Source organism: Streptomyces sp. WAC03905 (assembly GCF_057371075.1).
Genome location: NZ_JBXYDZ010000004.1, coordinates 113,708 through 169,462 on the forward strand (window position 1 = coordinate 113,708; position 55,755 = coordinate 169,462).

General features: G+C 63.4%; 43 protein-coding genes and 30 pseudogenes (2 of these 73 only partly in view). 38 read left to right on the forward strand and 35 right to left on the reverse strand.

Annotated elements, in window-relative coordinates; translation table 11 throughout:
* On the forward strand, positions 1-839 hold the 3' portion of the coding sequence (locus AC2RP6_RS37745; RefSeq protein WP_486450674.1) for a nucleoside hydrolase. It extends 202 nt beyond the left edge of the window; 839 of the gene's 1,041 nt are visible here — the last part of the coding sequence; the start codon falls outside the window, past its left edge; its stop codon occupies positions 837-839.
* A gap of 112 nt (positions 840-951) precedes the next feature.
* Here AC2RP6_RS37745 and AC2RP6_RS37750 read toward each other — a convergent pair whose 3' ends face one another.
* A complete protein-coding gene (locus AC2RP6_RS37750) occupies positions 952-1,329 on the reverse strand; it encodes a transposase (protein ID WP_486450675.1) in 378 nt (125 codons plus the stop codon).
* Between the two features lie 274 nt (positions 1,330-1,603).
* Complete coding sequence (locus tag AC2RP6_RS37755) at positions 1,604-2,020, reverse strand: helix-turn-helix domain-containing protein (protein WP_486450676.1); 417 nt, start codon at positions 2,018-2,020, stop codon at positions 1,604-1,606.
* 483 nt (positions 2,021-2,503) lie between these two features.
* Between AC2RP6_RS37755 and AC2RP6_RS37760 the strand changes: the two are divergent.
* Positions 2,504-3,372, forward strand: a pseudogene (locus AC2RP6_RS37760) (IS630 family transposase).
* 157 nt (positions 3,373-3,529) lie between these two features.
* On the opposite strand, the gene AC2RP6_RS37765 reads toward AC2RP6_RS37760, so the two are convergent.
* On the reverse strand, positions 3,530-3,586 hold the full coding sequence (locus AC2RP6_RS37765) for a CPCC family cysteine-rich protein (protein ID WP_486450706.1): 57 nt from the start codon (positions 3,584-3,586) through the stop codon (positions 3,530-3,532).
* Between the two features lie 438 nt (positions 3,587-4,024).
* Between AC2RP6_RS37765 and AC2RP6_RS37770 the strand changes: the two genes are divergently transcribed.
* The 3 genes and pseudogenes from AC2RP6_RS37770 to AC2RP6_RS37780 all read left to right on the forward strand — a co-directional run.
* A complete protein-coding gene (locus AC2RP6_RS37770; protein WP_486450677.1) occupies positions 4,025-4,693 on the forward strand; it encodes a hypothetical protein in 669 nt (222 codons plus the stop codon).
* 80 nt (positions 4,694-4,773) lie between these two features.
* A pseudogene (locus AC2RP6_RS37775) lies at positions 4,774-4,881 on the forward strand (IS5 family transposase); the annotation flags it as partial.
* Between the two features lie 35 nt (positions 4,882-4,916).
* Positions 4,917-5,298 (forward strand): annotated as a pseudogene (locus AC2RP6_RS37780) (transposase); the annotation flags it as partial.
* Positions 5,299-5,308: 10 nt separating this feature from the next.
* Here the strand turns inward: AC2RP6_RS37780 and AC2RP6_RS37785 are convergent.
* On the reverse strand, positions 5,309-5,479 hold the full coding sequence (locus tag AC2RP6_RS37785; protein ID WP_486450678.1) for an Imm53 family immunity protein: 171 nt from the start codon (positions 5,477-5,479) through the stop codon (positions 5,309-5,311).
* Between the two features lie 649 nt (positions 5,480-6,128).
* Here AC2RP6_RS37785 and AC2RP6_RS37790 point away from each other — a divergent pair.
* Entirely contained in the window at positions 6,129-8,945 is a 2,817-nt protein-coding gene (locus tag AC2RP6_RS37790) for a TIGR03767 family metallophosphoesterase (protein ID WP_486450707.1), read from the forward strand.
* 449 nt (positions 8,946-9,394) lie between these two features.
* Here the strand turns inward: AC2RP6_RS37790 and AC2RP6_RS37795 are convergent.
* A protein-coding gene (locus AC2RP6_RS37795; RefSeq protein WP_486444433.1) for an IS5 family transposase occupies positions 9,395-10,269 on the reverse strand; the annotation gives its coding sequence in 2 pieces (ribosomal slippage) (positions 9,395-9,876 and positions 9,876-10,269; 876 coding nt in all).
* A 474-nt stretch (positions 10,270-10,743) separates the two neighbouring features.
* Here AC2RP6_RS37795 and AC2RP6_RS37800 point away from each other — a divergent pair.
* Positions 10,744-10,842: a hypothetical protein gene (locus AC2RP6_RS37800; RefSeq protein ID WP_486450679.1), complete on the forward strand. Its 99-nt coding sequence runs from the start codon at positions 10,744-10,746 to the stop codon at positions 10,840-10,842.
* Here the strand turns inward: AC2RP6_RS37800 and AC2RP6_RS37805 are convergent.
* The 3 genes and pseudogenes from AC2RP6_RS37805 to AC2RP6_RS37815 form a co-directional block, all read right to left on the reverse strand.
* Positions 10,839-11,294 (reverse strand): hypothetical protein, encoded by a 456-nt coding sequence (locus AC2RP6_RS37805; protein ID WP_486450680.1) that lies wholly within the window; start codon positions 11,292-11,294, stop codon positions 10,839-10,841. The two genes, AC2RP6_RS37800 and AC2RP6_RS37805, sit on opposite strands and share 4 nt — an antisense overlap.
* Before the next feature lie 103 nt (positions 11,295-11,397).
* Positions 11,398-12,136: pseudogene (locus tag AC2RP6_RS37810) on the reverse strand (transposase).
* A 73-nt stretch (positions 12,137-12,209) separates the two neighbouring features.
* Positions 12,210-12,827: pseudogene (locus AC2RP6_RS37815) on the reverse strand (IS630 family transposase); the annotation flags it as partial.
* 3 nt (positions 12,828-12,830) lie between these two features.
* On the opposite strand from AC2RP6_RS37815, the pseudogene AC2RP6_RS37820 reads away from it, so the two are divergent.
* Both AC2RP6_RS37820 and AC2RP6_RS37825 read left to right on the forward strand, forming a co-directional pair.
* Positions 12,831-12,941, forward strand: a pseudogene (locus AC2RP6_RS37820) (IS5/IS1182 family transposase); the annotation flags it as partial.
* A 693-nt stretch (positions 12,942-13,634) separates the two neighbouring features.
* Positions 13,635-14,009 (forward strand): hypothetical protein, encoded by a 375-nt coding sequence (locus AC2RP6_RS37825; protein WP_486450681.1) that lies wholly within the window; start codon positions 13,635-13,637, stop codon positions 14,007-14,009.
* A gap of 126 nt (positions 14,010-14,135) precedes the next feature.
* Here AC2RP6_RS37825 and AC2RP6_RS37830 read toward each other — a convergent pair.
* A pseudogene (locus AC2RP6_RS37830) lies at positions 14,136-14,398 on the reverse strand (IS481 family transposase); the annotation flags it as partial.
* 1 nt (position 14,399) lies between these two features.
* Between AC2RP6_RS37830 and AC2RP6_RS37835 the strand changes: the two are divergent.
* Positions 14,400-15,042 (forward strand): annotated as a pseudogene (locus AC2RP6_RS37835) (IS701 family transposase); the annotation flags it as partial.
* 33 nt (positions 15,043-15,075) lie between these two features.
* Here AC2RP6_RS37835 and AC2RP6_RS37840 read toward each other — a convergent pair.
* Both AC2RP6_RS37840 and AC2RP6_RS37845 read right to left on the reverse strand, forming a co-directional pair.
* Positions 15,076-15,810: an IS630 family transposase gene (locus AC2RP6_RS37840; RefSeq protein ID WP_486450708.1), complete on the reverse strand. Its 735-nt coding sequence runs from the start codon at positions 15,808-15,810 to the stop codon at positions 15,076-15,078.
* 21 nt (positions 15,811-15,831) lie between these two features.
* Positions 15,832-16,080: pseudogene (locus tag AC2RP6_RS37845) on the reverse strand (IS630 family transposase); the annotation flags it as partial.
* A gap of 699 nt (positions 16,081-16,779) precedes the next feature.
* On the opposite strand from AC2RP6_RS37845, the gene tatA reads away from it, so the two are divergent.
* From tatA to AC2RP6_RS37890, 9 genes and pseudogenes are all read left to right on the forward strand, one after another.
* Positions 16,780-17,070 carry a Sec-independent protein translocase subunit TatA gene (gene tatA, locus AC2RP6_RS37850; protein ID WP_486450682.1) on the forward strand — a complete coding sequence of 97 codons (291 nt, stop codon included), beginning with the start codon at positions 16,780-16,782 and terminating at the stop codon, positions 17,068-17,070.
* Positions 17,071-17,111: 41 nt separating this feature from the next.
* Positions 17,112-17,468, forward strand: coding sequence for a twin-arginine translocase TatA/TatE family subunit (locus AC2RP6_RS37855; protein ID WP_486450683.1), 357 nt, complete (start codon positions 17,112-17,114; stop codon positions 17,466-17,468).
* Between the two features lie 82 nt (positions 17,469-17,550).
* Positions 17,551-18,504, forward strand: a complete 954-nt coding sequence (tatC, locus tag AC2RP6_RS37860) for a twin-arginine translocase subunit TatC (RefSeq protein ID WP_486450684.1) — start codon at positions 17,551-17,553, stop codon at positions 18,502-18,504.
* 323 nt (positions 18,505-18,827) lie between these two features.
* A pseudogene (locus AC2RP6_RS37865) lies at positions 18,828-19,583 on the forward strand (transposase); the annotation flags it as partial.
* Positions 19,584-19,590: 7 nt separating this feature from the next.
* Positions 19,591-20,237 (forward strand): annotated as a pseudogene (locus AC2RP6_RS37870) (DUF6192 family protein); the annotation flags it as partial.
* A 2-nt stretch (positions 20,238-20,239) separates the two neighbouring features.
* Positions 20,240-20,341 (forward strand): annotated as a pseudogene (locus tag AC2RP6_RS37875) (RacP protein); the annotation flags it as partial.
* 47 nt (positions 20,342-20,388) lie between these two features.
* Positions 20,389-21,263 (forward strand): IS5 family transposase gene (locus AC2RP6_RS37880; RefSeq protein ID WP_486444433.1). Its coding sequence is split into 2 segments (ribosomal slippage): positions 20,389-20,782 and positions 20,782-21,263, totalling 876 coding nucleotides; the frame shifts between segments, so codons are not numbered across the junction.
* Positions 21,264-21,342: 79 nt separating this feature from the next.
* Positions 21,343-22,212, forward strand: a complete 870-nt coding sequence (locus tag AC2RP6_RS37885) for an IS5 family transposase (RefSeq protein ID WP_486444355.1) — start codon at positions 21,343-21,345, stop codon at positions 22,210-22,212.
* A gap of 71 nt (positions 22,213-22,283) precedes the next feature.
* A complete protein-coding gene (locus AC2RP6_RS37890) occupies positions 22,284-22,580 on the forward strand; it encodes a hypothetical protein (RefSeq protein WP_486444356.1) in 297 nt (98 codons plus the stop codon).
* 8 nt (positions 22,581-22,588) lie between these two features.
* Here AC2RP6_RS37890 and AC2RP6_RS37895 read toward each other — a convergent pair.
* The 4 genes and pseudogenes from AC2RP6_RS37895 to AC2RP6_RS37910 all read right to left on the reverse strand — a co-directional run.
* Positions 22,589-22,780: pseudogene (locus AC2RP6_RS37895) on the reverse strand (integrase core domain-containing protein); the annotation flags it as partial.
* A 26-nt stretch (positions 22,781-22,806) separates the two neighbouring features.
* Positions 22,807-23,889 carry an IS110 family RNA-guided transposase gene (locus AC2RP6_RS37900; RefSeq protein WP_486444468.1) on the reverse strand — a complete coding sequence of 361 codons (1,083 nt, stop codon included), beginning with the start codon at positions 23,887-23,889 and terminating at the stop codon, positions 22,807-22,809.
* A gap of 222 nt (positions 23,890-24,111) precedes the next feature.
* Positions 24,112-24,882, reverse strand: a pseudogene (locus AC2RP6_RS37905) (IS481 family transposase); the annotation flags it as partial.
* Positions 24,883-25,010: 128 nt separating this feature from the next.
* Positions 25,011-25,826: an IS5 family transposase gene (locus AC2RP6_RS37910; RefSeq protein WP_486450709.1), complete on the reverse strand. Its 816-nt coding sequence runs from the start codon at positions 25,824-25,826 to the stop codon at positions 25,011-25,013.
* Between the two features lie 172 nt (positions 25,827-25,998).
* Between AC2RP6_RS37910 and AC2RP6_RS37915 the strand changes: the two are divergent.
* The 3 pseudogenes from AC2RP6_RS37915 to AC2RP6_RS37925 all read left to right on the forward strand — a co-directional run bounded on the left by AC2RP6_RS37915 (position 25,999) and on the right by AC2RP6_RS37925 (position 28,275).
* Positions 25,999-27,072: pseudogene (locus AC2RP6_RS37915) on the forward strand (IS630 family transposase).
* A pseudogene (locus tag AC2RP6_RS37920) lies at positions 27,073-27,386 on the forward strand (RacP protein); the annotation flags it as partial.
* Positions 27,387-27,448: 62 nt separating this feature from the next.
* Positions 27,449-28,275 (forward strand): annotated as a pseudogene (locus AC2RP6_RS37925) (IS5 family transposase).
* Between the two features lie 510 nt (positions 28,276-28,785).
* On the opposite strand, the pseudogene AC2RP6_RS37930 reads toward AC2RP6_RS37925, so the two are convergent.
* Positions 28,786-29,449: pseudogene (locus AC2RP6_RS37930) on the reverse strand (IS256 family transposase); the annotation flags it as partial.
* A gap of 709 nt (positions 29,450-30,158) precedes the next feature.
* On the opposite strand from AC2RP6_RS37930, the gene AC2RP6_RS37935 reads away from it, so the two are divergent.
* A complete protein-coding gene (locus tag AC2RP6_RS37935) occupies positions 30,159-30,419 on the forward strand; it encodes a hypothetical protein (RefSeq protein ID WP_486450685.1) in 261 nt (86 codons plus the stop codon).
* Positions 30,420-30,592: 173 nt separating this feature from the next.
* On the opposite strand, the gene AC2RP6_RS37940 is transcribed toward AC2RP6_RS37935, so the two are convergent.
* Positions 30,593-31,000, reverse strand: coding sequence for a hypothetical protein (locus AC2RP6_RS37940; RefSeq protein ID WP_486450713.1), 408 nt, complete (start codon positions 30,998-31,000; stop codon positions 30,593-30,595).
* 120 nt (positions 31,001-31,120) lie between these two features.
* Here AC2RP6_RS37940 and AC2RP6_RS37945 point away from each other — a divergent pair, with 120 nt between their 5' ends.
* Positions 31,121-31,627 (forward strand): hypothetical protein, encoded by a 507-nt coding sequence (locus tag AC2RP6_RS37945; protein ID WP_486450714.1) that lies wholly within the window; start codon positions 31,121-31,123, stop codon positions 31,625-31,627.
* On the opposite strand, the pseudogene AC2RP6_RS37950 reads toward AC2RP6_RS37945, so the two are convergent.
* A pseudogene (locus AC2RP6_RS37950) lies at positions 31,547-31,795 on the reverse strand (transposase); the annotation flags it as partial. The gene AC2RP6_RS37945 and the pseudogene AC2RP6_RS37950 sit on opposite strands and share 81 nt — an antisense overlap.
* A pseudogene (locus tag AC2RP6_RS37955) lies at positions 31,794-32,042 on the reverse strand (IS5/IS1182 family transposase); the annotation flags it as partial. The pseudogenes AC2RP6_RS37950 and AC2RP6_RS37955, both read right to left, overlap by 2 nt.
* A 409-nt stretch (positions 32,043-32,451) precedes the next feature.
* Here AC2RP6_RS37955 and AC2RP6_RS37960 point away from each other — a divergent pair.
* Both AC2RP6_RS37960 and AC2RP6_RS37965 read left to right on the forward strand, forming a co-directional pair.
* Positions 32,452-33,237, forward strand: a pseudogene (locus AC2RP6_RS37960) (IS5 family transposase); the annotation flags it as partial.
* Between the two features lie 115 nt (positions 33,238-33,352).
* Positions 33,353-33,583 (forward strand): hypothetical protein, encoded by a 231-nt coding sequence (locus AC2RP6_RS37965; RefSeq protein WP_486444375.1) that lies wholly within the window; start codon positions 33,353-33,355, stop codon positions 33,581-33,583.
* Here AC2RP6_RS37965 and AC2RP6_RS37970 read toward each other — a convergent pair.
* A complete protein-coding gene (locus tag AC2RP6_RS37970) occupies positions 33,538-33,948 on the reverse strand; it encodes a helix-turn-helix domain-containing protein (RefSeq protein WP_486450686.1) in 411 nt (136 codons plus the stop codon). The two genes, AC2RP6_RS37965 and AC2RP6_RS37970, sit on opposite strands and share 46 nt — an antisense overlap.
* A gap of 555 nt (positions 33,949-34,503) precedes the next feature.
* On the opposite strand from AC2RP6_RS37970, the gene AC2RP6_RS37975 reads away from it, so the two are divergent.
* Positions 34,504-35,055, forward strand: coding sequence for a YceI family protein (locus tag AC2RP6_RS37975; protein ID WP_486450687.1), 552 nt, complete (start codon positions 34,504-34,506; stop codon positions 35,053-35,055).
* Between the two features lie 266 nt (positions 35,056-35,321).
* Positions 35,322-35,423 (forward strand): annotated as a pseudogene (locus tag AC2RP6_RS37980) (transposase); the annotation flags it as partial.
* Here AC2RP6_RS37980 and AC2RP6_RS37985 read toward each other — a convergent pair.
* Positions 35,421-36,512: an IS630 family transposase gene (locus AC2RP6_RS37985; RefSeq protein ID WP_486450688.1), complete on the reverse strand. Its 1,092-nt coding sequence runs from the start codon at positions 36,510-36,512 to the stop codon at positions 35,421-35,423. The pseudogene AC2RP6_RS37980 and the gene AC2RP6_RS37985 sit on opposite strands and share 3 nt — an antisense overlap.
* A 53-nt stretch (positions 36,513-36,565) precedes the next feature.
* Between AC2RP6_RS37985 and AC2RP6_RS37990 the strand changes: the two genes are divergently transcribed.
* Positions 36,566-36,823: a hypothetical protein gene (locus AC2RP6_RS37990; RefSeq protein ID WP_486450689.1), complete on the forward strand. Its 258-nt coding sequence runs from the start codon at positions 36,566-36,568 to the stop codon at positions 36,821-36,823.
* A 228-nt stretch (positions 36,824-37,051) separates the two neighbouring features.
* Here AC2RP6_RS37990 and AC2RP6_RS37995 read toward each other — a convergent pair whose 3' ends face one another.
* The gene (locus AC2RP6_RS37995) at positions 37,052-37,741 is read right to left on the reverse strand and encodes a hypothetical protein (RefSeq protein WP_486450690.1); all 690 of its coding nucleotides are present in this window, start codon (positions 37,739-37,741) and stop codon (positions 37,052-37,054) included.
* Positions 37,742-38,225: 484 nt separating this feature from the next.
* Positions 38,226-38,471 (reverse strand): annotated as a pseudogene (locus tag AC2RP6_RS38000) (transposase); the annotation flags it as partial.
* A 103-nt stretch (positions 38,472-38,574) separates the two neighbouring features.
* Between AC2RP6_RS38000 and AC2RP6_RS38005 the strand changes: the two are divergent.
* On the forward strand, positions 38,575-38,916 hold the full coding sequence (locus tag AC2RP6_RS38005) for a hypothetical protein (protein ID WP_486450691.1): 342 nt from the start codon (positions 38,575-38,577) through the stop codon (positions 38,914-38,916).
* Between the two features lie 1,261 nt (positions 38,917-40,177).
* Here the strand turns inward: AC2RP6_RS38005 and AC2RP6_RS38010 are convergent.
* From AC2RP6_RS38010 to AC2RP6_RS38025, 4 genes are all read right to left on the reverse strand, one after another.
* Complete coding sequence (locus tag AC2RP6_RS38010; RefSeq protein ID WP_486450692.1) at positions 40,178-40,387, reverse strand: helix-turn-helix domain-containing protein; 210 nt, start codon at positions 40,385-40,387, stop codon at positions 40,178-40,180.
* Entirely contained in the window at positions 40,354-41,274 is a 921-nt protein-coding gene (locus tag AC2RP6_RS38015) for a tetratricopeptide repeat protein (RefSeq protein ID WP_486450693.1), read from the reverse strand. The genes AC2RP6_RS38010 and AC2RP6_RS38015 overlap by 34 nt, the downstream gene beginning before the upstream one ends.
* A 146-nt stretch (positions 41,275-41,420) precedes the next feature.
* The gene (locus AC2RP6_RS38020; RefSeq protein WP_486450694.1) at positions 41,421-41,876 is read right to left on the reverse strand and encodes a hypothetical protein; all 456 of its coding nucleotides are present in this window, start codon (positions 41,874-41,876) and stop codon (positions 41,421-41,423) included.
* Between the two features lie 259 nt (positions 41,877-42,135).
* Positions 42,136-43,353, reverse strand: a complete 1,218-nt coding sequence (locus AC2RP6_RS38025; RefSeq protein WP_486450695.1) for an MFS transporter — start codon at positions 43,351-43,353, stop codon at positions 42,136-42,138.
* 683 nt (positions 43,354-44,036) lie between these two features.
* Between AC2RP6_RS38025 and AC2RP6_RS38030 the strand changes: the two genes are divergently transcribed.
* The 4 genes and pseudogenes from AC2RP6_RS38030 to AC2RP6_RS38045 all read left to right on the forward strand — a co-directional run bounded on the left by AC2RP6_RS38030 (position 44,037) and on the right by AC2RP6_RS38045 (position 47,116).
* Positions 44,037-44,765 (forward strand): maleylpyruvate isomerase family mycothiol-dependent enzyme, encoded by a 729-nt coding sequence (locus AC2RP6_RS38030; RefSeq protein WP_486450696.1) that lies wholly within the window; start codon positions 44,037-44,039, stop codon positions 44,763-44,765.
* A 326-nt stretch (positions 44,766-45,091) separates the two neighbouring features.
* Positions 45,092-45,703, forward strand: a pseudogene (locus tag AC2RP6_RS38035) (IS5 family transposase); the annotation flags it as partial.
* 384 nt (positions 45,704-46,087) lie between these two features.
* Positions 46,088-46,813, forward strand: a complete 726-nt coding sequence (locus AC2RP6_RS38040) for a hypothetical protein (protein ID WP_486450715.1) — start codon at positions 46,088-46,090, stop codon at positions 46,811-46,813.
* A gap of 147 nt (positions 46,814-46,960) precedes the next feature.
* Positions 46,961-47,116, forward strand: a complete 156-nt coding sequence (locus AC2RP6_RS38045) for a hypothetical protein (protein ID WP_486444506.1) — start codon at positions 46,961-46,963, stop codon at positions 47,114-47,116.
* Positions 47,117-47,234: 118 nt separating this feature from the next.
* On the opposite strand, the pseudogene AC2RP6_RS38050 reads toward AC2RP6_RS38045, so the two are convergent.
* Both AC2RP6_RS38050 and AC2RP6_RS38055 read right to left on the reverse strand, forming a co-directional pair.
* Positions 47,235-47,749 (reverse strand): annotated as a pseudogene (locus tag AC2RP6_RS38050) (transposase).
* A pseudogene (locus AC2RP6_RS38055) lies at positions 47,736-49,158 on the reverse strand (NF041680 family putative transposase). Before AC2RP6_RS38055 ends, AC2RP6_RS38050 begins: the two co-directional pseudogenes overlap by 14 nt.
* Before the next feature lie 206 nt (positions 49,159-49,364).
* Here AC2RP6_RS38055 and AC2RP6_RS38060 point away from each other — a divergent pair.
* Positions 49,365-50,071, forward strand: a pseudogene (locus AC2RP6_RS38060) (IS481 family transposase); the annotation flags it as partial.
* A gap of 221 nt (positions 50,072-50,292) precedes the next feature.
* A complete protein-coding gene (locus AC2RP6_RS38065; RefSeq protein ID WP_486450710.1) occupies positions 50,293-50,574 on the forward strand; it encodes a transposase in 282 nt (93 codons plus the stop codon).
* Positions 50,575-50,741: 167 nt separating this feature from the next.
* On the opposite strand, the gene AC2RP6_RS38070 is transcribed toward AC2RP6_RS38065, so the two are convergent.
* The gene (locus AC2RP6_RS38070; RefSeq protein WP_486450697.1) at positions 50,742-51,101 is read right to left on the reverse strand and encodes a ParB N-terminal domain-containing protein; all 360 of its coding nucleotides are present in this window, start codon (positions 51,099-51,101) and stop codon (positions 50,742-50,744) included.
* A gap of 101 nt (positions 51,102-51,202) precedes the next feature.
* On the opposite strand from AC2RP6_RS38070, the gene AC2RP6_RS38075 reads away from it, so the two are divergent.
* Both AC2RP6_RS38075 and AC2RP6_RS38080 read left to right on the forward strand, forming a co-directional pair.
* Positions 51,203-51,658, forward strand: coding sequence for a hypothetical protein (locus AC2RP6_RS38075; protein ID WP_486450698.1), 456 nt, complete (start codon positions 51,203-51,205; stop codon positions 51,656-51,658).
* 70 nt (positions 51,659-51,728) lie between these two features.
* Positions 51,729-52,331 (forward strand): hypothetical protein, encoded by a 603-nt coding sequence (locus AC2RP6_RS38080; protein WP_486450716.1) that lies wholly within the window; start codon positions 51,729-51,731, stop codon positions 52,329-52,331.
* 3 nt (positions 52,332-52,334) lie between these two features.
* Here AC2RP6_RS38080 and AC2RP6_RS38085 read toward each other — a convergent pair.
* From AC2RP6_RS38085 to AC2RP6_RS38105, 5 genes and pseudogenes are all read right to left on the reverse strand, one after another.
* Positions 52,335-53,292: pseudogene (locus AC2RP6_RS38085) on the reverse strand (IS5 family transposase); the annotation flags it as partial.
* Between the two features lie 53 nt (positions 53,293-53,345).
* A complete protein-coding gene (locus tag AC2RP6_RS38090) occupies positions 53,346-53,774 on the reverse strand; it encodes a RacP protein (RefSeq protein WP_486444368.1) in 429 nt (142 codons plus the stop codon).
* A 3-nt stretch (positions 53,775-53,777) separates the two neighbouring features.
* Positions 53,778-54,146, reverse strand: a pseudogene (locus AC2RP6_RS38095) (DUF6192 family protein); the annotation flags it as partial.
* Complete coding sequence (locus tag AC2RP6_RS38100) at positions 54,055-54,282, reverse strand: Tn3 family transposase (RefSeq protein WP_486450711.1); 228 nt, start codon at positions 54,280-54,282, stop codon at positions 54,055-54,057. The pseudogene AC2RP6_RS38095 and the gene AC2RP6_RS38100, both read right to left, overlap by 92 nt.
* Positions 54,192-55,755: pseudogene (locus tag AC2RP6_RS38105) on the reverse strand (Tn3 family transposase); it runs 90 nt beyond the window's last position. The gene AC2RP6_RS38100 and the pseudogene AC2RP6_RS38105 overlap by 91 nt, the downstream one beginning before the upstream one ends.

Consider the following 55,755-nt stretch of genomic DNA (forward strand, 5'->3'; position numbering starts at 1 on the left):
GCGACCCCGACGACGTCTTCACCCTGTGTGCCATCGCGACCCATCCGTGGGCGCGTCTGGTGGGCTTGACGGTTATGCCCGGGTCGGATGAGCAGGTCGGCATCGTCAAGCACCTCCTCGGGCGCCTCGGGGTGACCGCGCCGGTCGGCGCGTGCCGGCCCGGTGCTGACGTGAAGCCGGTGTCGGGATTCCATCGCCGTTGGCTCGGGAACCTTCCGCCTCGCGAGCCCGACGCCGAGGCCTGGCAGCTACTCCGGGACGCCTTCGTCAGTGGGGACACGACGCTGCTCACGGGGGCACCGCTGAAGAATCCCGGCATGCTCCTGGAGCGGAAGCCGGACGTGCGTATCGCTCGCTGGGTCGCGCAGGGCGGCTTCGCCGGCGACTCCGTCATCCCTCCCGAACACCGCCTCCCCAAATTCGAGGGACGCGAGACCTGCCCGACGTTCAACTTCAACGGCGCTCCGGACGCCGCGTTGAAGCTGCTGGAGTCGCCCCACGTCGGTGAGCGGGTGCTCGTCTCGAAGAACGTTTGCCACGGCGTCGTCTACGACGGCGCGATGCATGCCATCCTGTCGGCGCGGCGGCTCACACCGGGCATGGCGCTCGTCCGGGAGGGCATGGGTATCTACCTGGCCAAGCGCCGCGCCGGCAAGGCCTTCCACGACCCGCTTGCGGCGGCCGTGGCGCTCGACGAATCCGTCTGCGCGTTCCGCGAGGTCGAGGTGTATCGTGAGCGCGGCGCCTGGGGTGCGCGTCCGGCTGCCGGTACCCGGACGCGGATCTCGGTTTCGGTCGACCACGAACGATTCCTAGACGTCCTCACGGCCACCGGGTGACGACCCTTCGCTCTGAGTGAGCTTGAAGGAGTCTCTGCTCTCTACTCCCTGCTCAGTGCTCTCAGGGTCGGCCGCGAGGCGCTGACGTTCCGTGGCGGCCCGGAGTCCGGCTTCAATGTTTGCGACGGCCGACGAGGGGAGAAGCTGTGGTTACCCGCCGCTCAGGCGACTTCGGCCAATGTCCGTCCTCCCCATCGGAGGCCCTTCTCGCTGCGGATGCGGGCGCGCTCCTTGCGCTGGCGGCCAGGACTCCGGGGTAGCGGGCACTGGCCTTGCGCCAGCGCAGGTAGGCGTGAAGTGCGCGGGTCTGGGCCATGTGGTTCGGGTGGTTGGAGCTGGCGAGGGTGAACTGCCGCAGCGGTCCGAAGTGCGCCTCGATCGGGTTGGCCCAGGAAGCGTTGGTCGGGGTGAAGCACAGGTAGACGTTGTTGTTCTCCGCCCAGCGAAGGACCCTCTTGCCGTTGTGGGCGGAGAGGTTGTCCAAGATCACGTAGACCGGGGCGCCGTCCGGGGAGCGGCCCGGATCGACTTCAAGACGGCCAGAGTGTTCACGGTGGCCTTGCGGCGCCTGTTTTCGCCCCCCCCACCACCGTGTGGTCGCCGACCGAGTAGCAGCCGTGGAAGTAGGTCACGCCGTGGGTGCGGTGGTAGGTCGCTGGCAGCCGCTCCACCTTGCCCTGTTCGTGCCCAGCAGGTGTCGGCTGTGGGGCGGATGCCGAGCGGGGCGAACTCGTCGAACGCGAACGTGCGGTCGGGGAAGTGCTTCAGGACGTGCTCGATTTGGTCGAGCTTGGCGTCGAACTCGGGGTCGATGGACTCCTTCCAGGTGCTGGTGCGGTGGAAGGTGACGCCGCGTCGGGCCAGCAGGCGGCGCAGGGCCTCGCGGCGATGCGGATCACCCGGCCGTGGACCCGGCGGATGTAGGCGAGCAGTTTGCGGATCGACCAGAGGGTGAATGGCTGGCCGATTTTGGTCGGGCGGGTGGTGGCCGTCGCGACGACGAAGTCCTCGTCGTCAGGACCGAGCAGGCGGGGACGGCCTCCCGCCCACCGAGAGTCCAGGCAGGCCAGCCCGATCTCATTGAACCGGTGGATCGTATCCCGCACCGTGTCCTCGTCCGCCTGCACCAGCCGGGCAATCACCGGAACCCAGTTGCCGCCGGCCGAGGCCAGCAGCAGCATCGCCCGCCAGTAGCGCACCGAGTTGGTACTGCCCCGCCGCACGATCCGCTGTAACGGCCGTGTTCTCGTATAGCTACGGCCACCCGTCAAGTAACACTGGGTAATCGTCTGGCTTCAGTTTGGATTCCTTCGCTTCACTCCCTCCGTTGGCCGCCGCGGTGTGGGGATTCAACCGAACGGAACGGCGAAGGAGTAGAGGTGCGGCAAGACTGGGAGCCGGAGGACAGCGAGGACGGTGACGAGGCGGCTGGGGGTCAGGCGGTGGCCGGGGGCGGGCGGTCGTTCTTCGCCGAGCTGAAGGCGGATCCGGGGGCGCCGGGGCTGGAGAGCTTGTTCGCGGAGGTGGACAAGCTCCAGCGGGTGCGGAAATTGGAGTTGCCGGCGGACCTGTTCGCGGACGTGTCGGAGAAGGCCCTGTTCTCGTATAGCTACCGCCAGGTGGCGTGTAGCCCGGACCGTTCAGAGATTCATTGTTGGTCTGGCATGGGTCGTCCGGGTCCGAAGATTCCGCCGTTGTCGGTCACTGATGTCCAGCGGGCGGTGCTGGAAGGCTGGTTACGTCGCCGCACGACGGCCCAGGCTTGGTCCAGCGGTCGCGGATCGTGCTGGAGTGCGCTGAGGGCCACTCGATCATGGAGGTGTCACGCCGGTGCGGATCGTGCCGGACACGGTCCGCGCCTGGCGGCGCCGTTTCATCGAGCGGGGCCTGGACGGCTTGTGCGACGACCCGCGGCCTGGTGTCCCTCGGAAGATCACCGATGCCGACGTCGAGCGGGTCATCGTCAAGACGTTCGAGGAGACACCGAGGAACGCGACCCACTGGTCGACCAGGTCGATGGCGGCGGCCGCGGGCATGTCGCAGTCGACGGTCTCGCGGATCTGGCCCTGGCGCCGCACCGGTCGCAGACGTTCAACCTGTCTACGGACCCTCTGTTCATCGACAAGGTCCGTGACGTCGTCGGCCTCTACCTCGACCCGCCAGAGAAGGCACTCGTCCTCTGTGCGGACGAGGAGTCACAGATCCAGGCCCTGGACAGGTCCCAGCCGGTCCTGCCGATGATGCCCGGCGCCCCCGAACGCCGCAGCCACGACTACATCCGAGCCGGCACCACCACCCTCTTCGCCTCGCTCGAGGTCGCCACCGGCAAAGTGATCGGCTCCCTCCACCACCGCCACCGGGCAGCAGAGTTCAAGGAGTTCCTCACCAAGCTGGACAAGGAAGTCCCAGCTGATCTGCAGGTTCACGCGACATCCGAGCCTGGCTCACCGACTGGAACGAACACCCCAGACCGTTCGTCTGGACGAAAACCGCAGACGAGATCCTCGACAAAGTCGCCGCCTACTGCCGATGAATCTCTGACTCAGATCACTAGGCGGGGTCGAGGGGCTCGTCGGCGGTCGGCGGGCGGGCGTGCCGCCGGCCGTGCTCGTCGCAGGCGCCGAAGTCCCGCGCTGGGCCTCCACCAGGGAGACCTTCTTCGCCCCGCCTGCCATGGTTGGCCAGCGGAACTACACCCCGTCATCCTCCCAAGAGCAGACGGGACAGATCCCGTACGAGCCAGGCATCGCATCCAGCACGCGGTGCCCGCAGCAGGGACAGGGGTAGGAGTCGCTCACCTGCGCAGTCTCCTTGCAGGCCCCGCCGGTATGCCACGGATTCACCGCCTCGGAGCCCCCGGCCAGTCCGCCGGACACCCGTAAACGGTCGTCGGGAGCCAACGCATGCCAACCAGGAAATCCCAGGTCGAAGCCCTGGAAGGGGCTCCGCCGCAGGTCAGAATCAGCCCTCAGTTATTCCGCCTCAATATCATCCGACCGTGCGGTACGGGGACTCGAGAATGCACCAGGGCAGGCTGACAGCGCAACCATCACCCCTGTCCCGAGGCGCAGGCATAGGATGAACCCGGCTATCGTGGGGGCATGGCGCCAGATCAATCACCAGATGCATGGTTTTGGGCTCATGACATCAGGCCCGACCAGCTTGATACTGTGATGATGCCCGGCATGCGGCTGACGCGACTTTCCCGGTACGGCGCGAGCAGCGCCATGCGCTTCGCCGCACTGCTGTTCAAAGAACCTGGACCACCTCAGGTACACCGGGTCGGCATCGACGCAGCTGCGCTTGAGACCCACATATATGAGACAGGCGATAGCCCGGTCGCGGTCACCGTGGATGCCGTGACACCAGCCACGTCGCAGCCCCGGCTCTCGGTGGTTATGGACAACCGCCCAGGACCGCCGCCAAAGGTATATGTGGGGCTTGAAGAGGCCGAGGTGCGGGCGCTATTGGACGGATGCCACCGCATTGTCGACCTTGCGCCATACTCCATCGCTGGAATCACCAAGTACGTGGTTATCCTCGAAAAACGCAGGGAGCAGGCGTGGTTGCTGACCGCTGCCACCCTACGCGAACTTGATGTCAGAATGAGCCGGCTGGATGCCTCGCCGATACTCCTGCGTGAGCACCCCGGACATACAGGTAAAATGTACACAGCTGTCGCTGAGCGCTCGCGAGCATGCATCCGCTGGGCATGGCAAGCAGGCCTTAACGCCGACAGCGTCGCGAAACTCCTTGGCCGCAAGAACTTCTACCCCCTCGACCTCGCAGCCACCCGAGATCAGCACCGGGTCCATTTTACTGTGGTCATGCGACGCCCCACAAAACTCCGCTGAACCTATTTAATCACTTACGCGAGGTGGACCAACTCAAAAAGATCAATCGCAGCGGCACTTTCCTGCAGAAAAGGAAGGGCGGGACACAGATCGTAGGCAGGAAGCGGAACATCGTCACCGACACGATCTGGCTCCTGATGGCGGTGCTGGCCACCGCGGCGAGCATACAGGACTCGGCACCCGGCTCCTGGACCAGGTCGCCGCCCACACCCCGGCAAAAAACCCGGCCGCGCTCAGGTCGATTCGCGCGGTCCGCCCGGACGGCGCCCCGATCTACGTCATCCTGGACAACCTGTCCGCTCACAAGGGCGAGACCATCCGGTGCTGGGCCAGGAAGAACCCGGGTCGAGCTGTGCTTCACCCTGACCTACGCGTCCTGGGCCAACCCGATCGAGGCCCACTTCGGGCCGTTGCGGCAGTTCACCGTCGCTAACTCCAACCACCGCAACCACACCATCCAGACCCGGACTCTGCACGCCTACCTGCGCTGGCGCAACAAGAATGCATGTAACCCGTGCTTCCTCGCCGCCCGACGGAAGGAGCCCGCTCGTATACGCAGCGAGAAGGGCATCCACTGGGGCGGCAGGCCCGCGTTCGCAGCGTGAGGAGCTCCGATCAGAGCTCTTCCGCGACGTCCTCGGACGCCCGGATCCGGAACAGCGAGAGTCCCTCGGTCAGATTGCTGGGCCCACAGGCGACGTGAAACGTCTGCTCAGACGCCCACGCAATGACCCAGTCATGCTCGTCTCGAGTAACCCGCTGATAGGGATGCTCCCGGTCAGCCAACTCCGTCTCTTACATATTGATCTTGACGAACCACCCCGGGTTATCGGTCGTCTCGACCCTCATGCCTTCCAGAACGGCGGTGAACTGCGGGCTTCACCGCGCTGTCCGGCGGTCACCAGGAGGGACATCGGCCGCTGTCCTTCCGGGGGACTCTCGGTCCCAGGCCGTTCCCACTCAAAGGCTTGAGTTCGGTCCGCCTGCTGCGCGGAGGACCCTGCAACGCCAAAGCCACCGGTGCGACCCTGCGGTTTGCGGTGGGGTGGGTGGGACTCCAACCCATTTGTTGCATAGGTCGCCGCGGTTGGTGTGCGGACGACATGGATGGTGAGGGGGCCGGCGGTCGCAATGGGTGCGAGTGATCGGGTTCCGTTGGGACACCAACTGGGTGATGGCATGGCGATTTCGCTGTCCTCGAGGTAGGCGATCAGCTGCTGCTTGCTGACAGAGCGCACTCGACGCACCGTCGGCCCTACGGTGACAAGGACGCCGAGGATCACCTGACGGGCTATCAACACTATGGCGACGCCTGCAGCAGCGTCTGAGTGCTGATTACTCTTGCAGAGGAAAGGCGCCAATTGATTCTATCCACTATACGCCAGCTCCCTTCCTGCTGGAAAGGGATCCATATCCTTAGGAGATAAACGTGACGATGTCGCGTCGCCACTTAATGGCAGCCGCCAGTATGGGTGCAGCCGCCGTCGCAATGCGGAGCTCTATCGGCATCGCGAATGCATCTACCGCTAACGTCGGCGTCGTTGCGCCAGCTCGGAAGACAGCCGTACCAGGAGCGGTCACGACCCTTGATCGCACGGTCCGGCTCAGCACGACGGCCAACTCCAAGGGATATCGAAAGCTCGTTGCGGGGCCGGGTGAAGTCGAGACTCTTCGGATGATTGAGCCTGGTCTGCCGATCAGATCCGCCTCCCTGGGTACTCCCCTGACAGCATTCGTTCATTTCAGCGATATGCATGTAGTTGATGACCAGTCCCCGGCTCGAACCGAATTTCTCGACCGCGGCGCGGACTTTGGCCCCCCATACAATCATTCCTGGAGTTTCAAGTCCGCCTACCGTGCACATGAAGGTCTTAGCACCCAACTGAACGATGCCATGGTACGCGCCATCGCTAACGTCGGCTACGGGCCGCACACGGGCATGGCGTTCACCAAAGCTATTGTCACGGGCGACAGCATTGATAATTGCCAGTACAATGAAACGCGCTGGTATATTGACCTGCTGGACGGGGGCGTTCAGATTACCCCGGATTCAGGGGGGGCAAAAGATGAGAGCTGCACCGGGGCCGCTTTCAGGGATGCATCGGTTGGCAATTCCGACGCTTACTGGAACCCCGAAGAGGTAGCCGATAGCAAATACAAGAGGGCAGGTTTCCCCGGCGTCGAGGCAGGTTCAGGGAACTCTCTTCAGGGCTACCTTAAAGCTAGCCGTCGCCCCTTTACCACGCACGGCCTTAAGAAGCTTCCATGGTATGCTGCATTCGGAAATCATGACCGGCTTGTTCAGGGCAACATTCCCTTCTCTTACGATTTCCTCTTCGGCGACGCGGCGAACAAGGTTGCAGTGGGGAATGGTAAAGTCATTGGTAGTACCGATACACTGCCTCACGACGGAAGCAAGCTTGGTCTAAACTGGGAAACCGTGCGTGATGTTCCTGGAATGATGAGTTACGTAAGTCACATGCGCAAAGTCCCTGTGACTGCGGACGGAAATAGGCGCCTCCTAAACCGAGCGCAGTTTATTGCCGAGCATTTCAATACCGGCGGACTTCCGGCAGGGCATGGATTCAGTCGATCCAACCCGGACCGCGCTTATTATTCCATTCCGGCCGGGGTAGATGACTTTTTCCAGTTCATATGCCTGGATACGACCAAGTCTGTTGGCGCTGACGGCGAGATCGATAGCGCACAAATGGCCTGGCTCGAGCAAGAGCTCAAGAAATGCCATTCCCAGTATGAGCTTACCAACGGAAGCACCTTCGGCCCGCCGACTCTCGTAAGGCAGCCGGACGTTCGTGATCGCATGGTTATCGTCTATGGGCATCACACGATTGATGACCTATCGAACGCTGAGGCAGTTAAGACGCTTCTGTGGCGATTCCCGAATGTGATCATGGTTGTAAATGGTCACACGCATCAGAACAAGATCACTCCGCGTCCCAGAAAGTACCCAACTTACGCAAGTAATTTCAAGGGCGGGTTCTGGGAGATCAACACTGCATCGCACATCGACTGGCCGATTCAAAGCCGCATCATCGAGGTCGCGGAACATGAAGGCGTTCTGTCGATCTTCACAACGATGGTGGACATTGACGCCCCACTTGACTTCGCGCATAGTCTCGAGTCTCCTGCTCTGCTAGCCTCTTTCGGGCGTGAACTTGCTGCTAACGACCCTCACGAAGTTCGTGGAATCGCAGGTTCTAAGGGCCTTGACCTGAATAAGCCGGCAGATCAGGATAAAGCGGACATTCGACGAGGTAAGGCAGAAGACCGAAACACCCGTCTACTACTTCCGATTCCCTTCTCCACAGTCCGCCCCTCACGGATTGCAGCTGCCAGCCGGGCCGATGGGCGGCACTTGATTGCTGGCTTCGGCAGCCTGGGCATCGCCGCGCGAACGCAAGCAGTCGTGGACGGACCATTCGCTGACTGGAAGGCGGCCGGCGGACCCGCAAACATCAAGAGCATCGCAGCTACCACTCTGCCCAACAATGCTCGGTACGTGGTAGCCGCAGACAGCGCCGGCAAGGTACACACCTCGTGGGGCCCTCTAATCAACGACGCGTGGGCGCAGTGGTTGCCTTTCAACAACGGCTTCGCCGCTGATGTTGCTTTGACCACTACGAAGGACGGGTATCTTCAGTTCTTCTATGTTGACGACAAGGATGCCATTTGGTCGCGTCGACAGAAGTCTCTCGATGACCCTCGAACCTTCATATCCGCAAAACCCGTTGATGGAGCACTTCGTACCATTGATGCGGAGCTGAACCTTGGTGGCGCAAACAGTGGTTGCGTCACAATTGTGGGTATCAATAAGAATGGAAATGTATTCGCGCGGAGGGAGACGGCGCCAGGTAGTGCCGCATTTGGTTCCTTCACGAACTGGACGCAACTAGCGGACTACCAGCGCCTTTCTAGCGTCGCAGTGGCGCGAAACGGAACAGGAGTTCTTGAGATCTTCGGAACGGACCCGTGGGGGCGCATCGTATATACGGCTCAGGCGTCTGCCGGATCTGATTCATGGAAGACATTCTCATCTTTCCCGATCAAGCCCGATAATGATTCTAGGTTCCCCGTATCCCTTGCCGCGGAGAGCGGTGGTGGAAAGATTAGACTATGGGCTCAGGATCACAATGGCACCATTACGAGTTGCGCTCAGGCGAGCCCGGGAGGGAATTGGAACAGCAGTTGGTCGTACGTTGGAGTACCCGTTCAGAATGATGGCGGCTGGTAAGTTTTTTTCCCGGTCCTGTAAACTTTCTAGGCCTGGGAGAATATTTCCCGTCAAAGGTGCAGCTGATTATGCACCAATCAAAGGGTGTCTAAGGTAGATTTAACAGCAGGGCCTCCTGGCGCAACTCTTGGAGTTGCTTAGGAGGCCCTGCAGCTTGCCTTGACCTGCCGGTGTCCAACTGGAAAAGGCTCCGCCACTCGGAGCCAGGCACGGATTAACCGCGAATAGGAGGAAATTTTCTCGGCTTTAGACAAGCAGATGTCGCCGTCCCATGTACCGAAGCGGCCGGACTGATCCCCTAAGCCTTTCCGGATCCCCGGCCGACGCTCTCGTCCAGCGGAACTGCCGGCCGGACGGGCCGAATAGCCATGGGAGGAGCACCCTTTAAACCCGCCCTAGCACTCCGGTACCTACTACGATAGGCCTAGGGCCTGTTGTGAAAGTGCTGGTCACAGCCATTCGTTGATGGCTGCGATCAGCACTGTCGCTTCGTAACGGACGGCGAGTTTGTCGTACCGGGTGGCGACGGCCCGGTGGCGCTTGAGCCGGTTGATCCCGCACTCGACCGCGTGCCGCTGCTTGTAGTCGTCCTTGTCGAACTTTGGCGGGCGCCCGCCGCGCGATCCGCGCTTGAGGCGATTGCGGACCCGGTCCGCCGGAACCGGGATGGTGGCTTTGATTCCGCGTCTGCGCAGGTAGGAGCGGTTGCTGCGGGAGTCGTAGGCCTTGTCTGCCCGGACCCGGTCTGGCCGCTTGCGCGGCCTGCCGAGCCCGAGCCGGGGCACCCGGATCGCCTCCAGGACCGGCTCGAACTGCGGGGAATCACCCCGCTGCCCAGCCGTGATCACCACCGACAGAGGCTTCTGCCCCTGCTCGACCGCGAGGTGGATCTTGCTGGTCAGTCCGCCACGGGAGCGTCCGAGACCGTGGTCGGCCGGCTCGACGAACACTCCGCCGGGCGGCTCCTTCTGGAGGTCCCCCTTTTTGCCGCCCCGGCGGCGTGCTGATGGGCCCGGCAGACGGTGGAGTCGACATTCACGTCCCAGGTGATCAGGCCCTTCGCATCAGCCTCGGCCTGGAGCCGCGTGAGGATCCGGGCCCACGTGCCGTCCCGCTGCCAGCGCCGGAACAGGTCATAGACCCGGTCCCACGGCCCATAGCGTTCGGGCACGTCCCGCCAGGGAGCGCCGGTTCGGGTCCGCCACCGTATGCCGTCTATCAGCTGCCGCCGTGTCCATACCTGCGGACGGCCCGGCTTGATGCCCGTCGGCAGCAACGGCTCAAGCCGGGCCCACTGGCCGTTCGTCAGATCTCCACGTCCCACGACAGGTGATCATCAACGAACAAGATCCACTTTCGCAACAGGCCCTAGTCCTGTCTCGCCGACGACAGCTCGCGAACCCCAGCCGACCGCCGCAGCGGCTTGAGTTTGCCTCGAGTCAGGCCCCGGTCGAAATTGAAGATAGCCACGGCGGGGTCGGTTGGGTTGTCGGAAATGTCGCGTCAAAATCCCGTCTAGTGTTCTGAACCTGGAATTCTATTCAGATGTAGGCTTTCGGTATGGCGACGGGGCGGCCGAAGGTCGAGTTGGTGCTCACAGATGAGGAGCGGGCCGCGCTCGAAGACTGGGTGCGGCGTCGCTCGACACCGCAGGCCTGGGCCTTGCGTTGTCGGATCATCCTGGCCAGCGCCGAGGGCGCGACGAACAAAGACGTCGCGGCCCTGGTCGGTTCGACGCCAGGCGGTGGGTCGGTGGCGGGCCCGATTCGTGCAGTACCGCATCGCGGGCTTGGGAGACATGCCGCGTTCGGGTGGCCCGCGGACGGTGACGGACGAGCAGGTCGCCACTCTCGTCGCCCAGACGCTGGAGTCGACGCCGAAGGGTGCGACGCACTAATCCACGCGGTCGATAGCCAAAGAGACCGGTCTGTCGCAGTCGACGGTGTCGCGTATCTGGCGGGCGTTCGCCCTGCTGCCGCACCGGTCCGAGACGAAGCTGTCCATGGACCCATAATTCGTCGACAAGGTCCACGATGTCGTGGGCCTATACCTGGACCCGCCGGAGCGGGCCCTGATGTTCTGGGTGGACGAGAAGTCGCAGATCCAGGCTCTGGACCGGTCGCAGCCCGGGCTGTCCATGATGCCGACGGTGCCGGGCTGCGGACGGCCGACTACGTCCGGCACGGCACCACCACCCTCTTCGCCGCACTTGAGGTCGCCACCGACCAGGTCATCGGATACCGGCACCGCCGTCACCGAGCCGAAGAGTTCAAGAGGTTCCTGGTCAAGCTCGACAAGGAAGTGCAGGCCGGCCTCGAAGTACACCTCGTGCTGGACAACTAAATCCACCCATACGGGAGAAATGCCCAAACTCAGCCTTCTGCAACGCCCTCTAAAGGGTGTTGCAGAAGGCCGGGCTTGGGCAGGTCGGAGTGGCTTTTGACCTGTTGTTTCACCGGGCCATGGCGAGGTTGTGCATTGGTGGCGACGGCCTGGACGGCGTGGTGGAGGCCGTCGCTCTTCTGGCGGCAGTCGCGAAGGATCTTCCAGTTCTTCATGCGGGCGAAGGTGTGCTCGACGCGGGCGCGGACCCGGCGGTGTTCGGCGTTGTCCTCCTCCTGGCCGCGCAGGAGGGGGCGTCCGGCTCGTCTGCGGTGCGGGACGATCAGTCCGGTGCCGAGGTAGGCGCCGTCCGCGATGACCGTCGTCCCGGCCGCGGCGGCCGGCAGGTCCGACTCCCGCCAGACGTGGGCGTCGGCCTTGTTGCCCGGTGCCGGCCGGGCGGAGGCGATGACCAGGCGTGTGTCGGCGTCGATGATGACCTGCACATTTGCCGAGAACCGGTAGTTCCTCGAGGAGGCGCCCACTTTCCGGTCGCGGACCGGGACGAGGGTGCCGTCCATGATTCACAGCCGGTCCACGTCGGCGACGGGCCGCAGTGCGGGCTCGAGCGCCAGGAGCGGCCGCAGGCGGTGGATGACCCGGCAGACGGTGGCCGGGGAGATCCCGAAGACTGAGGCGAGCTACCTCATCGTCAGGGTGGTGCGGAGTACACGGCGACTAAAGAGGACCCGGTCCGCCAGCGGCTGGCACCACGGACGGCCCCCACCGGGACCGTTCCCGCCCCGCTCCTTCACCACTTTCACCAGCTTCGCGAACCGCTCGATCCGCAAGCCCGTGAACGTCTCCACTCACACCGGCTCAGCCCGCAACACCCCACCCATACGGGAGAAATGCCCAAGACCACGCCTTCTGCAACACCCTTTAGTCTTCTGAGTCAGGAATTCTGTTCAGATAGCTGGTGAGGCGTTCAAGGATTTCGTCCGCGGTCCTGGTCCAGACGTAGGGCTTGGGATCGCTGTTCCACGCGGCGATCCAGGTCCGGATGTCCTGTTCCAGGGCCTGGACGGTCTTGTGAACGCCTCGCCGTATCTGCTTGTTTGTCAGCTCCGCGAACCATCGCTCCACCAGATTCAGCCAGGACGACCCGGTGGGTGTGAAGTGCAGGTGGAATCGGGGATGGGCCAGCAGCCAGGTCTTGATGGCCGGGGTCTTGTGGGTGGCGTAGTTGTCCAGCACCAGGTGGATCTCCACGCCGGCCGGGACTTCCTTGTCGAGCTTGATGAGGAACTTCTTGAACTCCTCGGCGCGGTGGCGGCGGTGGAGTGAGCCGATCACCTTGCCGGTGCCGACCTCGAGGGCAGCGAAGAGGGTGGTGGTGCCGGCGCGGACGTAGTCGTGCGTGACCCGTTGCGGGACACCGGGCATCATCGGCAGGACGGGCTGCGAGCGGTCCAGCGCCTGGATCTGGGATTTCTCGTCCACGCAGAAGACCAGGGCCCGCTCCGGCGGGTCGAGGTAGAGGCCGACGACGTCGTGGACCGCCGGGTCATCCACCGCCTGCGGCCGCTCCTGGCGCTCGAGCCCGCACTGCGGCCCGTCGCCGACGTGGACCGGATGTGGATCGTGGACGGCACCCTCGCCCCGGTCCGCGACCGGAAATTTGATGACGAAAAAATGCTTGTGCCAGGGAATGCACGGGTGGCGCCGAACCAGTGCAGGCCCACAGTAAGCGGGAAGAGGAGGGAGTCGAACCCTCCCGCCTGCCCTCCGGAAGACGCCTCTCCTCGTGTCTCCCAGTTCCGCAACATATCCGGCCTCGTCCCGAGAGCGTAGTATGGTCCGGCCTCGCGGGAGTCTCCGGGCACTGAAGTGGGAGCCCTTGCGAGCGAAGGAAACGAGGTGGGGCGTGGTTAACGCGCGCTAGTTAACCGGGGCGAGTTGGATGAGCTTGAAGATCGTGGCAAGGGGCAGCGGGCCTGCCTGCGCCGCGGGTGAACTCCGGTCCAGCTTCATCATGTAGAACGTCAAATCGATGGGGCTGGTGGGGATGATGAAGTGTTTTTGGCTGACCGTGCTGCGATACGGTCAGCTGATGTGAAAGCACGATTTGCATTTATGACTCAAATCGCATATTTAAGGCGCCCGCGTCGGGCCGTGCCGGCATGCGGCTTCACCGGGAATATAGGAGGTGCCCTTCTGGCTTAGAAACTCCCGTACAGTCCAATGCTGACTGATCGAATACTTGGTTTATGTGCGGCAAAGGCGACCCGGACGGAGATCGTCTGGGAATCTGCGGTTCACTGACTTAGTCGACCCGCCCGCTACTTTAAAAAATAAGGAACTTAAATGGCTGCGGAAAATTTCACACCACGAGATTGGGATCCCGATCAGGCCTTTCCTGATCGTGACGGCGAGGCACGCTTTGACGCACTCGTGTTGCGCTGGCAGCGGAGCGATTTCGACCGGGTAAGAAATCAATGGCCTGATCTCGTGGAGCACTACGGCGACAACTATGAAACCTATAGTGCTGGAGTATTGAAAGCCGCTCGTCATTGCCACGCTATCGGTGCGACACAGGTTTACATCATCACCGTCTCTCTGGCCAACTTTGAAATATATTTACAGCTCACTGGCGAAGGATTCACGCAACGCAACGTCAGAAGCAGGTATCTCGAGTGGTGCTTTGCCAACCACCCAGAGTTGGCCGAGCGATGGCTATAGCCTGATGCGGATATCGGATTTTTCTGGGACCTGCTCCTCGCCTCAGTTGGTTCACTCCGTGAACCAACTGAGGAAACAGTGAGAGAGGCCGAGCATGACCGGGGGCTCATCGACTGGTGTCAGACCCGTGGTCGATGATCTGGCTCGAGCAAGAGATGGTGGGACGCGTTCGACGCGGATGCCCAGGGATGCGAAATGGGCGGTGGCCCGGGCCAGAAAGCCGGCGCAGGTCGGGGCGGTCTCGTCAGGCAGGTCTTCGGTGTAGGCGATTCGCCTGTGGTCGTCGAGGGCGGTGTGGAGGCAGACGTATCCGGCGCCGTTGCGCGGTCTCTGTCCGGGCTGCCGACGGCGCGGCCGAGGACGTTGTGGCCGCCGCCGCCGTCCGGGATCGGTATCGGCCTGCGGCCTGCCGCACTGGTCGCGGATGCCGGTTACGGCGCGAACGCCGACTTCCGCCGTGGCCTGGAAGACTGCGGGCTGGCCTACGTACTGCAGGTCAAAGGCGAGATGACCGCTCACACAGAAGACGCCGAGCCGCATCAGCCCGCTCGCTCCGGCCTGGGGCCCCGTCCCAAACCCCGGTATCGCACCCTGCCGGTCTGCTTACGCAACCACGTGCTGGCCGCCGGACGTCACCGGGGCCGTGACCTGGCGCAAGGGTTCCAGGGCTGCGATGAGTTCGCACTTCGTCCTCCTGCGGATCCGCCTCGCGGGCCGCCGACCTAAACCCGCCACCAACGGCACGATCCCGCTCGTCTGGCTGGTCGCGCAGTGGCCCGACGGCGAGGCGGAGCCGGTGAAGTACTGGATCTCGAACCTGCCCGCCGACATCCCCGCCAAAGATTTGATCCGCCTGGCGAAGGCCCGCTGGCAGATCGAGCACAACTACCGCGAACTGAAGACAGCCCTGAGCCTGGACCACTTCGAAGGCCGCTCGTTCACCGGCTGGCACCGCCACGTCACCCTCGTCACCGCCGCCCACCTGTTCCTGACCGAACAACGGAGAAGCCCAAAAGTCCCTGCCATGACCTGACCCTCTACCAGCCCCCAGACCTCCTCCAACACCTCATCGCCACCTGGACCGGCACCTGCCCCACCTGCCAACAGACCGTCTCATGGCAGCCCTACGACGCCACCGAAGAAAGCTAGTGATCTGGTTCGGAGATGCGTGAGCAGTGGCGGCAGATCTGGTTGAGGGTCTGGTCGGCGGTCTTGGTCCACTTGAAGGGCCGGCGTCGTCGTTCCAGACCTTGATCCAGCCTTCGAGTGCGGTTTTGAGGTCGTTGGGTGAGCAGAACACTCCGCGCTCCAGGCAGCGCTGTTCCAGCTTGGCGAACCACCGCTCGACCTGGTTGATCCACGACGAGTAGGTGGGGGTGAAGTGGAGCTGGAACCGGGGGTGCGCCAGAAGCCACCTGTGCACCACCGGCGCCTTGTGGGCGGAGAGACTGTCGCAGATCACGTGGACCGCCAGGCTCTTGTCGGTCTGGCGGTCGATCTCGTCGAGGAAGTCCCGGAAGTCCACTGCCCGGTGCTGCGCGGACAGTTTCGTGATCACTTTGCCCGTCGCGGTGTTCAGGGCGGCGAACAGGTCGACGGCGCCGTGCCGGACGTAGTCGAAACTGCGCCGCTCGGGCACCCCCGGGATCATGGGCAGCACCGGCGCGGTCCGCTGAAGGGCCTGGATCTGCGGTTTCTCGTCCACCGCGAAGACCACCGCGTTCGCCGGCGGAGCGAGATACAGGCCGACGACGTCGCGGATCTTCTCGATCAGGAACGGGTCCGGGGAGAGCCCGGACATAGTCGTGGCTGCGCCGTTCAGAGTGCCGGGCCCCACCGGCAGGACCGGCCGGGACCGGTCCAGGGCCTGGATCTGCGACTTCTCGTCCACGCGGAGGACCAAGGCCTTCTCCGGCGGGTCGAGATAGAGACCGACGACATCGCGGACCTTGTCGATGGACAGCGGGTCGGTGGACAGCTTGAACGTCTGCGACCGGTGCGGCGCCAGCGCGAACGCCCGCCAGACCCTCGACACCGTCGACTGGGACATCCCCGTGACTCCCGCCATCGACAGCCCCAAGGACCGGTCATCTTCCACTCCAACCGCGGCAGCTACTACACCAGCCACGCCCTCGCCGCCACCCACAACATCCGACTCTCCATCGGACGCACCGGCGTCTGCTGGAACAACGTCCTCGCCGAGTCCCTAGCCACACACAAGAACGACCTGGTCAGCCAACGCAGATGGCACATTGGTCCGCCGCCCGCTCCGCGATCTTCGACTACACCGAAGGCTGATACCACATCCGCAGATTCCACTCCAACCCCGGCTACCAAATCCCAGCCGAATACGAAAACCCGCAGCCTGAACCAACACAAACAACCTGTCCGCCAAACAAGAACAATCCCATGGTCACTCCCGCTGGGCGGAGTACACCCCCCTCCCCCGTCTCCCTCAGCGCCCTGGCTACCTCGTCCAGCAAACCCGACACAGCTTCTGCGCATCCAGTAGCGCCGAGACCTCATTCACGATGCAACACCAAGATCGTCCTCACCATCGAACGTACCTGAACGCCGACCCAAGACCCCAGGCAAGAGGACCGAACTTTGGGACGTGGAGGGTGAAAGGTGAGAGAAAATTACTCACGACGGTGAAGTTCATGCGCGAGAGGGTAGGGACAGCCAGGGATTTCGGTAAGTATTCTACTACTTAACCGCCTTGATGGCTGAGAACTAGCGTTAGCTAAGAGCAAGGGAAGGTGTAGTAGCAATGGGTCGACTCGGTCCCACAGAAATAATTCTCATCATTATGGTCATTATGCTACTGTTCGGAGCTAAGAAGCTACCGGAGATGGCGCGCTCACTAGGTAAGTCTGCTCGCATCCTGAAGAGTGAAGCCAGGGCAATGAAATCCGACGAGAGGCAGGATTCCGTAGCATCTCGGCATGCTTCTGCAGAAAGCCAGCATGATTCCGGCGAACTTCTGGCGATCCACGTTTCGCCAGCGGAAGTCAGACGGACTCATGGCGTGACCGATCTATCGGAAAATTCGGCTCATTAACAAGCTCCTACCAGTCCGACTTCACAACTAAGGAACGCTATTTGTTCAGCGACTTAGGCGCGCTCGAGATCGCAGCACTTATTGCACTGGCGCTGATTGTGTTTGGACCAGATAAGCTGCCGAAACTCGTACAAGACGTCACAAAATTGACCCGAAAACTGCGTGATTTCTCGGAGAACGCCAAGGAAAGTGTTCGAGCCGAGCTAGGGGAAAATTACGAGAACTTCGAATTTGAAGATCTGAATCCCAAAAACTTCCTTCGGAAGCAGCTCGAGAAAAATGAAAATGTGAGGGAACTTAAAGAATTGCCGAGCGCCTTCGACCTACAAAACGAGCTAAAACAGGTCGCAGATGCATTAGAAGTTCGAGGAACAGATGAAGCCCGCACCTGCCGCTGAGCGGTAGGGCGGTAACCGCACGAGATGAGGACGTGGGTTGCTAAACTCTGTGCGTAACGGCGTCAGGAATCCCGAAGGCAGAATGCCCTTGCTGGAGCACCTGCGAGAGTTCCGAAATCGGATGGCGAAAAGCCTTATAGCCATTCTCGCCTTTACCAGCGCTGCTCTCGTTTACAGCGAAGAATTGATGCAATTTCTGACGGAATCAGTTCCCAAATGTAAACCGGGCGTCACAAGCGATGGGGGCAACTGCGCGATCGTCTCGTTCCATACATTGACAGCTCCTTTCAGCACCACGATCCAGGTGAGCCTTGTATCTGGAATGGTCTTCGCAAGCCCTATCTGGTTGTATCAGCTCTGGGCATTTATCGCTCCAGGCCTTCATAGGAGGGAGAAAAAATACACGTATGCTTTTGTTGGAGCAGCGGTTCCGTTATTTTTCACCGGCGCATATCTCGCCTACAAGATTCTCCCGATAAGCGTCGAGGTTCTCATTAGCCTCACGCCTGGCGGTTCAGCAAATATTCTTCCTCTTAGCGATGTTCTCGATTTCACTCTGCGCATGGTAGTCGTTTTTGGCCTCGCTTTTGAGCTGCCGCTTATCCTCGTGACTCTGAACCTGACAGGCATGATCACGGGACGAGAGATGGCCGGATGGTGGCGAGGCGTAATATTGGGAATATTCTTATTTGGCGCCATAATCACGCCAACGACAGATCCTGTTGGAATGTTTGCACTCGCCGGACCTATAACCATTCTCTATTTTGGAGCCGTAGCATTTTCGCTTCTAAATGACCGCCGCAGAACTCGCAATAACCCCGATGCGGGACTCGCTGACAGCGAGGCGGCAAATTTGGATATTTTATATAACCCTGCGGGAATAGTCAAACGCAACTCCCTGCTGACCGGAAAAGACATCGAATCCAATCAGCCCGAAGGCGGTAATGCCTATCCCGAAAATGTCGAAGCGGCAGGAGTCGATGACAGAAATAAATCGTGGACCGCCTCCGCCTCAAAGTTTCATGATATAACTTGATTTGCGGCATTTGCGTAACATGTGAGTGGGTCTACGTCGATGATCGCAGTCTGAAATTGGGACACGTGCTACACGGCGCTGCATGGGACAGTCGCCCTGAAACCGGGGGCATCGACATGTGGTGCTCCATCGGCGTCTGGGAGAGACCGACGTAGCGAAGCACTGGATGCGCATGCCTCGCCTAGCTTGATCTTTTACGTGAGTCATCGAACGGTGCGTCGTACTTGATCACTCGGTTCGGTATCCGCCGTGCACGGAAGCGGACTTCGTCTGAACATGTGCTCCGCCCAAGGAACACACACGTCCAAAACGAAGCCGTGAGGATGAGTCTGCTGCATCACGATGCTCGGCAGGAGCCGCCGGGCAAACTGTCACGCTTCCGGGGCGAGTTCTGCTCCTGTCTGACCGCCCGTTCGGACCCCTTGTTCGAGCTCGCCGATGCGGTTCTGTGCGGTGACGGGCCGTTGGGATCGCTGGTCGAGCTGTCACTGGCGGGCGAACAGCGCGGCGGTCACGGAGGGCTCTACGCCACACTCGCCCAGGGCCGGATCGACGCGGGCCGGATGCGACGGACCCTGGCGTCGGTGCCGCTGCCACGAGACGCTGACGGCCGGATGGTCCTGGCCGTCGATGTCACCTGCTGGCTGCGGCCGTGCGCCCACACTTCACCGCAGCGGATCCTGTGCCACACCTACGGTCGGGGCAAGGACCAGCACATCCTCGTTGCTGGCTGGCCCTACACGATCGTCTGCGCGCTCGAACGCGGCCGCAGCCCTTGGACCGCACCTTTGGACGGCCGGCGTCTTGAGCCCGAGGACGACACCGCCATCGTCACCGCCCGGCAGCTGCGTGACCTGGTCGAGCGGCTGATCGATGCGGGTCAGCGGCAGACGAGCGACCCGGACGTGCTGGTCATCGCGGACACGGGATACGACGTACCCCGGCTGGCTCATCTTTCACGGGACCTACCGGTGCAGTTCCTGGCCCGGATACGGTCGGATCGCGTCCTGCGTCGGCCAGCGCCGCCGCGGCGGCCTCACACCAGAGGTCGGCCGCCCCGGCACGGAGGCGAGTTCGTGTGAGTGCTTGGGACGCTGCCGAAGCGGTTTACCACCAAGATCCACCTCGCCGCGGACGGGCGGTGCAGACCACTCGCCCTCGTCCTGACGCCCGGGCACTACGGTGACGGGCCCCAGTTCGAGCCTGTACTGGAGCGTGTTTCGGTGCCCCGTCTCAAAGTAGGGCGGCCCCGCACCCGGCCGGAGGTGACAGCGACGGTCACACAGGTGGACAAAGCCCGGGCGGTGGAGGGGTTCACCCGCGACGAGCAGGTGGCCACCACCACAGCGAAGAGCCTGCTGCGGCGGCCAGAGGTCGCGTTTAAGGCGATGAGCGACGACACCGCCCGTTTCCAGGTCAACCATGCCCAGAACGAGCGGTCCCGGCAAGCACGCGAGCACTTCGAGACCGCCAGCCCTGTCGCGCCTGCGGTGAAGAAGATCGACCGGACGGTGGAGTTCCTCGACCTGGTTACCGCCTGCCACTCCTTCGTCGTCTTGGCCGGCCGAGCCGTCCCGGGCCTGCGCGACCGCACTCTGAGCGAGGACGAAGCCGGGATCGTGCGCTCGAGCGTGGCCAAGGTGCGGGCAACGCTCGACTGGATCGAGACTGCGGTCAGCACCGGCAAGGTCGACATGGACGACGCGCTCGCAGCCCTGCTGCGGGGCGAGTAGCCGTGCTCCGCGCCTCCCGGCGCAAGGACGATGCCGCCCGGCGGCATGCCGACACCCTCCGCTTCGTCCTGTTCGAAGCCCGCCCCGCCGGCCTGGTCCTGCACTAGGGCCTGTTGCGAAAGTGGATCTTGTTCGTTGATGATCACCTGTCGTGGGACGTGGAGATCTGACGAACGGCCAGTGGGCCCGGCTTGAGCCGTTGCTGCCGACGGGCATCAAGCCGGGCCGTCCGCAGGTATGGACACGGCGGCAGCTGATAGACGGCATACGGTGGCGGACCCGAACCGGCGCTCCCTGGCGGGACGTGCCCGAACGCTATGGGCCGTGGGACCGGGTCTATGACCTGTTCCGGCGCTGGCAGCGGGACGGCACGTGGGCCCGGATCCTCACGCGGCTCCAGGCCGAGGCTGATGCGAAGGGCCTGATCACCTGGGACGTGAATGTCGACTCCACCGTCTGCCGGGCCCATCAGCACGCCGCCGGGGCGGCAAAAAGGGGGACCTCCAGAAGGAGCCGCCCGGCGGAGTGTTCGTCGAGCCGGCCGACCACGGTCTCGGACGCTCCCGTGGCGGACTGACCAGCAAGATCCACCTCGCGGTCGAGCAGGGGCAGAAGCCTCTGTCGGTGGTGATCACGGCTGGGCAGCGGGGTGATTCCCCGCAGTTCGAGCCGGTCCTGGAGGCGATCCGGGTGCCCCGGCTCGGGCTCGGCAGGCCGCGCAAGCGGCCAGACCGGGTCCGGGCAGACAAGGCCTACGACTCCCGCAGCAACCGCTCCTACCTGCGCAGACGCGGAATCAAAGCCACCATCCCGGTTCCGGCGGACCGGGTCCGCAATCGCCTCAAGCGCGGATCGCGCGGCGGGCGCCCGCCAAAGTTCGACAAGGACGACTACAAGCAGCGGCACGCGGTCGAGTGCGGGATCAACCGGCTCAAGCGCCACCGGGCCGTCGCCACCCGGTACGACAAACTCGCCGTCCGTTACGAAGCGACAGTGCTGATCGCAGCCATCAACGAATGGCTGTGACCAGCACTTTCACAACAGGCCCTAGGCCGTGTTTTAGGTCGGGGTTCCGGTTCACGCCTCATGCCGTGATGATCATCGTGTGGGGCGTGGGGATCTTTCTGATGAGCAGTGGTCTGTGCTGGAGTCGTTGCTGCCTGCGGCTGGTGTGAGCCGCAGGTCGCCTTCCCGGCGGCGGTTGGTGGACGGTGTGCGGTGGCGGGTGCGGACCGGTGTCCCGTGGCGTGACCTGCCGTGTGAGTACGGGCCCTGGCAGACCGTTTACGGGCTGTTCCGCAGGTGGCAGCGCCAGGGTGTGTGGGGGCGGCTGCTGACGTTGTTGCAGGCGAGGGCGGATGCGGCTGGGCTGATCGCTTGGGAGGTCAACGTCGACTCCACCATTTGCCGGGCCCACCAGCATGCGGCTGGTGCCCGCCGTAACGGCGCTGGGCAGAAGGAGCCGCCCGGCGGAGTCGGCAATCAGCCGGACGATCACGGGCTGGGCAGGTCCCGGGGCGGGTTCACCACGAAGATCCATCTGGCGTGCGAGCAGGGCCAGAAGCCGCTGTCGCTGCTGGTCACGGCTGGCCAGCGGGGCGACAGCCCGCAGTTCGAGCCGGTCCTCGAAGCCATCCGCGTGCCCAAGCCCGGCGGTGGGCGCCCCCGGCGCAAACCCTTGCGGGTGCGGGGAGACAAGGCGTATTCCTCGCGCGCCAACCGTGCCTACCTGCGCAGACGCGGGATCCGGTGCACGATCCCGGAGCCGGCCGACCAGGTCCGAAATCGCAAGCGCCGCGGCCGTGATGGTGGCCGCCCGCCGGCCTTCGACCGGCAGGACTACAAAGCGCGTCACGCGGTGGAGTGCGGGATCAGCCGCCTCAAGCAGCACCGGGCTGTCGCGACCAGATACGACAAGCTCGCTGTGCGTTTCGAGGCTGCCGTTCACATCGCGGCGATCAGCCAGTGGCTGTGAACCACCGGCCGGCCGCCGGGCCGTGCCATCCTGACCACCGGGAACGAGTAGCACACGCAAGGGGAGGGCCCGTGGCCGCCGACTACTACTGCGCCGACAGCGAGAACGGCGACCACATCGACGACCCGTCCGAGGACGCACTGTTCATGCTCATCGGCGATCTGAACGGCACGGACAACACCTTCGTCGTGATCCAGCCCGACGAGGACGACCCGGTTTGGTTCGCTTCCGTCTCCGTGCTGGACGAGGGCGGCTACGAGATCGTCCGCCGCGACACGAGCACCCGCGAGCACGACGTCACCGTTGAGACCGGCAGCGACCGGATCGCGGGCGACCTCACCAAGTGGCTGGCCGCCCGCGCTTCCTAAAACACGGCCTAGTTGTGTTGTCCGGGGAGGTTGGTGACGCGGCTGGCTGGTGTTTGGCCTGCGATCCCGGTGTGGGGTCGGTGGTAGTTGTACCAGTGCAGCCAGTCGGTGAAGGCTTCCATCCGCTCACGGTCTGAGGTGTAGGGCCGCTGGTAGGCCCATTCCTCGAGCAGGGTGCGGTGGAAGCGTTCGACCTTGCCGATGCTCTTATAGCTGTCAAGGACGGTCAGGCTGCGGTTGCCAGGTCCTGTTGGGACGGCGGCTGGGCTGGGATGCGGGGGACGGGCAGCCGGTAGATCTCGCGTGCGATGTGCCGTTTCAGACAGCGGATGATCTCGGTCTTCGTCTTGCCTTCGGCTGTCCTGCGGGCGACGTAGGCGCGTGTGCGTGGTTCCCAGGCCATGCGGGTGACCGTGATCATGTAGAGGGCGTGGTTGGCCTGGCGGTCGCCGCCGCGGTTGAGGCGGTGGCGGCTGGTCTTGCCTGAAGAAGCGGGGATGGGGGCGACGCCGCAGAGGTGGGCGAAGGCCGACTCGGACCGGAGCCGTTCGGGGTTGTCGCCGACGGCGATGAGCAGGGCTGCGACCGTCTCGGCGCCAAGCCCCTTGACGGCCATGAGCTCGGCTGCTGCCTGGCTAACGAGCCTGTGCAGGTGACGGTCTAGTCCTGCGATCTCGTCACTGAGCTGTTGATACCGGAGGGCGATGGACCTCATCGCCAGCTTGGTGACTGCGGTCAGCGTGTCCGGTTCAGCTCCCGTCCGCCAGCGAGTGACGGTGCGGATCAGCTCCGACCGGTGGAGGCCGCGGATGCGCTCGCGAAGAGTGTCGGGAGCCGTCACGATCAGGGATCTGAGCTGGTTGACGGCTTGGGTGCGGGCCTTCATCGCGCTGCGGCGGGCGACCCTGAGGGTGCGGATCATCTCGACGGCACCATCGCCGGTCTTCGGTATGGCCGTAGCGACGCCGGCCTGCACCGCTCGTGCCGCGGCCTCGGCGTCGACTGCGTCAGACTTCCCGCGGCGCCGTCGTGTCTGGCGGTCAGGTCGGTTGACCTCGACGACTCGATGACCCCGCTGCCGCATCCACCTGGACAGGCCGGCGCCGTAACAACCGGTGCCCTCCAGACCGATCTGTTCGATGGTGCCCATGCTTGCCGCCCAGGACTCGAGGGAGGCGTAGCCCTGTGGTGTCGAGGGAACGGTGAGCGTGCCCAGTCGCCGGCCGAGCTGGTCGAGGGCGGCCGCGACATGGATGTCTGCGTGGGTGTCGACTCCGAGGGTCACGCTCGTGGTGGAGCTGCTGGGCACCTGTCCTCCTGGCGGTCCATGTGGATGGAGCCGCACCGATGGAGCACAGGGGACACAACTGCGATGAGGCGCGTGAGCCAGGCTCTTATCAGGTCACATCCGGCGGTCCGCCGGTGCAGCCGCACACGTTCTCCCGGCCGGGCGACACATCGGCAACAAGGCACGAATGGCCGGTTGGTCTGTGGGTCAGACCAACCGGAAGAACGCCGTCAGATCCTCGCAGTTGGTCTGTGGCCGCCAGGGCCTGGTCCAGCGGGGCTGGATGCCCAGGTCACGGCAGGTGTCGCGCCAGGTGTTCCGGCTGTAGGCCCAGGCGTTGTCGGTCAGGACCCGCTCGACGCGGATGCCCAGGGACGCGAAATGGGCGGTGGCCCGGGCCAGGAAGCCGGCGCAGGTCGGGGCGGTCTCGTCAGGCAGGTCCTCGGTGTAGGCGATCCGGCTGTGGTCGTCGAGCGCGGTGTGGAGGTAGGCGTATCCGGCGCCGTTGCGGCGGTCCTTGTTCGGGCTGCCGGCGGCCCGACCGAGAGCTTTGTGACCGCCGCCGTCGGGGATCCGGCCGAGTTTCTTGACGTCGATGTGGATCAGTTCGCCGGGGCGGGCGCGTTCGTAGCGGCGGACGGGCTCGCCGGTGGCCCGGTCCAGGGTGGCCAGGGGCGGCTGGCCGTGCCGGGTGAGGATGCGGTGGGCGGTGGAGGCCGCGATGCGGCAGCGGATGGCCAGCCGCAGCGGGCCGATGCGGTGTTCCCGGCGGAGGCGGAGCACTTCCGTCTCGATCTCGGCAGAGGTCCTTCGTGGCTGGTGGTGGGGGCGGCTGGAGCGGTCACTCATTCCGGCGATGCCGAGCTGCCGGTAGCGGCCGGCCCAGCGGGCCGCGGTGGTGTGGCTGACCTGGAAGCGTTCCGCGGCCCGCCGCAGGGGCCAGCCGTCGTCCACGACACAACGCGCCAGACGCAGTCGTCCGGTCTCGGTCAGCGGGGCATTACGGTGGACCACGAGGGCCTCCTGTCTCCGGTGCAGATGTCGCAATCCACACCGAACCCGGAGGCCCTCACCCATTTCAAGAACCCAGCACGCGTGTCACCAACGTCCCGGGACAACACACCTAGGCCGTTTCTTGGCGATCACCTCGCGGTCCAGATGTGGATGGCCGCGAGGTGCAGGGCCGCCCGGTAGACCGTTGCGGTCTTGTCGTAGCGGGTGGCCAGGCCGCGCCACTGCTTGAGCTTGTTGATGCACCGCTCGACGGTGTTCCGCTGCTTGTAGGCGGTCTTGTCGAACGCCGGAGGCCTGCCGCCCTTGCTACCAAGGCGTTTGCGGTTGGCGATCTGGTCGGCAGGCTGCGAGATCACCGCCCGGATCTTGCGCTTGCGCAGGTGCTCACGGATCGCGCGGGACGAATAGGCCTTGTCAGCCAGCACGACCGTGGGCCGGGTTCTGGGTCTGCCTGTGGGTCTGGCCACTCGGATGGCGGTCATGACCTGTGTGAACGCTGGTGCGTCGCCGGCCTGGCCGGGTGTGACGACGAAGGCCAGCGGGCGGCAGAGGCCGTCGGCGGCGAGGTGGATTTTTGTGGTCAGTCCGCCGCGGGACCGTCCGAGGGCATGGTCGTGCGGCTCGCCGGCCGGGGCCCCCTTTTGACGGGCCCCGGCGGCGTGCTGATGGGCACGGACGATCGTGGAATCGACCGCGACGACCCAGTCCAGGTCGCCGTCGGCGTCGGCCTGGGCGAGCAGCGCGGCGAAGACGCGGTCCCACGTACCGTCGATCGCCCACCTCCGCAGCCTGCTGTAGGCGCCTTTCCACGAGCCGAACAGGTCGGGCAAATCCATCCACGGCGTGCCGGTGCGGTACTTGAACGCGATCGCATCGATCACCTGCCGGTGATCACGCCACCGCCCACCCCGCTTCGGCGTCCGGTCCGGCAGCAACAACTCGATCCGCGCCCACTACGCGTCAGTCAACGACACACATCAACCAACGATCAGATGATCCGAGAGAAACGGCCTGGTGATTTGGTTGTGAGTTGATTCGGCAGCACGTGAGTTGCTTTGCGTACCAATTCGCGGGTTTGGCTGACGGGCGCTGGCTGGCTTCGGTGTGCTGTGGGTTGTGGGTGGCAGCAGGCTGGAGGCGCTGGTCCTCAGTGGGGCCGGGTGGCAGGTGTTGAGCAACTGGGTCAGGCGTCGGGCGACCGCGCAGGGTCTGGCTCTGCGGGCGAGGATCGTGCTGGCGTGCGCGGTGGGTGGGCCGAACCTGGCGGTGGCCGCCCGGCTGGGAGTGGACCGGGGCACCGTCGCGAAGTGGCGGGCCCGGTTCCTGCGAGACCGGCTCGATGGACTCGCGGACGAACCGCGGCCCGGGGTCCCGCGGACCATCACCGACGCCCAGGTGGAAGAGGTGGTGGTCCGCACCCTGGAGGAAACCTCTCCTGGCGGGACGCACTGGTCCAAGCGGGAACTGGCCAAGGCCGTGGGCATCTCGCCAGCCAGTGTGCTGCGGATCTGGCATGCCTTCGGCCTCCAGCCGTGGCGGACCGAGACCTTCAAGATCTCCCCGGACCCGTTCCTGATCGAGAAGATCCGCGACGTCGTCGGCCTGTATCTCGCTCCGCCGGCGAACGCGGTGGTCTTCGCGGTGGACGAGAAACCGCAGATCCAGGCCCTTCAGCGGACCGCGCCGGTGCTGCCCATGATCCCGGGGGCGCAGTTTCGACTACGTCCGGCACGGCGCCGTCGACCTGTTCGCCGCCCTGAACACCGCGACGGGCAAAGTGATCACGAAACTGTCCGCGCAGCACCGGGCAGTGGACTTCCGGGACTTCCTCGACGAGATCGACCGCCAGACCGACAAGAGCCTGGCGGTCCACGTGATCTGCGACAGTCTCTCCGCCCACAAGGCGCCGGTGGTGCACAGGTGGCTTCTGGCGCACCCCCGGTTCCAGCTCCACTTCACCCCCACCTACTCGTCGTGGATCAACCAGGTCGAGCGGTGGTTCGCCAAGCTGGAACAGCGCTGCCTGGAGCGCGGAGTGTTCTGCTCACCCAACGACCTCAAAACCGCACTCGAAGGCTGGATCAAGGTCTGGAACGACGACGCCGGCCCTTCAAGTGGACCAAGACCGCCGACCAGACCCTCAACCAGATCTGCCGCCACTGCTCACGCATCTCCGAACCAGATCACTAGCTCGTCCGCGCCAGCGCATTCTCCGAGCACCAGGTTCTCGACGGGCTCGCCGCGCTGAAGGACGAAGCCGCCACCAAGGGCTGGCCGCCGCTGATCTGGACCCGCAGCGACGGCTATCAGCTCGGCGCGGAGCGGGCCGTGCTGGAGGCATACCAACGGCAGGTCGTGAAGGAGAAGCTCACCCAGTTCCGCCGGTCATCACCGGCACCGTCGCCCCGCACGCCGCCGCCCACCCAGGGGACAAGTGGGTCCGCCACATCGTCGCCCAGCTCAACTCGATCGAATACACCCTCGACCTGATCGCCTCAGCCTGATTCTTCCCACCCCTGGCGAAGCCGTCCGGCCCCGCACCCATGTCTGGAGGGCACCGGTTGCCATGCGTCCCCGCCACTATCCCACCGACACCACCGACGCCGAGTGGGCCCTGATCGAACCCCTCCTGCCCGTCTCGGCCTGCGAGACCACCATCGGCGGCCGGCCCGAGAAACATCCCCGGCGCGAGATCGTCGACGCGATCAGATACGTGGTGGACACCGGCTGCAAGTGGCGTTCCCTGCCCGCGAACTTCCCGCCCTGGCGAACCGTCTGGGGGTTCATGGCCCGCTGGGCCGCCACCGGAATCGTCGGCCACATCCGCGACGACCTCGCCTCACGCATCCGCCGCACCATGGGCAAAGGCCCCCGAGCCGTCGCCACCGTGATCGACTCCCAGTCCGTCAAGGCCGCCGAAACCGTCTCAAAGGCCACCCGCGGCTACGACGCCGGCAAGAAAATCAACGGCCTCAAGCGCCACCTGGTAGTCGACACCCGCGGCCTGCCCCTGATGGTAATGGTCACCCCCGCCTCCCTCAGCGACCGCGACGCAGCCAGGAAATCCTCTTCCGCCTCCGCCTCACCCACCCCGAGATCACCATCGTCTGGGCCGACTCCGCCTACGCAGGCAAGCTCGTGACCTGGGCAAAGACCCGCCTCAACCTGACGATCAAACCCGTCAGCCGGCCCAAGGACACTGCCGGATTCGTGATCCTGCCCCGCCGCTGGGTCGTCGAACGCAGCATCGCCCGGATGATGCACGCCCGCCGCCACGCCCGAGACTACGAACGTCTCATCCAGCACTCCGAAGCCTTGATCACCTGGGCAGCGATCACCCTCATGACCCGCCGACTCACCAAGGCATCAACCCCGGCCACATCCCCCTTCTGAGCGACCACCGCACCTCGGAACCCCCCACTCCAGCAATCGTGCGCGACAATCACAGAACCGCAGACATTCCCAAACCGAAGGAACACTATGAACGACCCGGCCTTCAAAATCTTCTGGGACACCTCATACATGCACCCCGACGATCCGAACACCGCATCCCTCGTCAAATACCCGGGGTGCGAGAACGCGGTGGGGTGGATGATGAAAAAGGTGATCCCCGTCCCTGACGTAATCTACTTCGACGCCAACATCGAAACACTGGCGAAGGTCGACACCCGGATAACAATGTGGCCTGGCCCATCATCTCGAAAAGAATGCAGGATGTGCTACTCGGGATGGGTCCCATCGATTGGCGGCTCATCCCTGTCACGATGCTAGACGACACCACCCCCTTGTCGGCCAGGTTCGACGAACAGGGCAGAGTCCGAGAAGGCGTGGCCAGACTTGAGTCGGAGATTCTTTGGTTCTGTAGAGTTTTTGGTGTAATTGGGTTGGCTGGTCGGGCCAGATTCGGTTGTTGGTGAGGGGGCCGTCGAAGGCGATGTCGAAGGCTTGGAGGGCCCGCTTCCAGCGGGTGGTCCAGCGTTTGCGGCCGGTGCCCGTCGGGGTGAGGGACATCGCCGCGAGGTAGACGCACTTCAGGGCGGCGTTCTCGGAGGGGAAGTGGCCGCGGGTCCTCACGGCCCGGCGGATGCGGGCGTTGACGGAATCGATGGCGTTGGTGGTGCAGTGGATCCGGCGGATCTCGGCGTCGAACTGCAGGAAGGGGACGAACTCGGCCCAGGCGTTCTCCCAGAGCCGGACGATCGCTGGATACTTGGTGGCCCATTCCTCGCAGAACTCCAGGAACCGGCTGGTCGCGGCATCTTCGGTCGGAGCGGTGTAGACGGGCTTGAGTGGTTTGGCGATCTTGTCCCAGTCCTGGCGGGCGGCGTAGCGGAACGAAGCCCGCAGTGGGTGAACGACACATGTCTGCACGACGGTCTTGGGCCAGACCTCCCCAGACCGTGTCGGGCAGGCCCTTCAAGCCGTCGCAAACCAGCATCAGGATGTCCTCGGGGCCGCGGTTCTTCAGCTGGGTCAGGACACGGAGCCTGTGCTTGGCGCCTTCGCCTCCTTCGCTGCCGGCCCAGAGCCCGAGGATGTCGCGGTTGCCCTCGGCCGTGACCGCGAGGGGTGAGCATTTGAAGACAGTGGCTAGTAGTGCTTCGTTACGTCGTGTGACTTGCCTGCTCGTGTGCAGTTTGAGCGCATGAGGTTGGGGGAAGCGGAACGCCTCCGGGGTGAGTTGGCGGAGTTTACTAGGAGTCGATCAGGCCGAATCGTCGGAGGGTGCGCGCATCGCCCGTAAGTAAGCCATCCACGCTTACCGTGAGCCCATCATCAACTACTAGGAGTTCACCGCGTCCACAAAAACTCCGATGGCAGTCACTCACCCTGAAGACACTCACGAATCCGAAGCTTTAGAGCGGCGACCTGCAATGACTTGCTTACTGCCCTATCAGGCTCTTCCCCGGCCAATCTAAGATCTGCGGCCGTACTGGGCGTCGGAACCTCACGCGTGTGTGAGCAGGCACTACTCAAGACAGGGCCACCCTCCTGAACCCAACCTGGGGGAAAGTCCCCTGAGTGACCTTGTCCTCAGCAGACCGCGCAGATGTCGTGTCTTGGAGGGGTTACAATTGGCGAATTGCCCAAAACGGAGACCAAATCCGCCGTGTTCCTGCAGCTCCAGCGAGGAGGCTACATCCAGCATCTTTCTGGACATCTTGGACAACTCGTATACGGTGGCAGAGGAGCGGCTCTTGGAATGTCTTAAATATGACGACAACCGGCATGATGAAAATTCGTGATTTCATGGCAATTGGGCACGGGAGTGGAGCATGGAAGATGAACTGATCGCCAGAATAAACGAGCTAGGTATAACTCTTGACGATTCTCCGGCCGATTCGTCTGAGTATCAGCTCATGCAAACGGTTATCTCTGTTGAACGACCTTCGTTCGGGTTGTATAAATGCGTCACTCAGATAATTTTTCATGATGGGAGCTGTGCACAGTCCGTCAAAATCGAAGATTTGGATGGACAGACGCTGCGAGATCGGCTGAGGCAACTACTGAATGACGGGTTTCACCCAGCAGCCTGAATCCAGTTAGCCAGTCGTCGCACTACTCTGCTCTTGGGTACTCCTTTGAGGGCGTTGTCGTAAGAGTGCCACCACCCTCACGCGTGTTCAACCGACCGTGCGAAGCTGCCGATAGGGGCCACGGCGGATTTGCTCAGGCCCTGATGACGCCATGTCGACCCCGGCGGCGAGCATCAGCGACGCCTCCCCGTGCCGCAGGTCGTGCAGCCGCACCCGTCGCAGCCGTCGGCGTTCTCCGTTGGGCAGGCTACGTCGTCCTCGAACCGGACCACTTCGATCGGCCCACCGAAGAGCTTGGAGACCTGATCCGGGCGTAGGGCATCGCCGTCGTCATGGTCGAACACGAGCCCGTAGTCCCGGTACGCCGACTTCCACTTGCGGCGCTCCTCCTCCTGGCGCAGCTTGTGACTCAGGAGTGCACCGACGGTCAGCTCGTCGAGGTCGATGATCCGGTCCTCATCACTCGCCGTCTTCGGCCGGCTGAATATCAGACCGATGTGCCCCCCTTCGCAGTACGGACAGGCCACGGGCGGCATGTCCCGCTTCTTGAGCCCGAACACCTGCATGATCTGCTGCCGCATGACGATCCCCCGCCGGGCGAAGTCGACGTCGTCACATCGGAGCGAACATGCCGCGCTGCCCTGACCCTCTACCCCACCGGCCCGACCACCTTCGCTGTCATCGACGGCGTCACCGAAGCGATGGGCCTTTTCGGTCTCAAGCCGAAGGGCGACACCGGCGTCGCCGGCTTCTGGCGCATCCTGCCTCGATGGCTCGCCGAGCAGGGGCCCGGCCGTACTGCTGCCCGACGCCGTCAACAAGGACCGCGAGAACCGGGGCTCTGGGCGACCCGCTCGCAGCACAAGCTCTCCGGGCTCAATGGGTGCGCCTTCGTCCTGGAGAACATCCCCCCTCGCCCCCGGACAGACGGGCAAATCCCGCGTACGCGTTGCCAAGGACTGCCCGGACAGGGCCGCAAGAACGCGCTGCCGGGCAGCAACGGGGCGCTTCACTGGTCCGCCGACTTCATCGTCGAGTCCCAGCTCGACGGCTCGGCGCTCGTGAGTCTGCCCGCACCCGCGCAGCACGAGGGACCGTTCGGGCCGACGATGCTCATGAAGCTGGCGTCGGCGGTAGCAAATGAGGGCTGCGGCGATGCCTGCGAAAGCGAGGGAGTGTTGGGGCTTGCGTTCGTAGCGACGGTGTAATCGGCGGCAGCCCGCGAGCGAGGACACGGTCCGCTCTACGACCCATCGGTGCCGGCCGAGCCGGTCCCAGGACTCGATGCCCTTCCGTGCGATGCCCTTCCGTGCGATGCGGTGCCGGACTCCGCGGCCGCGCAGCCATCTACGCAGGTCGCGGGATTCATATGCCTTAGACCGTGTCCTGTGTGGTGAGGCGGAGTAGGCGTTTGTAGCAGCAGAGGGCGGCTGCGAGGCCGAGGAAGGCCAGGTGGTTGCGGGGGTGGCGATCGTATCGGGGGCTGATTCTGCGGTAGCCGGTGAGCCAAGACATAGTTCGCTCGATGCCCCGTCGGTGGCGTCCCAGTCGTTCGCTGGACTCGATGCCCTTGCGTGCGATGCGGACGCCGATGCGCTTTCCGTGGAGCCATTTCCGCAGCTCGGCGCCACCGCAAAAGAAGCACCGCCAGAGACGGCAACACCACGATGACCGGAGGAATCGGCATGTCATCTATGTCATGCCGACAAGTGTGAGTTCTCCGTCGTCCTGGACTGCGAGCCAGTCAGTTCCGGCGACCAGCCCGCAAGAGGTGGTGGGGGTTTGGACCGGGCCCCGGCTTTCGGTGACTGCGAGCTGTCGGTCCAGCAGACCAGTACTGGGGTTGATGACCTTGACAGTGTGGTCGGCGGTGAGTAAGTACAGCCAGGCTCCTGACAGCAGCGGGGAGACCGCTGGCGGGGCGGAAAGGACGATTTGCGAGTGCAGCTTGCCGGTTAACAATTCTACGGAGAGAAGCGCGCTGTCCTGTGCTGCTGACTCTGTCTCGGCGTGCGGTTCAGCGGCCTGGGGTAGCGGACTGCTGGAAGGCGTGATCGCCGAGGCGGCTGGGCGGGGCAGGGCTGACATGTCGCTGGTCAGCGTGGACTCCACGACGGTCCGCGCCCATCACGACGCGGCCGGGATGCGCTTAGAGAAGGAGGTTCTGGACGCTCTGGAGAAGGCCGCCCTCGAGGCGGAGGCGGCCCGGCAAAAAAAGGGGCGACACGGCGGAACAAGACGGACACGGCAACGCCGGGGATCCCGGCCGGGCCGAGCGACGGCGCGTCCGGCGACGGCGCAAGCTCCGTCTGAAAGCAGCTCTGCTCGGGCGATCGCGAGGCGGGCAGACCAGCAAAATCCACCTGGCTGCCGACCGCCGCTGCCGGCCTCTGGCCCTGACCTGACCGCGGGGCAGGCCGCGGACAGCCCCCAGTTCATCCCCGTGCTCAAGAAGGTGCGGGTCCGCGGGCCCGCCGGACGTCCGCGCACCCGGCCCGGCGCGGTCGCCGGGGACAAGGCCTACTCGTCCCGCGACAACCGCTCCTACCTGTGCAAACGCGGGATCAAGGCAGTCATCCCGGAGAAGAAGGACCAGGCCGCCAACCGGAAGAACAAAGGCCGCAGGGGCGGCCGGCCAGTCACCCACGACACCGACCTCTACAAGGAACGCAACACCGTCGAGCGCCTGATCAACAAGCTGAAGGCCTGGCGAGGCATCGCCACACGCTACGACAAGAACCCCGCCAGCTACCTCGCAGGCCTCCACCTCCGTGCCGCCATGATCTGGATCAAAGACCTCACCCGGACCGACCTTTGATCACGACCCAATACGCGCCCTAGTCGGCGTGAAGTGCAGGTGGAAACGAGGGTGGGCCAGCAGTCACTTCTTGATGTCGGGCCTCTTGTAGGTCGCGTAGTTGTCCAGGATCCAGATGAACCTGCAGATCAGCTGGGACTTCCTTGTCCAGCTTGGTGAGGAACTCCTTGAACTCTGCTGCCCGGTGGCGGTGGTGGAGGGAGCCGATCACTTTGCCGGTGGCGACCTCGAGCGAGGCGAAGAGGGTGGTGGTGCCGGCTCGGATGTAGTCGTGGCTGCGGCGTTCGGGGGCGCCGGGCATCATCGGCAGGACCGGCTGGGACCTGTCCAGGGCCTGGATCTGTGACTCCTCGTCCGCACAGAGGACGAGTGCCTTCTCTGGCGGGTCGAGGTAGAGGCCGACGACGTCACGGACCTTGTCGATGAACAGAGGGTCCGTAGACAGGTTGAACGTCTGCGACCGGTGCGGCGCCAGGGCCAGATCCGCGAGACCGTCGACTGCGACATGCCCGCGGCCGCCGCCATCGACCTGGTCGACCAGTGGGTCGCGTTCCTCGGTGTCTCCTCGAACGTATTGACGATGACCCGCTCGACGTCGGCATCGGTGATCTTCCGAGGGACACCAGGCCGCGGGTCGTCGCACAAGCCGTCCAGGCCCCGCTCGATGAAACGGCGCCGCCAGGCGCGGACCGTGTCCGGCACGATCCGCACCGGCGTGACACCTCCATGATCGAGTGGCCCTCAGCGCACTCCAGCACGATCCGCGACCGCTGGACCAAGCCTGGGCCGTCGTGCGGCGACGTAACCAGCCTTCCAGCACCGCCCGCTGGACATCAGTGACCGACAACGGCGGAATCTTCGGACCCGGACGACCCATGCCAGACCAACAATGAATCTCTGACTCAGGTCACTAGCCCACGCACGCCATATTGGCACGGGCTGAGCGGCTCCTCGGGCCGGGCCTCGATGCCAGGGGCGGGGCCGACCGCCGCGGGCACCGCGCCAGGTTGCCCTACACATTGCCCCCATCCCGCCAGAGGACGGCAGCGCGGCGCTGTGACCTGCCGGTCAAGGGGGTGCGGACCGGCCGTTCGGAGCGCCGACTTCTGGCGGCAAGGCGGCAGCCTGGGGGGCACCCAATCAGGGGCACTCCGCTGCGGCCTCGCGCGTTCGGCCGGATTGGGAGCCGTGGGCCCCTTAGCGTGCGTAGGGAATGATCTGGGCGGCCCCATCGTCGGGATCGTGACCTTACGGAGGTAACTACCCATGACCGTCTCGATTCCCGAGCTCACGGGGGACTACGTCCTCGACCCGGCCCACACCCGCATCGGGTTCATCGCACGCCACGCCATGGTCACCAAGGTCCGCGGCGCCTTCCATCAGTTCGAGGGCACCGCGCATCTGGACGGCGCCGACCCGGCCGCGTCCACCGGCCAAGTGGTTATCAAGACCGAGAGCATCGACACCGGCGTTGAGCAGCGCGACCAGCACCTGCGCACCAACGACTTCCTGGACGCTCCGAGCTTCCCCGACATCGTCTTCCGCACCATTTCTATCGAGGCGAAGTCCGACACCGAATACCGCGTCACCGGCGACCTGACCATCAAGGACATGACCAAGCCGGTCACCATCGACTTCGAGTACACCGGCAACGCCGTCGACCCCTTCGGCAACCTGCGGGTCGGTCTGGAAGGCTCGGTGGCCATTTCCCGCAAGGAGTTCGGCGTCACCTGGAACGCGGCTCTCGAAGGCGGGGGCGTCCTGGTCGGCGACAAAATCGTCCTGGAATTCGACATCTCCGCGGTCAAGCAGAGCTGAGTCGGCTGGCACAGCCGGCCCAGGAGGCGATCACACGGCGCGGTCCTCGCCAGCGAGACCGCGCCATCACTATGCCGAACGGCATAGACCAATGGCCTGGGACGGCAGGGGCCGTTCGAATCCAGAGCCAGCCCAAGTGAACCGTTCCAGCTTCTCTGCTAGGGACTGTGCGGAATTCGGTGTAACTCCGATCATGGATGAGTGCCGCTTGTGACCAGTGAGAACATAGTAAGGGGTCTGGGCCTACGACTGCGGATGACCGCTTCATCGAGGAACTTGTGGTCCGGGCCCAGACGGAGGGCTTGCAGTTGACGGGTGAGGGCGGGCTGCTCCGGCAGCTGACGAAGCGGCTGCTGGAGTCCGCTCTAGTGACCTGAGTCGGAGATTCGGTTGTAGTAGGCGGCGACCTTGTCGAGGATCTCGTCGGCGGTCTTCGTCCAGACGAAGGGTCGTGGGTGGTCGTTCCAGTCGGTGAGCCAGGCCCGGATGTCCCGTTCGAGGGCCTGGACCGAGCGGTGGGCGCCGTGCTTGAGTTTCTTCTGCGTGAGCTCGGCGAACCACCGTTCGACCAGGTTCAGCCACGGCGAACTGGTGGGTGTGAAGTGCAGGTGGAACCGCGGATGCGCCAGCAGCCACCTCTTGATCTCCGGTGTCTTGTGTGTGGCGTAGTTGTCGAGGATCAGGTGGACCTGCAGGTCGGCGGGCACCTCCTTGTCGACCTTGGCCAGGAACTTCTTGAACTCCGCTGCCCGGTGGCGGCGGTGGAGGGATTCGATGACCTTGCCGGTCGCGACTTCGAGGGCCGCGAAGAGGGTGGTGGTGCCGGCTCGGATGTAGTCGTGACTGCGGCGTTCGGGAACGCCGGGCATCATCGGCAGGACCGGCTGGGACCGGTCGGGGGCCTGGATCTGCGACTTCTCGTCCACGCAGAGGACCAAGGCCTTCTCCGGCGGGTCGAGATAGAGGCCGACGACATCGCGGACCTTGTCGATGAACAGCGGATCCGTGGACAGCTTGCAGGTCTGGGACCGGTGGGGGGCCAGGGCGAAGGCCCGCCAGATCCTCGAAATCGCCGACTGCGACATCCCTGTCGCCGCGGCCATCGACCTGGTCGACCAGTGTGTGGCGTTCTTTGGTGTCTCTTCGAGAGTTTTGACGATCACACGCTCGATGTCCGCGTCGGTGATCTTCCGAGGGACGCCGGGTCGCGGCTGGTCATGCAGGCCTTCCACGCCTCTGTCGAGGAACCGGCGCCGCCAGGTGCGGACCGTCTCGGGAGCGATCCCAAGACGGCGCGACACCTCCGCAATCGAATGTCCCCCGGCAGACTCGAGCACGATCCGGGACCGTAACGCCAACACCTGGGCTGTTGAACGGCGACGCACCCACCCCTCGAGCACTGCCCGCTGGACATCGGTCACAGACAACGGCGCGACCTTGGGTCCAGGACGACTCACACCCAACCAACGACGAATCTCCGACTCAGGTCACCTAGCGCCCGTGGAGCGAGGTGTCCACCGTTCTGGAGCCACTCCTCGATCATCCGGATGCCGGCGGCGACGACCTTTCGCCTGCCGAATGCGCTTCGATTCTGGTCCGGCTGGAAGCGATCACCGACCAGTGGACACAGGAGGCCGGCGACCAGCTCTTCCAGCACATCGAGGACGCCCGCCAGCTGGCGGGCGTTCTGCGGCTCTGCATCGCGAAAGACGTCCCGCTGGGTCCTCTGAAGCCCCGACCGCGGACCCGCTTACGGGACAGCCCTTAGACAACCTTTCCGCCCATAAGGGGACCAAGTATCTGGCATTGGGCGCGGACCGTGCGGCTCTGCGACGGATCGTCTACGTCCGCGCACCTATACCTCAGGTCACTGGGCCCCAGCGCTACCTGCAGTTTCGCTCACCGGTCGATGCCTAAGCCCGTGACCGTCTCTGCACCCCCACAACGCCACATCCATACAAGAGAAATGCTCACTACGGAGCCTTTGCAAAAAACTTTAGGCAGGCTGGGGGGCCTGGCGAAAGCCGTATTCTAACCGCAGCCGCTGACACGGCTCGCAGGCACACGTCCCGGATCTGATGAGCTGTGCGATGCAGGCCCGATCCTCATCGGTTTGTGCGCCCAGAGTGGATGCCACCTCATGCGACAGCCACAGGCGATGACCGTCGCCAGGTTCGTCAGCCGAGCGAGTAAACCACAAGTCATTGTCGATGACAAACATCACAACTCTCGACCTGCATGTCAACAGCCCACCCAGCGACGGCGTTATACTGCCGTTGAGGGAAACAGCAGCTATTTTCTCATCCACCAATGCACGCGCCGTCACAGGTACGACTGGTGGGTCCAGAACCACCCCGCGCGTCGTTGCCAGAGAAATGATGCGGTCCCAGCAGTCCAGCGCCGCAAGCAACGACCAGTGGTACGAAGCCTCCATTTCCCAATCGCAGAGCCCAGCCGAGTCTGTGAACGTGTACCAGAGAGAAGTTGGCGTCGTGTAAAATGTGCCGTCTACAAACCCGTCGGTCGCCATGGATAAATACTCGTTGAATACGCGGCGTGCGGGTAGCCCGGTCAGGTCGTCGATGCGGGAGGAGACGGTATTCCATATGGCTCGATGCAATTCGGCGCGTGCGTGCTCATCTTCTAGACCCGGCCCTAAACCAATTTTCCATCCGATTCCGCTCATGCCGCTAACTCTACCTTCCAATATCGCAGGAGTTGCAACCGTAACTGCAAGATGCCGCGCGGGCACTCATCTGTGTAGCGCGGCTAAGCCGGGGTGCCCTCTCAAAGCCGTGGAGACAGCAACTTCAGAGGTCTCTGGGGGTCGGGCCGTTGGCGTCAGTGTGCCCTCCAGCACGATCTGGGTCGGGTCATCATGCTCGTAAGGCCACACCGTGACACCTCCCTTCAAGTCGACGGTGGAGAACCAGACGGCGACGCCCTAGGCTCAGCCGCGACCATGAAGGCGTACCCGGGCTTCAGGTACAGGTCCTTCCCGTACAGTTTGATGAAGAGCCAGAGGTCGCCGTTGCCCGGAGCATGCCTGCCTCCTCCAAGACCGCTACAGCGATTACATCCCCCACACTATCCGCCCACGCCGGCCCGTTTCTCAGCCGCCCTTGCCCGGTTCTGTAGAGTTTTTGGTGTAATTGGGTTGACTGGTCGGGTCAGATTCGGTTGTTGGTGAGGGGGCCGTCGAAGGCGATGTCGAAGGCTTGGAAGGCCCGCTTCCAGCGGGTGGTCCAGCGTTTGCGGCCGGTGCCCGTCGGGGTGAGGGACATCGCCGCGAGGTAGACGCACTTCAGGGCGGCGTTCTCGGAGGGGAAGTGGCCGCGGGTCCTCACGGCCCGGCGGATGCGGGCGTTGACGGAATCGATGGCGTTGGTGGTGCAGTGGATCCGGCGGATCTCGACGATGCTGGTTCGCAGCGAGGGCACCGACGCAGTGTTGAGAAACTGGCCCGCCACTGGTTTCCGGGTGATCCTTCGAGCGTATGAGGCCAGCTCTATCGACTAGGTGGTCGTTGAGTCTTTGGCCCTCGCGGAGAAAAGAGTCGGAGGCGATTTCCCGCGCGAACCGTTCGATGGCCTTGCGACCGGTAACGGCTGGGTGGAAGAGCAGTGCGTCCACTGCGGCTGTCAGGTGCGCCCGCGCGAGTTCGGGCGACGGGTCGAAATGGTCTGCAGCTTCGGCGACGAAGGCCGGGTGGTCACAGAGGTTGCGATCCTTGTAGAGGCGGGTGAGCTCATCAGCCTCACGCCGGCCGATCAGCTTCATGCCCTCGTGCGTCGTCTTGATCAGGCTCGTCTCGAACTTCTGCAGGGCGGGGACATCGTTGGATGCTATTGCGTTGTTTAGCGAATTACGAAGGCCGACGGCGACGCCTTCTCCTTTGTATGGACTCCCTGCAGCGCTGCCACCGCACCGAGGAATTCACAAAGTTCCTGGACAAGCTCGACAAAGAGGTGCCTGCCGACCTGGACGTCCACCTCGTCTGCGAAAACTACGCCACCCACAGGAACCCCGCCATCCAAAAAATAATTGCTGGCCCAACCCCGGTTTCCACCTGCACTTCACACCGACCAGATCGCCTGGCTGCACCCCGCCGAGCGATGCCTCACCGAGTCAACCAACAAGCAGATACAGCGACTGCCAGTTGTCTGAAAAAATTCCCGACTCGAGAAACTAAGGTTGCCGCCCTTCTTCGGGGTATACGTAATAAACACAGCTTGGAGGCTCGCAGAAGTTTCTATTTGAACTACCACTCGAAGCCTCAGCGTCAATGTAGGCAAGCAGTAAGGTGAACCCAATAAGCGAACATATCATTAATATCTTCATTAATCACCTGTCCGCCATATCGGGCGGGCCAGTAGTAGCGATTTCGGATAAATGCAACTTCTTCGACCCCTCGGCGGATGAGGCTAGCTATTTTAACATGCAGATATCGAACATAGCAGGATGCGGGCGCCCCTTCGATAGTCAACGCGATGGCCACCAAGGCCCATGCTCTACCGTCAGACGCCGACCGGCCGGTCTACCCTTGCAGGGTGAGAGATCTCAACCATGCCGCCCTCTGCATCAGGACAGCGACGACCGTAGCGCACGGGAAAACCCTGCTGGAGTCATAGTGAATAGGTAAAATTTACTCAGCGCGACGGCTCGAGCCATTAGCTCACGAGCCAAGAGGAGGGCAACGTGACTGCTGTGACTTGTTTGATTTGATAACTTATGTCGATCTGATGAGGCCGCCACGGACGCTCAGCACATGTTGGTGACTGCCCGGCTTGAGGCTGCACTTGCAGATGACAGCATCCTGGTGTTGCTTGACTACCGTCGGTGGATCTCATCGGCCCCAACGGGGCACCCAGCTACGAATATCTGTCGAAGAAATCGAAATGGACGGCCGGACGGTGGCCGGTCCGGACGAGCCGAACAGTGGCGAAACCCATGAGCAGAAGAATGGCAGCCATCTGAACTCCCTGGCCGACATCCTAAAGTGGCAGGGCGTGGATGTTGAAGCGCGGGAGCTGAAGCGGCTACCGCATGATGTTGTGCTCAGCGAACGCCTACGAGCCCGAATTCGGCCGTCGACGGGAGGAAGCGGCTCCTGACCGCGCGCTCAGATCGGTGCCCTTAGGAAAGTCAGCTCGCGCGAAATAGTGCTGGCTGGGCGCCCCAGGGCCCGTTCGATGGCCCGCAACGACTGGCCGGCGGCGTGGAGGTCGCGTATCCACTCCCATTCGTATACGGTCAAAAACCGAGGTTCTGCGTGCCGCCAGAAACTGTACCTCGGTCTTACGAGCCAACGAGAACGCCCGTTCTTATCCAACGCTGCCGCATAGGGTGCGCATAGGACAACGAATCAGCTATCTGCTCTGCCTGCACAGCCCAATGCGATCGACTTTTCCCTTCAGAGAGGCAGACTAAATTAATTAGTGTAGAGAGGAGATCGGGATGGAGTGAACTCAACGATTTGCGTTTAATGACCAAAGCCCGCTCAAATTGATCCAGCGCTACAGTGGTATTGCCGGAAGCCGCACTTATATGACCGAGTACATGCAAGCAGTAACCCACCTCAATGTGGCTCGCTCCATACAGCTGCCGATAGGCATGTAATGCCAGCTCGGCATAGTGCCTTGCATCGGGCCTTCCAGCTTGTGTAAGTATGGACGCCAAGCAAAGTTGATCGGCCGCGATAGCGGCCACGCAATTTTCTCGCGGAATCCGAGTGCGAATTTTTAGGGCCTCTCTTATAGCGCTCTCCGCATCCTCTAACCTGTTCTCGGAAAAATATAGACCAGCAAGGTTATGCATAACGGTGGCAGATCGTTCTTCTTCGTTGGCTGAATTGAAAGCCTGGAGTGCCTGATGATAGCAGGCGGCTGCCTCGTTATTCCGGCCTGTATAGCGAAGCAAAATGCCTAAGCCGTTGAGGCATGAAGCGAATTCTGTATCCAATGAACCGAATAAGGTCTCAGAATCTCGCGCCGCCCGACGGAATATTCTTTCGGCGACCGAGTACCTGCCTTGAGCAAGCAACAATTCCGCACCTGAACGCCAAGTTCGAATTTTCAAGTGTTGATTTATAGAATCTTCACCTAGGCAGCCCGCTAGCCGTACTGCCGATTTTACTGATTGCAACGCTGCGTCAAATTGCCCGCTACGCTCCAAAAGCGCAGCCTCCCGCAAGAATTCCCTTATCTTCAGTCTAGACATATTCAGATCCGGCCGCCCCGAGGTGCTGGAGAGATTTATTTTTATTCTTTTGCTGATTTTTTCTCTGATTGGCCAAGAACTTCTCCCAAATTGGCTCGAGAGCCCGGGGGCGAGAACGTTTACCGTTCTCGCCCCCGAGTTTAAATCTAAAGACTGCTAGATTCAACCATCGGCTCAGCGTGGTTCGACGCAATAAGGTCGTCACGCTCAACCATCGGCTCAGCGTGGTTCGACGCAATAAGGTCGTCACGCTCAACCATCGGCTCAGCGTGGTTCGACGCAATAAGGTCGTCACGCTCAACCATCGGCTCAGCATGGTTCGACGCAATAAGGTCGTCACGCTCAACCATCGGCTCAGCGTGGTTCGACGCAATAAGGTCGTCACGCTCAACCATCGGCTCAGCGTGGTTCGACGCAATAAGGTCGTCACGCTCAACCATCGGCTCAGCGTGGTTCGACGCAATAAGGTCGTCACGCTCAACCATCGGCTCAGCATGGTTCGACGCAATAAGGTCGTCACGCTCAACCATCGGCTCAGCGTGGTTCGACGCAATAAGGTCGTCACGCTCAACCATCGGCTCAGCGTGGTTCGTGCTGCTCATCGCTAAACTCCCTCAATTTTTCGTTCGACTAGCTCGTGCTATCAGCATCGCTACTTCTACGGTCCGAATTAAACATCAAGCTCGCTGGGCGAGCATGGTTAATCAGTACTTATGTACGCTCAGCCATGAAGAATGTCCGGAATCTAGAGCGGTCGCAGACATGAGGCATATGGAGATTTATCCGGACAGGACGCCAGGCGCAGCGGATCGCTAAATGGTAAGACGGACGGCATCCACCGCTGCTCTGAACTGGGAACTCTTAGTAGTTCGGTGGCGACGCGCACGCACTGGTGGGTGGCGAGTCCGCTGCTTCTGTAGGATGCGATAAGCGCAGGCTAAGGGGAGTGACGAGAAGGGCGACGACCGCGAAAGCCAGCGCGAGATTAGCACCCATTTCCGCGGCGAGCATAGCGCTGGCGAGGGCGGGACCAGCGAGATTACCGAGGGTGCAGGACATCAGGAAGGCCGCATTGTAGCGACCGCGTTCTTCGTCGGGGGCGAGCTCGTTGACAAAGGGCGATAAACTGGCTGCCATAAAACACTCGCCGAGGGCAATTATGCTGGCGGAAATAATCAGACATCCGCTCCAACTAGTTGTCAGCTCGACCAGCAGCCAAGCCACGGCCCACAAGGGACCGATGATCGCTAGGGTCTTGTGTCGCGGCCAGGACCGAGTCAGATGCATTATTGGAATCTGTGCAGCAACGATTGTCAGCGTATTCGCCAAATAGGCCAGCGCAAGCAACGAGGCTTCGGCGCCGGTGATGCCGTAAGTCGCTATTTTGAACTGGCTGAAGCCAACCATTGTGAGCAGTGCGCCGAGTGAACAGACAGCCAACAGGCGTCGGCTTCGGGGTATGGCTTCTCCCAGCGGGATGCGTCCTTTATGAGCGGGTGCCACTCCGCGCAAGGCCGGGGTAGCGATAAGAAGCGCTGCCAGGAGGAATGTAGCGCTGTCGAAACCATAGGCGAGGGTGAAGGACGATGGGTGGCGGATGTCAACAGCTAATACGGTAAGAAACCCGCCGAGGCCAAATCCGAGGTTCAGTGACAGGAAGCGGAGAGCAAAGGCGGCGGGTCGCTGCTCTGCTGGAATGAGGTGGCCGAGGAGGCTGGCCAGCGAAGGCAGAGCTACGGACAGGCCCCCACCTAAGAGAGTGATAGCTGCCATAACTGCGGGCAAGGATTGCGCCACTCCCAGGGCGGATGTACCGACCGCTGCCACGCTCAAACCCGTGATGGAGACACACCGGGCGCCGTACCGATCTGCGATTAGGCCACCAAAAGGGTTGCCAAACAAGCTAATCAACGGACCTAGCACAGCTGCCAGTGTCGCAATCCCGAGTGGAATATCACGAACCGCGTGCAGGTACACGACCAGGAGCGGGGCAGCCATACCTGAGCCGAGCGCTGACACTAGCTCCGCACTGATCACCCACCATGCACCTCGAGCTATGCGTGGCATCATTATGGTCATCCCGCCTGCACTCCAGCCTTAAATGAGAGACCCAGACGGCCGTTTCGAATTACAGTTCCTTTCTTGGGGTGAGTGGAATACGCTCCTTTAACTGACATCGACCAAGGGAAATCGGAAAGTCCCCTAGAAATCGCCAACCGATCTCCCTTTCATTTTCGAAACACGCGATTGAGTGGGTGTTCATCCGCAAGCGATACTTTTCATGTAATTGAGCGCATCTTGGGTGGCTTTCGGGCGTTAGCCGAGTCAAATTCCTTGTACCTGACAAATCAATTGCGGTTTCGCTAGGTTCGTATGCGTTTTCACCTTCTGTCGACGTGAAATGCAATTACACTTGCCGACTGCCAATAGATTCTCCCGCCACATGCTCCACCATATGAAAAGTCGGCAATCGGTTTGCGCAAAGCGCCAAGGCCATTGAAATGGCTGGAGAACTCATGGGCGTCAATATATCGCTTTATAATTTTCCGGCAACGAATTTTGCGTGGAATGAGCAATTACTGCTCTAAAGTGTGGCATATGAACCCCATATGCCACAGCAAGGGCGTATTTTGGGTGCGACAAGGGTTAGGGGGAATACTCGGGTCTGCTTATATCGGTATAAGATGCGACAAACGCCGAGGCTTCTCGATCATAGATAATGATCATTTAACTGCATGTATCAGCACACCTAAGGAGAATGCATGACCAGCGATCCCATCGACGCTCTTGAAGAAGAGCAGATTTCCCTTGAGGAGATACTCAGCGGGCTCAGTAATCAGCAATGGCGAGAGCCCTCGGCTGCTGAAGGTTGGACAGTGCGTGACGTTGTACTGCACTTAGCTCAGACAGAAGCATGTGTGGTATCGAGCGTGCGCGACGACATCTGGCCCATGCCCGAGAACAGCTCGGTTGACGAGGCCATGAATCAATGGGTTCGCGGCGATGACGCTACCCCCAAGGAAGTATTTGTTCGTTGGAAAACTCAACGCCGCCGGTCAATTTCCGCATTGCGGAGCGCGGACAAACGGTGCCGCGTTCCCTGGGCGCGAACAAGGCTAAGGCCCCAAACGCTAGCGACCACTCGCCTTGCAGAGCACTGGGCTCACAGCTTAGACATCACCAGACCACTAGGCATAAAAATGCTCGATACTGAGCGTTTATTCCATATTGCCTGGCTTGGTCACCGGTCGCTGCCATACGCCTTTCAGGTTGCCCATCTACCCACTGTTGAAGTAAATTGCAAACTAAATGGACCGGGTGGCATTTTGTGGGAATTTGGTCCATCGGATGCAGAAAATACAATCATCGGAGACGCGGGTAGTTTCTGCCGAGTCGGTGCTCGACGTTTGGAGGCGGAGGCGTCAGGTTTGGTAACTCAAGGCCCTCATGCGGCAGTTTCGTTAAGTCTTTTGCGTAACTACGCTACATAGGCAACAGGTTGTGCACGCTGGGTTGCAAGGCCTATGGAATTCGCATATGTGAGCGATGGCAGCATCTTACGCGCGGCGTACGCCATCATCGTGAGGCAGAAAGCGCGAGAGCTTCCAGTTCCCCATGCGGGCAGAGACGTGCTCCCATGCTGCTCAGACCTTTTTTAGAGTATCCTTCTTCTAGATAAGCGGAGTTAGGTTTGTCCTTTGGCCTGACACGGATATCAGTCTGGCGCCCTGATAGCCGCTGTTGGCGGGTATGTGCTGGCGTGGGTGATCTTGGCGCTAGCGCGTGTCTCTTTGATGGGCTGATCAGTTGATCGGATGTGTCTGTCCGATTGGTGATCACTGATGCGATGTGGGGCCGGATCGAGCCGCTGATGCCGGCCGATCCGGTCCACGGCAGGCGATGGGCCGATCACCGCCGAACGCTCGAGGCCATTGCGTGGAAGTACCGCACCAGCTCGCCCTAGCGGGACCTTCCCGACGAACTCGGCCCTTTCCAGACCGCCCACAAGCGACTGATCAGATGGGCAGTCGACGGCACCTGGGAGGCGATCCTGGCCGCCGTCCTGGCAGCGGCGGGCGCCGCTGACGACATCGACTGGACTGTGTCCGTGGACTCCACGATCGTCGGGCCATCAGCACGCCGCTGGAGCACGCAGAAAGGGGCGGCAGAATCAGACGAGCCCGCCGATCACGCACTCGGACGCTCGCGCGGCGGGCTGAGCACCAAGGTCCACCTCGCCGCAGACGGCGGAGCAAGGCCTCTGGCATTCACTATCACGGCAGGCCAGGCCGGTGACGCACCCGCTTTCGAGACGGTGATGGCCCGCATCAGAGTGCCCCGCAACGGCCCCGGCAGGCGCCGAACCCGGCCCTTCGCCACTCTGAAAGGCCTCAGTGTGTGGACGTCGGCGTGCCGAGCCTTGGTGCGGTTAGCGAAGGAGATCACCCTACGATCTGGCCGTCCGTGGACGGCCATCACATCCGTGCGCGGGTCCTCCACGCTGTCGGGGCGAATTGCAGCCAGCGCGTCGCCCAGCACCCCGGTTGTGACCGAGGGCTGGCCGGGTAGCCGGTCCGCAGCGATTAGCTCCAGCGCCTGCTCGGCGTCCTGCGGACTGCAGACCCCCTCGTCGCCCCGTTTCCGGACCCGCCTTCATGACCGTCACCGCTGCCCCACCCTTCCCCGTAACCGTGGATTGTGTAGCTCTACCCAAGCGCCCGGCCCAGTCCGACCCATCACGCCCATATTCCTCCCCCTCGCGAGGCGCCAGGCTCGTGATGCGGGACATCCCTGCAGGCAGCAGGATAGATACATGCCTCCTACTGACGACACCAGTGGCGGTAGCGGAGCCGTACAGGCCCGGGCCCGACAGGCACGCCTGGAAGCCGTACACGGCATCGATGCGCTGATCGCGGAACTGCAGGCGGCTCGCTGGCGGCTTTCACGGTGCCCCGAGCAGACGGTCGAGGTACATGCGGAGCTGCACGCCGCCGCCACCCGGGCCAGCCTCTGGCTAGATGAGGCGTGCTGCACTCTGGCAGACACGGGCGAGGACGCCGAAACCGTCTTCGCCCGAGCCTGGGAGCTGATGGACTCCCTGCATCTGACACCAGCCGGCTTTGAAACCGCCGCCGACCCTGTCCTGTTCACGACCCTGCGCGCCACCACGGCCAGCGTCCTGGGCCGGCTGTGGGTCTCTGGCTACCTGCTCGGTCCCGTCCCTCTGGACGCCTGGCCCAACCACGAACTTGCACCCCTTCTGCTGACCGCCCTCGAACACCACACCGACACACAAACCCTCACCGCCGAGCTAGACCAGCCCGGACCCCGTATCGCGGGCACCTCACCAGGCGAGGCCGCAACCATTGCCCGGCACCCCTCACACCAAGAACATCCCACACACCGGCCCGCCCCCCCAGCTAGAAGCCCCGCCGCGAAACTGCGCCTGAGATGCGTCACATGGCTGGCCAGGGTTACCCGGCGGTGTCCGTACGTCGCGAACTTATTTCCCGAACGCCGCAGACGGATCCACTCGTGAACCGAGGCCGCTGAACGGCCGGTGCCGTCGGCCGACACCCGTCCATAGGAAGACGACGGTCAGATACTTCGCACTATTTGGGTGGTATACAGCTTTTAGGCGGCGGGCTGCAGTCAGGTAGTCTGCCCGTTTCTGAGAGGTGGAAAGATGCCAGAAATGTCGCATGGCATGCAGGATGCTGCGGAGAAGGTAAAGAAGATCGAGACCAACCTCAAGTCCGCCCCTGAGGACTGGAGCAAGAAGCAGGAAACGACGGAGCTCCTGCGCGATCTCAAGACGACCGTCGAGCAGCAGAACCGCTGATACCGGGCAGCACTGTGGCCCTGCGCCCACCCGCTGGTGTCCGGCAGGAAAGCGCAGGGCCGTCGCGGGCGGACGCAAGTCGGCCGCACAGCCACGGCCAGGATCTGTAGACCGTGTCCTATGTGGTGAGGTGGACGTGGCGCTTGTAGCAGCAGAGGGCTGCGGCGAGGCCGAGGAATGGCAGGTAGTTGCGGGGGTGGCGTTTGTAGCGGTGGTTGAGTCGGCGGTAGCCGGTGAGCCAGGACATGGTCGGCTCGATCACCCACCGGCGTCTTCCGAGCCGTTCCGATGGCTCGATGCCCTTGCGTGCGATACGGACTCCGATCGCTTCCCGCGTAACCGTTTCCGCAGCTCGGGTACGTCGTAGGCCTTGCCGGCGTGCAGACGCCGGGGTTTGAAGTGGCGGCCGCGGTGGGGGTCGTGTCTCGTTTGGTTGCCCGTGATCATGGGTTTCAGCGCGAGGCTGTCGTGGGTGTTGGCCGCGGTGACGCGACGAGGAGGGGCAGTCCGGCCGCGTCCGACAGGACGTGCATCTTGGAGCCCGGCTTGCCGCACCTTCGACGGTGGGATCAGCGGCTCCGCGATCTCCCACAGCCCATCCGGAACAATCCAACTCCACCTACCCCGCCCCATACCGACAACAACGCCTCACCACATAGGACACAGTCTTATTCTTGGCGCCGGGTGGCCGTCCAGGGCCGGCGCCTCAGGGTTTGGGAACACAGGTCGGTCAGGCGAGGTGTGGGCGGATGTTTCTGAATCCTCGGCGGACCCGGGCCGGGGTGAGTCGGCCGTGCGGCGGGTTTCTCCCAGGGCCTGCGGAGGTCCGCGGCGAGGGGCCGGGCGAGCCGGAGCTGAGTGTGGGCGACGATCAGAATCCAGGTCCAGCGATCTGCGGCCTCGGGGAGCACGGAGTTTCGGGGTGGTCCAGCCGAGGGTCTGCTTCGCGAAGCGGAAGGTGTACTGCAGGTCGAAGCGGCGGAGAAATACCTGCCAGGAGCGGTCCACATCGGTGGAGGTGGCACCCGTCTTCGAGGACCATAACCACACCGTTGGGGCGTCCCGGTCCTTCGACAGGTGCTCTACCTTGAGCCGGATTAAAGTGCCTTCGACCAAGGGCAGTTCGCCGTCGTGGCCAAGCCAGGAGGAGCGATGGGTGAGCCGGGGGTGGACCCGGTCCCATGCCTGCGTTTCAGCTTTGCCGTAGTTGCTGGTGTTGGTGACGGTGGTGATCGCGGGTTCGGGCCAGGTCTCCGGTTTTGTTAAGCGGAATTCCGGACCGTGGCTTGGGTGGCCGGCTTCGTCCCGGGCAGCCGGACCGGCTTCGGCAGGCGCATGACGCGGTCGGAACGGACCTGGCCGACAAGCTCGACCGGCAGCTCACGCAGGACCCAGGCCAGGCGGAGGACGTCGTAGCCCGCGTCCATGACGATCACGATATCCGGGTTACCGGCCTGCCACTACCCCGCGACGATGAGCCGCTCAACGACTCCTCGGAGCTAGGTGGCGGTGACGGCGGTGGCGTCGTCCGCCGGGCCGAGCCGGACCGCGTCGAGGATCGCGGTCCAGGACGTGGCACCCGGCTCCAGCACGGCCACGAAGGAATGCGGCAAGCCCGGGATGAACTGCGAGGCCGTCTTCGCCCGACCGTAGACATGGCAGAACAGTGGGCCGAGCACGGCGCGTCCGAGCGGAGCCACGGTGCCCCATCGACCGCCAGGACCAGCCGCCCGCCGTCGAAGCGCGGCAGTGGCAGGCCGGCGAGCACCGTCCGCAGACGGTCGGCATCGATCCGGCCGTGGTTCAGTCCGCCGTATATCGCTTCGTGCCCACGAGGATGCTCGGGCACCAGTGTCAGATCCACCGAGGACTGCACCGCACCGTCCGCACACAGCAATGCGTCCACCAGCTCGAACAGCTCGTCACGCCGAGCGGTCAGACACTCATAGAACTCCCCCCTGGAAGCGTGACGCTTCCACGAATGCTCCCCTCCGGACAGCATCAAGCAGCAGACTCACCCTCACGGCCTTCGTCGTGGTCATGCGCCTCCTTGGCCGGAGCACATGATCAGACGAAGGCCGCCCCCACGTTCGGCGAACCCCCAGGTGAACGACCCAGTACGGGACTGTAAGGAATTCGGTGTAACTCCGATCATGGATGAGTGCCGCTTCTGACCAGCGAGAACATAGTCAAGGCGTCTGAGGCGGGGTCTGGGCCCACGACAGCGGATGACCGCTTCATCGAGGAACAGGCCCGCAAACTCGGCCCGGCCCGGATCGGCCCGATCCTGGGCCTGCCCACGGCCACCGGATCCTGACCCGGCACCGCCTGAACCGCCTGTCCTGGCTGGATCGCCCGACCGGAGCGGTGATCCGACGCTATGAACGCGAGCGTCCGGGCGAGCTCGTCCACGTGGACGTGAAGAAACTCGGCCGGATCCCCGAGGGCGGCGGCCACCGTGCCCTGGGCCGCGAGGCCGGCCGCAGAACCAAGTCCGGCGTGGGCTTCGACTACGTCCACTCCGCCGTCGACGACCACTCCCGGCTCGCCTACAGCGAGATCCACGGCGACGAGAAGGCCGCGACCTGCGCGGGCTTCCTCACCCGCGCGGCCGCGTTCTTCCACAGTCAAGGCATCACCCGCATCGAACGGGTCCTGACAGACAATGCCTGGGCCTACCACAAGGACCTGGCCTGGAAAGCCGCCCTCGCGGAACTCGGCGCGACCGGCAAGCTCACCCGCGCCTACCGGCCACAGACCAACAGCAAGGCCGAACGCTTCAACCGCACCCTGCCCGACGAACGGGCCTACCAAAAGCCCTACCAGTCGAATAACGCGCGGACCCAGGCACTGACAGACTTCCTCCACACCTACAACCACCACCACAGCCACACCGCACTCGGCGGACACCCACCCATCAACCGAATCAACAACGCTGCGGATCAATACACCTAAGGCCCGGCGCCCAGACGCGCTCGGGGGGCACTACCGCCGGGCCGCTCCTTTCCCCCGCCCCCGACAGGAGCAGACGCCCGTGCTCGATGCCGCCGAAATCCCGCCGATTGACAGAGGGCGCTGGGTAACGTTTACGTCGTCGCCAGCGGCAAGGGCGGCGTCGGCAAGACCACTCTTCGTCCAAGCTCTCGGGTCTGGTCGCCGCCGACGGTGGCCGTGTCCTGCCTGTCGACGTCAACGGACAGGGCAACTCAGTCGGGACCTGGGGTACTGGGGCTCGGCACCGGACTGATCGTCCCGCACCGCAGACGAGCCGGACGCCCCCTGCCCAGCCAGGAGGAGGACAACGCCGAACCACCCGCCGGGTCCGCGCCCGCGTCGAGCACACCTTCGCCCGCATGAAGAACTGGAAGATCCTTTGCGACTGCCATCAGAAGAGCGACGGCCTCCACCACGCCGTCCAGGCCGTCGCCACCATGCACAACCCCGCCATGGCCCGTTGAAACAACAGGTCAGAACCCACCTCGACCTGCCCAAGCCCGGCCTTCTGCAACACCCTTTAGTACGGGGCAATTCTCTTGCGGTGAATGTTCTCGATGACCACCGCTTCGTCGACCTTGTCGTCTTCTCCGTTGGCCAAACGGTCCCGCAGCCGGATCTCGAACTTGGTTCAGCTGAGCTGCTTGGCTGCGTAGAATCGGCGGTTGCCGAGGATGACAATCCACTCAGCGCCCCCAACGCGGCTGCGATGCTCGGGCTTGGTTCGGAGGAACGCTTCCCGGGACGTGGCCACGGCAGACTGAAGCTGACCGACGGACCTCATCGACTCCTTGAGTTCCCGGAACTTAAGGTCGTCGTCTGCGTAGTCGGCTTCGGTGCGCGGGTTGTCCGGGTTGCCCATGAGGGTGTGCATGTACACCGTGGTCGGAGGAGCCTCGGGCTTGGCGGCTTCACCCTTGGCGGTGTGCTTACTGCCGGGTTTGCCTGAATCCTCGACAAGGTCCGCCCAGGGCTTCTTCGGGGCGCCCATCAGCGGCGCCCTTCTTACCAGCCCCAAGCTCCAGGGCGAGTTGGTAGAAGCGCGGAGCACTGGTTGTCGCTGTGCTGGTGCCGGTCGTTAGTCTTTGGGGTATGTCGGAGCATGTCGCCCCGGGCGGTGCCAATGGCCTGCTCAGTCTGGCCGTTGCGGACGGTCTGTGGGCCCGGTTGACAGTCGGCAGCGCAGTTCCGTCCGCTTCAGCGGTGTTCACCCCGCTCCCTCCAGACGTCCCGGCGGGTGGGTATGTGGTGCTCGGCACCTGCGTGGTGGGATTGGTGCAAGCGGGAGACGGCCGGTGGGGGGTGCCGGAGACGGAGGTGCGTCGGGCTGCTGGATCATGGAACACGGTGGAGATGGACGCCATGGATCTGGTCCGCATCGGCCCCTTCCCTCATGTTCCGGAGCAGAGCCGAACCGGTGGAACGCTGCGGCGATGGCGCCAGCGCATCAGCCACGAACTGCAAGCTGCAGGTGATCCTCCAGTGCAGCCTCACCTCGCCGGGGTTAAGAGCCTGTTTCCGATTCTTGCGGCCAATTTGGTTGACTGAGGTGATCTCGTTCGGTCAACGAGAAGGTGATCAGTAGTCGATTCTTGGGGGACAGGTGCTTCCGACTTGGGTGACGATGGCCGTTCCTCTTGGCGCTTCCGCCCTGATGGCTGCTGGCTGGGGCCGGCTGCGGTATTGGCGCCGCTTCTCCATGCGTCGGCAGTCCGTCGTTGCCGTGGTCTTCGGTGTCTCCAGGCAGGAGTTGCGACTTCGATTGGCAGTGGCTGGCAGCGGCGAAATTGAAACCGTTGTTTCGGTGGGGGAGACGATAGCCGCGGACTGGGAGAGGCGGCTTGAGCTGGGTGGATCAAACTCAGAGGAACCTGACTTCGAAGATGCGTCGTGGGACCAGTTGCTTGTCTCCTACTCTCCCAGTGATTCACCGCAGGTCATGACCTGCCAGCAGATCGAAGACGCCAGAATGCAGCCGGTGGTGCTTGTGACCGCGGGTTCACTGATCTTGGCCATTGCCCTTCTCAGCATGATTCCCGCAGTCTTCCTCTGCCTTCTGGGAGGGACGGCAGGTGTTGTGGCCGCTGTGTTCGTTGCAGGAATCGGCCGACGTCGGGGTCCGGTTCGTGGTGGCAGCTCAGGTGACTTCGTTCTTGGTTGCGGAGCAATGGCCATGGGGGTCACCGCTGTGACAGCGATCTGGTCCGGACTCATGTGGTAGATGAGGGCGCCAGAGAGAACTCGGACCTGATCTGATGGGACGAGCTGGCCTGATGGGCTGGGCGGCTTCTGGGTGGCGGTGGTGACCGTGACCGCCTTTTCGATGAGTCCCGTTGCGCTTCGCGAGAGTCCGGTTGCTTGGTTCTGCGGGAGCTTCTGCGGGTGATTCGCCTGGTCATGAGGGTGATCGCGGCCCAGGTGATGAGCGATTCTGAGTGCTGGATGAGTCGTTCGTAGTCCCGCGCGTGTCTGCGGGCGTGCATGATCCAGGCGTGTGAGCGTTCGACGACCCAGCGCCGAGGCAGGACGACGAACCCGGGAACATACTTCGGGCGGCTGATGGTCTTGATCGTCAGGTTCAGGTATGGCTTTGCCCAGGTCACGAGCTTTCCGGCATAGGCGGCATCAGCCCAGACGATGGCGATTTCCGGGTGCATCAGCCGCAGCCGGAACAGTACTTCCTTGGCTGCGTCGCGATCGGTCATATCGGCTGGGGTGACCATGACGAACAGCGGCAGGCCCTTGGTGTCCACGACCAGGTGCCGCTTGCGGCCGTTGATTTTCTTGCCGGCGTCGTAGCCGCGGGAGTTCTTGCCGACGGTCTCGGCGGCCTTGATCGACTGAGAGTCGATGACGGTGGCGACGGCTCCGGGAGCCCGGCCCATTTCGCGGCGGATCCGCTTGCGGAGCTGGTCACGGATCTGGCCGACGACGCCGCAGGCGGCCCGGCGGGCCATGAACTCGTAACACGTGCGCCAGGGCGGGAAGTCCTTGGATAGGGACCGCCGCTTGCAGCCGGTGTCGACGACATAGCGGATCGCGTCCACGATCTCCCGGCGGGGATGTTTCTCGGGACGGCCGCCGGTCTTGGTTTCGCAGGCCGGTGTCGGCAGCATGGGCTCGATCAGTGCCCATTCGTCGTCCCAGGTGTCGGAGGGACAGCAGCGCCTGCGCGGCAACATTTACCCCCTCATGGACGGGGCGGGGCCGGCCGCGAAGCGGCTGGCCCCGCCGGTCAGGCATCGGTGAAGTCGGCGATGACGTCAAGTGTGGACTCGACCGAGCTGAGCTGGGTGTTGAGGTGTTTGATCCACCGGCCCTTGGGCTGGAGGGCGGCGGGCGGGGCGACGGTCCCGGTGATGAACCTGCGGATTTCGGTGAGCTTGCCGCGGATGACCGCGACCTGGTATGCCTCGAGCTCGGCCGGGTCGGCGCAGAACTTGTAGCCGTCCTTCAGGGTCCAGATCAGCGGAGGCCAGTCACGTTCGGCGATGGTGTCCCGCAGACAGGTCAGGCCTGAGCGGGTCTGGTGGGGCGAGAGTTCGCTGGATCTGACCAGCTGAACGAAGGTCAGACCGGCCGGGCGGGCCTCGAAGAGTACGAAGCGGATGGTGTCGGCGTGTCGCTGGGCGGCGGGTGATCTGCGCTCGGAAGCGCGAGGCATCGCCTATTCGCCTTGCAGCAGTTTGGCCAGCTCTCCGTCGACGTCGACCTTGCCGGTGTCGACCGCGGTCTCGATGCAGTCCAGCGTCGCCCTCACGCGTGCGACGTTCTCATGGATGAGGGTGCGTTCGTCGTCGCCGAGCGGCGCCTCGCGCAGGCCGGGGACGACGCGGCCGGACGCGGCGACGAATGCGTGGCAGGCGGTGACCAGGTCCAGGAACTCCACCGATCGGTCGATGTTGCGGATGGCCGGGGCGACGGGGCTGGTCTGCTCGAAGTGCTCACGGGCCTGCCGGCCCCGCTCGACCTGGGCGTGATTGACCTGGTGGCGGGCGGCGTCCTCCGACATCGCCCGGAAGGCGACTATCGGCCTCGGTGAGCATGGCGGCCCACTTCTCATCAGCGAGTACCTGCTGCATCAGCAGCGTGTTGACGTGCACGAGGGCGGACTGGAGCAGATGCAGAGCGAGCATGGATACCTCCTGAGACTCCTTGTCCACACCGGCCAGGTCGCCGTCCTTGCCGTAGAAGAGATCCTTGTTCGCACTGTTCCAGTTCTCCACCACTTGCACCTTTCGTGGATCTCCTGCCGCAGCTCGACATCGGCCAGGTAATCGCAGACGAACGCCGTACGCACCGCCCACCCAAGCTCCTCGATCGCCTGGTAGGTGGGGTGCTTTGGCCCGCTGCGGGTGAAGCGCCGCAGGACCTGCTCGGCCTCTGCGGTACCCAACCGTAGCGCGGTGGTGTAGTTCACGATCTGGTCGTACTGCTGGGCGATCAGATCCCAATTGATCGTCTTGCTGGACAGCACCGGCGCGAGGTGCGGCCAGCTCTCATCCTCTCCGGCCGCCGACCGGTACAGCTCCGCCGAGCCGGTGTTCTTCAGCCTGGGCATCAGCTTGAAGTCGAGCATGTGGGCGAAGGCGAACCCGACGATGGACGCGCCGTGGGTGTCGGTGTACTGCCGGTCGACCTCCATGTCGGTGCAGTGCCGCAGCACGCCCTCGATCATCGAGGCGACCTCGGAGGCCGAGCAGGATTTGAGCTGGGAGGATGCACACTGACTTCCGATCGACGTGCCAGTAGATCATCACGCCGGGGCCCTGGTAGCGCTGATGCAACTCGGTCAGCAGGTTCGAGGACCAGGTGCCGAACCTGCGGCTGTCGGAGGCGCAGGCGGTGCCGGTGCCGGTGCCCCACCACGTCTCATCCCGGGCGGCGAGGGAGGCGTTCACGAGTTTCACCAGCGCGGCGCGCAGGTTGGCCCGGTTGACGAACTGGTGCCGCACCCTGCGTAGCGTCGCCTCGGACTCGCCGCGCTTTCCGGTGACCGCGACACGTTTGATGCCCATGTTGGTGCCCAGCCCGAACAGGACCAGCAGCAGCCGGCGCCGCAGTACGTCCCTGGACAGGTTCTCGCGGGTGGCGACCGAGGTGAACTCGGAGATGAAATCGGCGTCGAACTCGGCGTACTTCAGGATGTCCGGCAGGTCGATGGTGCCCCAGCGCCGTTCGATCTCGGCCTTGACGGCCACCAGGGCTTCGGCTCCTCCTGCTTGCGGCGTGGGGACACCTTGATCCACGGCTCGCCATGCTTCTTCACGATCGACACCCCGCCCGTGGTCTCCTCGGCCAAGGCGCGGTCGGAGCGGTCCAGGGACGCCCGGAAGCACGGTGATGAACTCGCTGGCGTCCTGCGGCTGCTCCAGAGCGGCGTAGTGGACGTCCCGGTTGTCCTCGAAGTCGGCGGGCAGGTCGCCCTCCGGGTTACGCCACCGGTTCGCGCCCACCACCCAGATCTCCCGCCGGCGCAGCGCGTCCCGCAGCGGCACCAGGACGGACAGCTCGTACGGGATGCGCTCGACACGGCCTTTGTTGTCCACCACGGCCGCCCGCCACTGCTCGGGCACCACGCCCTCCAGCGGCACCGCCTCGGCCGGGTCGAAGAAGGCGCCCTCTTTCAGCGGCTGCTCCAGGTA

What these genes read in the sequence shown, in the direction of transcription:
- AC2RP6_RS37755 (WP_486450676.1), bottom strand. Translation starts at nt 2,020, where the DNA reads ATGCTGCTGCTGGCCTCGGCCGGCGGCAACTGGGTTCCGGTGATTGCC.
- AC2RP6_RS37770 (WP_486450677.1), top strand. Translation starts at nt 4,025, where the DNA reads ATGCGGCTGACGCGACTTTCCCGGTACGGCGCGAGCAGCGCCATGCGC.
- AC2RP6_RS37790 (WP_486450707.1), top strand. Translation starts at nt 6,129, where the DNA reads ATGTCGCGTCGCCACTTAATGGCAGCCGCCAGTATGGGTGCAGCCGCC.
- AC2RP6_RS37800 (WP_486450679.1), top strand. Translation starts at nt 10,744, where the DNA reads ATGCCGCGTTCGGGTGGCCCGCGGACGGTGACGGACGAGCAGGTCGCC.
- AC2RP6_RS37825 (WP_486450681.1), top strand. Translation starts at nt 13,635, where the DNA reads ATGGCTGCGGAAAATTTCACACCACGAGATTGGGATCCCGATCAGGCC.
- AC2RP6_RS37840 (WP_486450708.1), bottom strand. Translation starts at nt 15,810, where the DNA reads ATGTCCGGGCTCTCCCCGGACCCGTTCCTGATCGAGAAGATCCGCGAC.
- tatA (WP_486450682.1), top strand. Translation starts at nt 16,780, where the DNA reads ATGGGTCGACTCGGTCCCACAGAAATAATTCTCATCATTATGGTCATT.
- tatC (WP_486450684.1), top strand. Translation starts at nt 17,551, where the DNA reads ATGCCCTTGCTGGAGCACCTGCGAGAGTTCCGAAATCGGATGGCGAAA.
- AC2RP6_RS37935 (WP_486450685.1), top strand. Translation starts at nt 30,159, where the DNA reads ATGGAAGATGAACTGATCGCCAGAATAAACGAGCTAGGTATAACTCTT.
- AC2RP6_RS37940 (WP_486450713.1), bottom strand. Translation starts at nt 31,000, where the DNA reads ATGCGGCAGCAGATCATGCAGGTGTTCGGGCTCAAGAAGCGGGACATG.
- AC2RP6_RS37945 (WP_486450714.1), top strand. Translation starts at nt 31,121, where the DNA reads ATGGGCCTTTTCGGTCTCAAGCCGAAGGGCGACACCGGCGTCGCCGGC.
- AC2RP6_RS37965 (WP_486444375.1), top strand. Translation starts at nt 33,353, where the DNA reads ATGAACCTGCAGATCAGCTGGGACTTCCTTGTCCAGCTTGGTGAGGAA.
- AC2RP6_RS37975 (WP_486450687.1), top strand. Translation starts at nt 34,504, where the DNA reads ATGACCGTCTCGATTCCCGAGCTCACGGGGGACTACGTCCTCGACCCG.
- AC2RP6_RS37995 (WP_486450690.1), bottom strand. Translation starts at nt 37,741, where the DNA reads ATGAGCGGAATCGGATGGAAAATTGGTTTAGGGCCGGGTCTAGAAGAT.
- AC2RP6_RS38015 (WP_486450693.1), bottom strand. Translation starts at nt 41,274, where the DNA reads ATGTCTAGACTGAAGATAAGGGAATTCTTGCGGGAGGCTGCGCTTTTG.
- AC2RP6_RS38020 (WP_486450694.1), bottom strand. Translation starts at nt 41,876, where the DNA reads ATGAGCAGCACGAACCACGCTGAGCCGATGGTTGAGCGTGACGACCTT.
- AC2RP6_RS38025 (WP_486450695.1), bottom strand. Translation starts at nt 43,353, where the DNA reads ATGACCATAATGATGCCACGCATAGCTCGAGGTGCATGGTGGGTGATC.
- AC2RP6_RS38030 (WP_486450696.1), top strand. Translation starts at nt 44,037, where the DNA reads ATGACCAGCGATCCCATCGACGCTCTTGAAGAAGAGCAGATTTCCCTT.
- AC2RP6_RS38040 (WP_486450715.1), top strand. Translation starts at nt 46,088, where the DNA reads ATGCCTCCTACTGACGACACCAGTGGCGGTAGCGGAGCCGTACAGGCC.
- AC2RP6_RS38045 (WP_486444506.1), top strand. Translation starts at nt 46,961, where the DNA reads ATGCCAGAAATGTCGCATGGCATGCAGGATGCTGCGGAGAAGGTAAAG.
- AC2RP6_RS38070 (WP_486450697.1), bottom strand. Translation starts at nt 51,101, where the DNA reads ATGGGCGCCCCGAAGAAGCCCTGGGCGGACCTTGTCGAGGATTCAGGC.
- AC2RP6_RS38075 (WP_486450698.1), top strand. Translation starts at nt 51,203, where the DNA reads ATGTCGGAGCATGTCGCCCCGGGCGGTGCCAATGGCCTGCTCAGTCTG.
- AC2RP6_RS38090 (WP_486444368.1), bottom strand. Translation starts at nt 53,774, where the DNA reads ATGCCTCGCGCTTCCGAGCGCAGATCACCCGCCGCCCAGCGACACGCC.